Source organism: uncultured Sphingosinicella sp., assembly GCF_963974575.1.
Classification (GTDB): domain Bacteria; phylum Pseudomonadota; class Alphaproteobacteria; order Sphingomonadales; family Sphingomonadaceae; genus Sphingosinicella.
In genome coordinates this window covers 55,324-112,994 of the sequence record NZ_CAXBBQ010000008.1, presented here as the reverse complement: position 1 = coordinate 112,994, position 57,671 = coordinate 55,324, and the positions used below count along the sequence as shown (strand labels likewise).

Sequence of the window (57,671 nt, the reverse complement as noted above, 5' to 3'; positions counted from 1 at the left end):
TCGGACGCTCGAACGCCCGAGCCCCCTCAGCATTGAAGATTGTCAACGCAGCATGCGTATTTTCATATGCAGACGTTCGTGCTTTCAAGAGCGGTAGAGATCGACCAGACGCGCGAAGTTTGTTGCACAGGATCGCATGTCGCCATTTGGCACCGGCAGTCGTGCGCCAGCTCTCACCGCGTCTTCCACAACGAATAGAATATTCCTACTGCAATCAGCGCAAAGGTGACACCGAGGCTGAGCAGGGGCGGAAACTTGTCACCGCCGAGCAGGAAGTCCGCGACGAAGATTTTCGCCCCTATGAAGATGAGAACGGCCGCCAGCGCGTATTTCAGATAATGGAAGCGATGCACCATTGCGGCGAGCGCGAAGTAGAGGGCCCGCAGGCCGAGGATGGCCATGATGTTCGACGTATAAACGATGAAGGTGTCGGTCGTGATCGCGAAGATCGCCGGCACGCTGTCGACCGCGAACACCAGGTCGGCAAGATTGATGACGACGAGTGCCAGAAACAGAGGCGTTGCTGCCGTCACCACCTTCCCGGTACGGGCGTCGGGCACTTTCACGAAGAAATGCTGATCGTGCAGTTCCGGTGTCACGCGCATATGGCGTGAAATGAATTTCACCGCCGGATTGTTGGCGACATCCATGGGCTCGTCACCGGCGAAGAACATCTTGATGCCGGTGAAGATCAGGAAGGCCGCGAACAGGTAGAGCACCCAATAGGCCTCGTTCACCAGCGCCGCGCCGCCCGCGATCATCAGGCCGCGCAGCACGATCACGGCGATGATGCCCCACAGGAGCGCCCGGTACTGATATTTGGGCGGGATCGCGAAATAGGTGAAGATCAGGCTGATGACGAAGACGTTGTCGATCGACAGCGCCTTTTCGATGAAGAAGCCCGTGTAATATTGCATCCCGGGCTCGGGCCCGCGCGCGTACCAGACCCACGCTCCGAACAGCAGCGCGATGCCGATGTAGAACGCGGAAAGCTTCAGACTCTCGCCGATGCCCATCTCGCGGTCTTCTTTATGAAGCACGCCCAGATCGAACGCCGTCAGCGTGATGACGAGGAAGAGGAAGGACAGCCAGAACCAGGCGGGCGTCCCTAACCAATCCGTAAACAGAAACTCCATTGGATCTCTCGTCTCGACTATTTGGGAACAGAAAAACCGGCGTAGCGGCGACGATGGAACCGTTTTGTCTTAACGGCCGGACCGCATCAGTGAGAGATCAGGGTGGGCAATCGGGGCTCTGTCAGAATGGTCCGGGTCGCGCCGCCGAGCACGAAGTCGCGGAACCTGGAATGACCGAACCCGCCCATCACCAGAAGATCAGCCCGACTTTCGGCGGAAACAGCATTAATCGCTTCGCCAATGTCGCGATTACCCCGTTCCATCTGCCGAAAAGTCGCCTCTACGTCCCGGCGGCGAAGCGCGGCGATCACGTCTTCTGGCGACAGGCTCGAGGCGAAATCCTTGTCGTCGCCGAAGGAGACGAGGGTCACCTCGGAAGCGCGCCGAAGAAGCGGCAGCGCATCTGATAGCGCGCGGGCGGCGACCTTGCTGAAATCCCAGGCTATAACGATGCGCTCGGCGCGGAAGCCGGTCTCGTTTTTGACAGGAATGATGATCACCGGTCTGCCCGACTGGAAGATCAACGCCTCCGCCACCATGCGCTCGCTAAGCAGTCCCTCATCGCAGACCCCGGCGACCGCGATGTCGGCGAGGCGCGCGTGATCGGTCGCAATCTCCGGAGTGCTATGGACGTGCGATCGATCGGTAATGACGCATGCTTTGACGCCCTGTTTCTGCGCCGCCATTCGCAAGGCTTCGGCGGCCACGCCCACCTCCTCGTTGCGGCTCCGGATCCGGGAGCGCTCTTCGGCGGCGATATTGTGGCCGTAGGCACCCTTGGGCGTTATCACGTCGAGCTCGAGGACCAGGGCCTCGAGATGCGCTTCAAAGGCGCCGGCTAGACCGAGCGCGTAGGCACCGGCGCTGCGGTCCGGGTCCAGAGTTTCGGAAGCGGCGTGCAGTAGCACCGTCTTGATGGTCATCGTTGTCCTCTCGCTTTCGTTTGCCAGGCATAGGCGGCGCAGTGCCGCAGCGTTTTACTTCGCCTTATTCCGCGGGTTCGGAAATGAGCTTGCCCCGCATGCCATCGACAGCGCCCTCCACCGTTTGGTCGATGGCTTGGCTGTCGATGGCTTTACCAAGGCCATCGATGAGCGCCTCCTCATCGACAATCGCTGTGGCAGCTGCAATCTCGCTGGCGTGCAGCGCTTCGCGTAGCGCGTTCCTTGCGGCCCCTTCTGCCATGTTTTTGGCCGCTTCAAGGTCCACCGCGGAAACAACGGCTTCCGCGACGGCGGTTGTATTGACTGCGGTCGTAGCTTCAGCGCTTCGCTCTGCAGCCTGTTCGCTGGCATTGCTGCACGCGGCGAGCGCTAGCGCCGTAATGGCGGGGAGAATGGTCTTCTTCATCATATTGGTAAGTCCTCTGTCCGGCAAGGCCAGCTATGCGCACGAGATCGCGGCACGCATGGTGACACGGTGGATCACTTGCCTTGCCTTCAGTTTCAGGCTGTAAAGCCGGGCAACCTCGTGGCTGTCGACGCGTTGCTGTGCGAAGCGAAGTAGCTCGTCGATTCGCTGATGCATTTCGATCAGGCGGTACAGGCGCAGGTGCATTCGAATGTCTCCTCTTGTGGACCATTGGTCACCGGAGGATCCGTGCTTCGGGAGCGCGTTGTGCGGGGCCTCGAGCATCGGATCATCCGATGCGGTCCGACATCACGAGACTTGTCTCGCCAGAGGGGCCCGGCCCGCATATCAATAGTGGGGAGCACCGGTACCGCTGTCAATGGCAGAAAATGCTTCACGGATTTTGCAGGGCCTGCCCTTCCGATCAAAACTATGGCTCCGCGAACCGGGTACGCCTTGTCACCACGGAGCGGCAGTCGACGGCGTCGCAGCGCTTGCTCCATCCGTTCAAGCTGCTGCTAACGCGCGGCGGAATTGGAAAGCGGCTCGTGCTTACGAAGCTGCCGAAGGCATCGTCGGCTGCTGCGATGCGCCATCCAACGATCCTCGTGAGTCGGCACGGCTTGAACGGGATTTGCCGCGCCGCGGCCGCGGAATTCCATTTGCGAATGGGGAATCTAGCCGAGGCTCGGCGGACGATTGAACTTGATTGAAGACGCAGGGGACGGCGAGCGCGCTATAGCTGTGCTCACCGGTAACCTGCTGGGGTCCACATCGCTCTGGCGGCGAGGTGCGCGTCGCCGCGCGGTTACCTTGTTAAGTGGTACGATCGAGGGGGCGCCGGGTTCGGATCGCGTCGGCCCCATATTCGACTGGCTCCATCTTATCGAACCGTTGCTTGTTCCGCTTCAAGAGTTGGGCCAGCTGGGCAGCGCGACGCGCGACGCTGGGTCAACGCGGAGGCGAGCAACGCTGCCGACCGTGCCTCTGCGCGATCCTGCCGGCTGACGGGACGGGAGCGCGAAGTGTTGGGCCTCGTTCGGGTCGGCGAGCGCAACAAGCAGATCGCCAGAAAGCTCGACATATCGGCCAGTACACTCAATTTTCAAATAAAGCAGATTGCCGCCATATTAGGCGCGAGCGGAAGCGGACCCGCGGCTCTGGCCCGTTCATCCGCCGAAGCCGGCAACGATCGTGTTGACGTCAAGCCTGGTAGATGAACGGAGGAGCAGGAGGCTGGCGCACCTACCACTCCGACCTTGCGGGAGTTTGTCTTTGGGCTGGCCCGTGTAAACGTTACGATCCCGTTCGTCATCAGGACGATAGGATTTCGCCGTTGAGGGTCACCTCAAGCGCTTACGCTTAAGCCGGCGGACCAAGTTGCACACCACCTGCCTTTTCACTTCGCCCGTTCCAGCGCAGCAACGATATGCTGAGCAAGACGATGGGCGGTCTCGGACAGGCCTGGCGCTTCGATCAACGCTATTTCCGTATCATATAGCGACGGCATATCTGGATCGTCAGTGATTGATATTAGGTACGACGGGACCATCTCTCGGGGCAGCACGGTGATCCCAAGACCTGCGTTAACGGCGGACTGGCTGCCAGAAAGGCTTGTTGATGTGTAGGCTACCCGCCATTTCCGGCCAACTGCCTCCAGAGCGTCGATTGCCCGTTTTCGATAGACGCAGGGCTCAGGCGATACCACCAAAGGAACCGTCCCCAGACCAGCTGCTGCGAGCTGATCGCGCGCCGCCCAGACCAGTGGTTCGCGCCAGACACGCACGCCTTCCAGTCGCGCGGAGGGCTCACGTTTCACCAGGACGAGATCGAAAGCCCCTTCATAGAAACGGCCCAGCAGATTCAGTGTGAGATCGCATGTCACCTCCAGTTCTACCAGCGGGTGAGCCTCAGCGAAGGCGGAGAGCACCGCGGGCAAGTGAACAGTGGCGAAATCCTCCGGTACGCCGACCCGCACTCGTCCCGTCATGTCAGGTTCGAATAGTTCGGCAATTGCCGCATCATTGAGCCGAAGGAGTTGCCGCGCAGGCCCGAGCAGGCGCTCCCCTTCCGGCGTCAAGCTAAGTGATCGGGGTGTGCGCGCAAATACGGCACGACCGATCTGGCCTTCGAGACGTTTGACCTGCAAGCTGATCGTGGATTGCGTCCGGCCCAATCGATCGCCGGCGCGGGTGAAGCTTCCGGTTTCCGCGATCGTCACGAAACAGCGAAGCAGATCAAGATCAAATGTTTTGGTAGCAGGCATGTATGGAGGTTAGCTTTTATCATTTAAATTATCAATGATGGGCATTTCAGAAACTCGTTTCAGAAAACATATATGACGCGTCATAGCGTGGCCCGAAAGGGAGCCTCCATGCAGCTTTTGCGCGTGCAATTATCCAGCAGGCAAAGCTTGTCAGTCGTCAGCATACTCTGGTTCAGCCTCGTAGCAGCCGCTGCCTGGGTTATAGCGATGCCTTCTTTACGTTCGGAATTCGGCCTGTCGTTCACGATCGGACTGCTGACGATCTTTGTCGCGGCGATCATTGCCACGTTTTCCTTACGCTACATGCGGTCGGACAGCCGTTCGGCACGATTCTTCCTTACGCTGAGCGCGCTGGTTGCCTCTGTGCTGACTCTTCTGTTCACAAACAATATACTCGTCCTGGGGGCGGCCTGGTGTTTTAGCGGTTGGCTGCTCGCTGGAGTCATTGGGCACTCGAAGAGCTGGGCCGAAGCCCATGCCGCCGCCCGGCGCACGCGCGCTACCTTCTTTCTTGGTGACACTGCGCTGCTGGCAGCCTTGGCGCTGCTTGGCTGGCATGCGGGCTCGTTACAGCTCGACGGAGTCCTTGCCAGCGCGGTAACGCTGCCAGCCTCTGTGAAATCCGTAGTAGCGCTGCTGTTGGTCGTGACAGCTGCTACCCGTTGCGCTCAACCCCCGTTTGTCGGCTGGCTGCTTTCGTCAATGACAGCCCCGACACCGGTTTCCGCTCTCATGCACGCGGGACTGGTGAACGCCGGTGGCTTCCTGCTGATCCGCTTCGCCCCGTTGCTCGAGGCCGCGCCATTTGCCCGGACGGTTGCCGTCGTCGTGGGCCTTTGTGGCGCGATTTACGGCATTGGCATCATGATGGTGCGGCCTGATGTGAAGCGATCTCTAGCTGGCTCCACGGTGTCGCAGATGGGCTTCATGATCATGAGCTGCGGCTTGGGTGCATACGCCGCCGCCCTGTGGCACATCATCGCCCATGGTCTGTTCAAGGCCTGGCTATTCCTTGGCTCGGGCTCAATGATCGGCATGAAGACCGGCCGAGGAGAAACCCCGCTGTCCGGCCGGATGACCTTGGGCATTGCGACTGGGACTGTCGGCGTTGCAATTTGCATTCTCTCGTTCGGCGAGGGGGACGCCAGCCTCGTGCCGCTACTGCTCGCCATGGCGACTGCCTTCACGACGCTGATTGCGTCGCTTGAGGGCAAGGCTCAAGTGCGCGCAAAGCTGCTGCTGTTACTCGTCGCATTGATCGCATTCCACAGCGTCGGCGTGTTGCTCGCTGGTTTGGTGATCGACAAGGATGCATCGCCGCTGGTACCGGAATGGGTCCATCTGGTCTTGCTGGTTGTCTTCCTCGGTGCATGGACCTGGCAGCAACAGCGCTTTTCAACCGGCCGCGGCCTTCCCATGCGACTGTATGTTCACCTCATCAATGCTGGTGCGCTTCCCGCTACCGGCAACGGAGAAGAGAAATGAACAGGATGGCCCTTCTCAATGCGGTTGAACCTATCTTGAGCCGGACCGAAGTGGCAGGCTTGGTGGCCCTTGCCGCGCGCGCAGTTCCCCCGCTCTGGCCTCTCGAAAGCGCGATTGCGGTCAATCCGCTTGCCGGGTTCGAGGATCTTCCCTTCGACGAGGCGGTCAGCCAGGCAGCGCAACGGTTCGGCGCTCGCCGAAACCTGGCGCTCGCCCAATGGCGCAAACTTCTGGGCATCGGCAAGCTTGAGGAACGGGTGCTGCGCGATGCGGCCATCCAAAAGCTGGGCGGCCTGAACGCCGCCTTCGAGTTGATCGGCCCCGATATCTCGCGGCTGGACCTGCTGATGGCGCGGCTACAGGACCTGCCGGTTGCGCAGGAAGAAAGGGCACCCGCGGCTCTTACTCCCGATGCCGCCTTCATCGCCAAATGGTGCGCCGCTTTCTTTGACCAGGGCCAGGCGACCTTCCCGATGCCCCGCCGCGAGCTTGGTCTCTATCGCGCGACCCTGGCGGCCATCGTCTATGATGCCGAATATCGGGCACTGTCAGGCGAGCTCGGAGAAAAACTTCTGCTGAGTGTGCCGCGTGACCCCCTAGAAGCTATCGCTGAAGGCCTGGCTGCTCTGGGAATCCCACCCGGCAAGGAGGAGGGTAAGCTCGCAGAACTTGTAGCTCGCCTACCCGGCTGGTCAGGCCATATTCGTTGGCGCAACGAGAACGCGGATCCCGACATTTCCGAGACAGGCCCTGCCAGCATGGCTGATCTGCTGGCATTGTGGCTGTTACTCGATCGCAGTGGCGCAGTTACTAAGCTTAGAGGCTCCAAGGAGGGACCTGATACCACAGCGCAATTAGTCGCACATTTCGGTCTGACCGACGAGATTTTGGCCGGTCTCGATAAGGCCGGAAAAGCTCGGCTTTCTGAAATCGCCAGCATGAACGAAGATGCGCTTGGCGGCATATTCCAGATTGCGGCGGAATGGACATACCGCAATACCCTGGTACCCAAGCTCCAGTCGGCCGCGACCAAACTTGCCCCATGCGAGAGGCCCGAAGCCCAGTTAATCTTCTGCATCGATGTACGTTCGGAGCCCTTCAGGCGGGCGCTCGAATCTCAGGGTCGCTTCGAGACATTTGGTTATGCAGGCTTCTTCGGTCTGCCCATCGCATTGCATCGGTTTGGCGATACGCGGCGCAAACGGCTCTTACCAGTGCTGCTCTCGCCGCAGCATGATGTGACCGAAGCGCCTACGCCTGGGCTGGAAAAGGAAGCTGCGGCACTGTCTGCGGGTCAGGAACAGGTCAAGCGGGCGTCTACCCTGCTTGATGTTGGGAAACAGGGTACCGCAACTGCCTTTGCGACTGCTGAAGCAACCGGTCTCGTGGCGGGCCTCCTGATGGCGGCACGCACACTCGCTCCTGGACTCGTCAAGCGGGTCAGTACCGCCGTATCTCCATCCCGTAGCGAAGCCTTGGCTCCAAATCTCGGACAACATAAGGATTATGCCTCGCAGCCGACATTCACCCGCGAGGAGAAAGTCGGCTTTGCGTTGGCTATGTTCAAGTTGACGGGCCTATCAGAGAGGACGGCCCGCCTCGTTGCGCTGGTCGGCCACGGTGGCAGTGCGGTCAACAATCCATATGCGGCGTCGCTGGACTGCGGAGCATGCGGCGGTCACGCTGGTGGCTACAACGCGCGGATCCTCGCCCTCATCTTGAATGATCCGGAAGTTCGGGCCGGGTTGGCGGAAAAAGGCACAGCGATCCCTGAAACGACCTGGTTCGTTGCCGCCGAACACAATACAACGACTGACCAGGTCTTTATATTTGATAGGCGCTGTATACCGGAAAGTCATCAGGATGATGTAAACTCGTTAGTGGAAAGTCTCGCCAAGGCGGGGACAGACAATCGGGAGCGGCGCGCAGCACTGCTCGGACGGACCGCCAATGATCTGCTGATAGGCGCCATGCACTGGGGCGAAGTCCGGCCGGAATGGGGTCTGGCTGGCAATGCGGCTTTCATCGTCGGGCCGCGCGCGCTGACTCGAGAGATCGACCTTGAGGGACGGGCGTTCTTGCACAGCTACGACTGGCAGAGCGACACTGATGGCACCGCTCTGACCACGATCCTGACCGCGCCTATGGTCGTCGCTCAATGGATTAACTGTCAGTATCTGTTCTCTACCATCGACAACGATCGCTACGGCTCGGGCGACAAGGTCACCCAGAATGTCGTCGGCGGTATCGGCGTTTTACAGGGCAACGGCGGCGACCTGAGGGTGGGTCTCCCGCGGCAGTCGCTGTTCACCGACGATGGCGTGCCCTTCCACGTCCCCCAACGGTTGCTGACGATCGTCCTTGCACCTTTCGACCGGGTCCAACGTGTGGTGGAATCGAACGATATTGTAGGGCGTTTGTTCGGCAATAGCTGGGTCATGCTGGTTGTTATCGATCCACAAACCGGCAAGGCGCTGCGCTGGCGTGGGAACGATGAACTGAACGCGGACGCCCCTGTTTTCGCCGCAACTTACAATCTGGAGGCTTGAACATGATCAACGCTGCTTTTGACGATCTTAGTCTGCACCGACTAAAAAAGATCGAGATCGTGCTCTTAGCCGAGGACCAAGTCCTTGTAGAAGAGCTGCTCAAGGCCGCGAGGGTCGGCGGATGGACCATGATACGCGATGTCGCCGGAATGGGTCATAGCGGCTTTCATCAGGGGAAAACCATCTTCAACGACCAAAGTGGGCTCGTTATGTTTGTTGGCGTCGCGGAAGAAAAGATCATCGCCGACGTCGCACGCGGCCTGGCGCGGCTGTTCCAGAAGCGTCCGGGTGTGACCTTCCTGTCCGATGTCGAGGTCATGCGTTCCGACTATTTCTCCAAGGCGACAACCTAGCATTACAGTTGCGGTTTTGACTTTAGATGCGCGCGTCTTGCGGCGGCTTGATGCGCGCGTTGCCAGCATGATCATGCGATGATGCAGGCGGACGACGCGTTCCAGATAGGAACGACAATAGTTGAAGACATAGAGGCCCCCACCAAACCGATCCGACCCGCAATCACGGGTTCAAGCGTATCCGGCAGCCATATCTGCACGAAGGCTTCGGTGGCTGCCGGGATCGGGACGCGAGCAGCGCCATTCACCGCAACATGTGGAGACCGATCAGAATTCATCCTTCACATCCTTCCTCGGGCGCCGCGCCGACCGGGGGAAGAAGCGCCACTTTGTTATTGACCCGCAAAATCTCGGGAGCGAGCCGTGAAGGTTCATCGACGAAGAGCGGCAGTCCCACCAACGTTGCTGCCTCGAACAGCAGTCCGATTTCCACCTTTGGATGGCCCTGTTTTGATTAATTGCAGCGTAGCGCGGGTGATGCCGACCCGGGCTGACAGGTCAGCCTCGGACATCTTGCGCTGTTTGCGTGCGAGGCGAATGAGCCTACCCATCATGTTCAGTGCTTCGCGCGTTATGCGAGATCAGTGCGAGTACGCTCTTTCACGTGAAAAAATGCCGTTATAGCGGTCACAAAATAGCATTGTGACCGCTATAACGGTCAACAGCATAACCCTCAGGGAAAAATCTTCAAAGAGCAATATGACGGCCATTTTCGAGGAACTAAGGCACGGACAGCCGGCCAGTTGATCGGCGCGACGTAAGCATCATTGCCTTTACCAGTTGCTTGAAACACCAACGATATCTATCGCTTGAAATAGCAAGAATAGCCGGCTCCTGTCCCGGGGAGCCACACCTTTTCCTGACATCAGCACTGCCTGTCCCGCGCCTGAACGGCGTTGAGAGATTTCAAGCGGCCGCTTTGAGCGCCTCGATCCGCTTCAGGCAGAGGTCTTCAATGAGGCCGCGCAGCACGACGCGGCTGCCGACCCAGTTCGGTTCCTCGGCCGTGACGCGGTCATGCCGCGCGTAGCGCACCTTCACATAGGCCGCACGGAGCAACTCGTCGAACCACCGTTCGAACTTCGTGGCGCCCGGCCACACATCGCGAAGGCGGGGTTCCAGCGCGATCAGGTTGCGTCTACCTGAACCGTGAATCGCTATCTGAACGATTGATGAGAGGCACAGGGTCGAAATATGGAGCAGCAACAGCCTGTCACAGCCTGGAACGAATTCCCCGCGAGCCGTGTGGGATGGACTGCTGTGGCAGTGCTGTTCCTGTTTACCGTACTGTCCGTTCTCGATCGTAACCTGCTCACCTTGCTGGTGGGACCGATCAAGGCGGACCTGGGCTTATCCGATGTACAACTGAGCTTGCTCTACGGCCTTGCCTTCGCGATCTTCTACGCGGTGATGGGCTTGCCTTCGGGCTGGATGATCGACAGGTTCCAGCGGCGCGTCGTCATTTTCTGGGGCGTGGTCGTGTGGAGTTTCGCCACACTCATGACCGGTTTTGCGCAGAGCTATTCGACGCTCTTTGGGGCTCGTGCGGTCGTCGGCGCCGGCGAGGCGGTGCTGGTGCCAGGATCGCACTCCATCATTGGCGACCTGTTTCCGCGCGAGAAGATGGCAATGCCGATGTCCGTATCGGCACTCGGCATCAAGGTCGGCCAAGGTCTTGCACTGTTGATCGGCGGCGCGCTCACCACATTGTTCGTGCCCGACAAGCTTTACATGCTGCCGTTCCTCGGAGAGTTGCGCGGCTGGCACCTGATCTTCATCGTTGTCGGTGCACCAGGTATGCTCATGGCGTTCCTGATCTTTCTGATCCCCGAACCAAAACGGCGCATACAGCCGACCTTCCACGCGGCCTCCAAGGCCGCAGGTTACGATGTCTATCTGAAATTCGTGCGGCAGCATCTCCGCTTCTATATCAGCCATCACCTTGGAATTCTTCTCTACGGCATGACGGCCCTGTCCGTGATCACATGGGCGCCCGCCTATCTTGGCCGCGTACATGATTGGGAAGAGAGCCGCATCGGGCTTTGGCTCGGTACGGCGCTGCTCATGGGAACATGTGCGGGAATGCCGCTTCACGGTTTCCTTGCCGACCGTTTCTTCCAGCGCGGCGTCACGGACATCCATTTACGCTATACAGCGATCTCGGCGATCATCGGCTGGCCGATCGGCATTGCCGCGTTCATGGTCGGCAATCCTTATCTCGCGGTGATGCTGATCGGGTTGCTGTTCTTCGTGATCTCGACCTACGGTGGACTATCTATCGTCGCGGTTCAGGCGATCGTGCCGAGCGACCTGCGCGGCAAGGCGTCGTCGATCATGCTGCTCATCATCGGCATGGGCGGCACCATTCTCGGTCCGCTCGTCGTCGCGCTGATCACGGACTACGGATTCAAAGATGCGAAGCAGGTCGGCAGCGCCATCCTGATTTGTGTGGCGATCGGGCTGCCGCTTACCGCCGCCGTGCTTTCACGTGCGCTCGCGCCAATGCGCGGTATGATCGCGGACGCGAAAGCACGGGACGCCGCGACGACCGCCGCGGCATAGTCCTCAACTCGTGCGGATCCAGACGCCCTTGGTGTTGAGGTACGCCTCGATGTGCTCGGCACCGCCCTCGCGGCCATAACCGCTCAGCTTGTAGCCACCGAAAGGCACCGCCGGGTCCATCGCCATGTAATGATTCACCCAGATTGACCCAGCGCGAATACGCCGGATCGCCGCGTGCGCCTTGGTGATATCGCGCGTCCACACACCGCCCGCAAGGCCGAAGCGCGTGGCGTTGGCGCGTGTGATCACCTCGTCGAAATCGTCGAACGGGAACGCGCAGACGACCGGCCCGAAGATTTCTTCCTGCGCGATCCGCATGTCGTCCTTCACATCGGAGAACACGGTCGGCGTGACGAACCAACCTTTCGCGAGTTCGCCTTCGGTGACACGGGTGCCGCCCGAGACCACCCGCGCCCCCTCTTCCGGCCCGAGCGCCATATACGACGTCACCCGGTCGAATTGACGCGATGAGACGATCGGACCCAGCCGCGTTTCTGGATCCGTGCTGACTCCGATCTTCAGCGTCCTTCCGAAGTCAGCGACACGCGCGACGAATTCGTCGTGGATGGACCGCTCGACGAACAGACGCGTGCCCGCGGCGCATACCTGCCCGCAATTGGAGAACACCGCCATCGCGGCACCCTGCACCGCGAGGTCGAGATCGGCATCCGCGAACACGATGTTCGGCGACTTGCCGCCGAGTTCCATTGTCACGCGCTTGGCGGTAGCGGCGGAGGCCTCGATAATCTTTCGCCCCGTCTCACCCGACCCCGTAAAAGTGATCTTGTCCACATCGGGATGACGGGACAGCGCCGCACCGACCACGCCGAAGCCGGTCAGCACATTGACGACGCCGGGCGGAACCCCCGCTTCGAGGCAGAGCGCACCGAAGTGCAGCGGTGTCAGCGATCCATCCTCCGCGGCTTTCAGAACCACGGTGCAGCCGGTCGCAAGCGCAGGCGCTATCTTCCACGCCGCGCTGAACAGCGGTCCGTTCCACGGGATGATCGCGCCGACGACACCCACCGGCTCCTTCAGCGTGTAGGAGAGCACGTCGAGCGGATGGGAATTCGCCAGCGTTTCGCCGTGGATCGCTGTCGCCATGCCCGCGAAATGCCGGAGGCCGCGCGCGACGATACCCGCCACGCGCACGGAATCGGTGATCGGCCGCCCCATCTCGAGCGTATCGAGCATCGCGAGTTCATCACCGTCGCGTTCGACGAGATCGGCAAGGCGCAGCAGGATGCGCTGACGCTCGGCGGGCTTGAAACGGCTCCACGGGCCTTCGAAGGCTGCGCGCGCCGCCGCGACGGCGCGGTCGACATCCGCCTCGTCGGCCATTGCAATCTGCGCAAGCACCACGCCCGTCGACGGATTCAGCGTGGGGAACGTCTGGCCGGAAAGCGCATCGACCCATTCGCCGCCAATCAGCATTTTCTTGGGGCCGCCGGAAAGCGAGGCCGGTATCGTTGGCGTTCCAGTCATCATCGTTACCTTCCGTGAAATCGTGCCGCCCGCTTTTCCTTAAATGCCGCTGCGATCAGTCCCCGCCTTCCGAAACGTGGTTCAGGATCGTCTCGTCAGACATTCGCGGGCTCCATCACCTCGCGCATTCCGCGCCGCCCGAAGGCGAACAGCAGTGTCGCCGGGACCAGCACACAAAGCACGGTTGCGATCAACGAGATACCGACCTTCTGCTCGTCGCGGAGAACCATATCGGTAATGAGCCCGACCATCGCCGGGCCACCCGCCATCGCAACAAGCCCAGTGCTGAGCACATAGAGCGCCGACACGCGCCCGCGTAGCCGCTGCGGCGTTACGACCTGTACCACTGCTGGTCCCATGCTCGCCGTTGAAAGAATGAACGTCATGTATAGCCCATATAGAACGACCGTCGCCCACGCGTTCGTCATCAGGAACGCCGCGACGCCGCAGGGAATGGCGAAGAAGGCGGTCGCCATGCACCAGAAGAGGTGCGCGTCCTTGCGTCCACCTTTGAACAGCTTGTCGACGATCCATCCGTGGACGGGCAGCGTCGCGGCGGAGAGAATCTGCGCGATGCCGAGTACGATGCCGATGCGCGCCGGTTCCCAGCCGTGCGCGCGTACCAAATAGGTCGGTGTCCAGAGTTGCAGCCCGATCGTCACAGAGTAAGTGAGACCGAAGCCCAGGAAGATCGCAGTGAACAGCCGCTTGCGTTGCTTCAGGAACTGGATCGCCTCGCCGTATCCGGCGTTGGACTGCGCGGCGGGCGCAGCGCGACGCTTCGGCTCGCGGAACAGGAATACGAGGAAAGCCATCGCGATACCGGGCGCACCGGTGATGATGAAAACCTGCTGCCAAGGCTCCATCATGCCGAGGATAGGCCATTCGACAGGCCCTGCCTTCATCACGGCCTCAACGATCGGCCCACCGAGCAGGAACACGATGCCCGCCCCCATCACGCCGCCCATCACGAACACGGACATGGCGAGCGATACCTTGTGCGGCGGGAAGCTGTCTCCGATGATCGAATAGCTGCCCGTGCCGAAACCGGATTCACCGGCGCCCACCGCCGCGCGCGCCACGAACAGCGCGCCGAAGTTGCGGGCGAGGCCGCAACCGGCGGCGGCGAGACTCCAGACCGTGATCGAGACGAACAATACCCAGCGTCGGCTATAGCGATCGAGTGCAACGCCCACGGGGATGGCGCACAGGCAGAACAGCAGCGCGAAGGCCGGGCCTTGCAGCAGGCTGATCTGGAAATCCGAAAGCCCGAGGTCCGCCTTGATCGGCTCGACGAGGAGCGCGATGATGTAGCGGTCGGTCAGGGACAGGATGTAGAGCAGGAAGAGGATGGAAACCGTCAGCCAGCCGGTTGCGGGACTCGGATAGTCGGTATCCTGTGGCGCGACCTGTGACATGGCGAACTCCCCGAACCTTCGCTTTAGAGCCTGTCTCGCGAGCACCTGCGAAGGCCGTTCGACGCCAAACTCATTATTGCACCATAGGTCAATTTATGCCGGAGCGCCGCAACGCTTGCAACGCCTATCTTTGATCGCCCCAACAGACGGGGGTCATATCGCGCCGAGGCCCTTCGCCTTTTCCGGATCGTAAGCGGTACGATTCATCTGGAACTGATCCGAATTCCGGACATACCAGCCCGCACCGTGCGTTCTACCGATCAGCTTCATGGCAGGCGTATCGAGATAGAGCCTGTCCACATCCGTGATGAATTCGTCACCGATATGCGCCATCAGGATTTCACCGATCACGATGGTCTGCCGCACGCCGATATCGAGCGCGGCGACCTTGCGGCATTCGAAGCTGACAGGGCTGGTCGCGATACGCGGCGGCTTCACGAGCACCGACGGCACGGTTTCGACGTCCGCGTATATGGCTTCGTTCAGTTCCGGCGGCGCGGATACGCTGGTTTCGTTCATCTTGACCGCATCGTCTTCCGACACGAGGTTCACCACGAACTCACCCGTTGCGATGATGTTCGTCGCGGTGTCCTTGAGAGCGTGGTTCTCGTCCTTCAGCAGCCCCAGCGCCACCAGCGGCGGTTCGACGCCCACACAGTTGAAGAAGCTGTACGGCGCGACGTTGAGCACGCCTTTGGCGGACAGCGTCGTCGTCCAGGCGATGGGACGCGGCGTGATCGTGGAATTCACGATCTTGTAGTTCACCGGCATCGGCAGATTACGCATGTCGAACTGCATTGTCGCCCTTTCAGCCAGCCGGCTTGCTCGCCTTCGCGGCGGCTGCACGCGCGACGAAGGCCTCGCGAGCCCGCACCACCTCGTCGCCCGCCTGGCAGGTATGACAGTAAGAGAGTTCCAGCGCATGACTGACGGCGAGGTCGGACGTGTCCGAAATCTGGAGCAGACGTTTCGTGAGCTCAACCGCATGGCGGTTGCCGCTACCGATGTCGGATGCGAATGTAAGTGCCGCTTCGACCACCGCCCCTTCCGGCTCGAGCCGGCTGACAAGCCCCGCAGCAAGCGCTTCGTCGGCGTCAAGATAGCGCCCCGAGAAGATGATCTCGGCGGCGCGGTGCCGCCCGAGTTGCCGAGAGAGGAACCACGCCGCGCCACCATCCGGCACAAGTCCGAAGGTTAGGAACGGCGCTCCGAAACGAGCCGTTTTCGACGCGAAGATCATGTCGCACGCCATGGCGAGGCTCCAGGACACGCCGAATGCGCCGCCTTCCACTGCGGCTATCGTCGGCGCCGGCAGCGCGCGCAGGCGTGCGATGATGCGCTGCCCCATTTCAAGCCGCGCCGCGAGGCGCTGCGCTCCGTCGCCGCGAGACGGCGGCGTCTTCACGTCACCGCCGCTGCTGAAATAGCCGCCAGCTCCACACAGCACGACCGCGCGCGGCAAATCGGTCTCCAGCGTGTCGAGCGCCTGCGAGAACTGCTCCCACATCGCGAACGAGACGGTATTGCGCGCTTTCGGACGATTGAGCGTCAGCAGGGCAACATCATCATCCCTGCGCTCGAAAATCAGTTCCTGCTCAGCCGCAGCGTCCGATTCGGCCATGATCGATCCTTCCCCAAGCCTTTCCTGCACCAAACGCGGGTATCATGGAAAGTGCAAGAAATTTTGCATCGCGGGATATAATTAGGCTGCCGACACCTTGCGCGGCGCAGCGAAGACCGGGATCGAGGACAGTCCCTCCTCGTCAATGCGCGTAAGGAGTTCCTCGATCTCCTTGCGCGCGGCGCCCCGCGTTGCGCCGCTCATGAAGGTCAGATAGCTGCGTGCCAGGCGCGGCACGATCTCGTCGTCGCCGATGCGCCCGCGCGCCCAGTCGTTGATCGTGGCATATTCGTAGCGGACGATATCGTCGGCCAGCTTCTCTACATCCACCCACGGCTGCAGATGCTTGCGGATCTGCAGGTTGCGGATCCAGCCGAGGTTTGGCCGCGTTCCCATGGAATGCATCGCGGTCCAGATGTCCGGGTCGGTGTCCGGGCTGAAATAGAGTCCCATGATGGCGCGGATGTAGTTGCGGATCTTGCGGTTGCGCTGCACCACCGCGACGATCCGCTCCAGATTGTGCATGAGGGTGCCGGGGTCGCTGTTGTACGGGATACGAGCGAGATACTCGTCGAAATACTCCTGAATAGCGGCAGCGATCATCCGCTCGCGCGTCTGGAAGGCATTGTAGAGCGTGCGCTTCGCCACACCGGCGCGTTTACCGATCTCGTTCATGCTGAGCGCCGAAACGCCCTGCTCCGAGATCATCTTGCGGGTTTCTTCAAGGATACGGCTCCGCCGCGCGCGAATGGCCGGGCTCGAATAGGTCTGCGGCCTCTCGGTGACTTCGTTCAGCAAACGCACGGTCCCTTAAAGATCCCCATGAAGCGCATAAACTGCGTGTCAGACGAAAATTCATGACCGCTCTTGCCGCTGGCGTCAACCGCGCGGCGGCTCAGGCGGCGGCGATCACGGTTCTGTCACCAACCAGCTTTTCGATCACATCCGAAGTATAGCCGAGTTCCGCCAGCAACGAACGGCTGTGCTCACCGAGCCGGGGTGCGGTCGAGCGCTTCAGCCCCGGCGTGCCCTTGAGGTGCGTTACAAGGCCGATCTCACGGATCGGCCCGTGGATCGAATCCGCCTGATCGAACAGGCGTCCGCCTTTTTCCGCCCAGCCTTCATGGAAGAAACCCGGAATCCAGGGATCCTCGACCGCGATCTCGCAGGGCGCGCCCGCGGCATCCAGCTTTGCGAAGGCCTCGGCGCTCGTCAGCGCGGCGAAGACCGGCTCCAACTCTGCTTCCAGCGCCCGGCGGTTCCCGGTGCGGGCATGCGGGCTTGCGAAGCGCGCATCCTCAACAAGGCTCGGCTTGCCAATGGCCCCGGCCAGCGCCGCGAAGCGCTGATTGTCCTCGCAAGCGATCGCCAGCCAACCGTCCTTCGTCCGGAACAGCCGATCAAGCGCGCTGAAACCCATCTGCTGCTGGTCGAGACGCAGCCCCCAGACGATATCGCGGTTGCTGTCGAGGAAATGTTCGGAGGTCGTGAACAGGCTGGAATGGACCTGCGGACATTCGAGGTAATCGCCCTGCCCGGTCCGGTAGCGGTGCTCTAGTGCCATCAGAACGCCGACCGCGCCGAGGAAGCCGTTGTTGTAGTCCTCGTTGCCGAACACGCTCGGCACCGGATCGTTGCCTTCGCCGCCACCTTCGTAAAGCAGGCCGCAGAAGCCCGAAATGAGAGGCGCGAAGCTCTTCAGCTTCGATTTCGGGCCGGAGGAGCCATAGCCCGGAAGGTAGGCGTAGATGAGGTCCGACTTGATCTTGACGAGATCGTCGTAGCCGATGCCCGCCTTCTCGGCCTTGCCCGGTCGCCAGTTGTGCATAACAACGTCGGCGGTGGCGACGAGCTTGCGGACGACCTCCAGTCCTTCGGCCGATTTGATGTTGAGCGCGATGCCGCGCTTGCCGCGCTGGCACGCCTCGAACGGATCAGGAAGCGGGCGCATCTGGTCTCCCGTGGGGGTTTCCACCTTGATGACGTCCGCGCCCATGTCGGCCATCAGCTTGCCTGCGTAACCACAAGCGAAGAACGAGCTGAAGTCCACAATCCGGATACCTTCAAGCGCGTGTGAAAGCCGCTTGCCAGTGGGTGTAAACGCACGCCTTGGCGCAGCGAGGAGCGCCGGAAGCTTGCCGTTGTCGGCGCCGACCTTCGGCGCGGCCACGATGCTCGCGGCACCCGCGCTGCGATAACGGATCGCCGGGCCGGCCTGATGCACGGTGCCAAGATCGGGATCGGCGATCTCGATGCGCTGGCCCATATGTTCCACCTGCGGATCGAGCAACGCTTCGGCCGGGCGCAGCACCGGGAGTGTCGCGATGTCGTTCGCGTAGAACAGTTCCAGCCATTCGGCGCGCGGCTTCTTCTTGAACGCATCATAGATATCGACGCGTACCGCCCTGTATTCCTCTTCCTCGAGCGGAATTGCCATTTCGGGGCCGTTCACGGCCTTCACGCGGTCGCCGAAGCCGAGCAGGTCGGTCAGCACCTTGAACGCGCCGGGGCCGCCGCTGTGCACCTGCAGGAATTCGCCGTCGCCGCACTGGAAGAGGCCGGTGATGAGGCGCGTGTAGCCAAACGGCGTGCCCTTCGTGGAGGCCTTGCCGCCGCGCGCGATATAGGACTTCCCCTCCGGGTGATACCACCAGTTCATCGGGGACTGGGCGAGGAAGCTGTCGAGCAGCGACGCCTCGACGCCCTGTCCCTGGCCGGTTTCGTGGCGCGCGCGCAGGGCCGAGAGAATGTCGATCGCCGCGAGGAACGCCTGCCCGTAGTGCAGACCCGGATGCCCCAGATAGAACGGCGTGTCAGGCCGATGCGGATTGCCCTTCTCCACCATCGCGCCCAGCCGCGCGGCGGCGAGCGACTCGCCGTAGGGGCGGTCAGCGAATGGCGTGTCCGCGCCGTAAGCTGTAAGCGCGCAGACGATGAGCGCGGGGAACTGCGCATTCAATGTTTCGGCATCGAGCCCGAGCGCCTTCGCCTCGCCGTCCGCGAGCGAGTGGATAAAGACGTCCGCCGTGGCCAGCAGGCCGAGCAGCGTATCCTTTTCATCCGCGATATCGAGTTCCACGCTCGTCTTGCCGCGTTCCCAGCCCTTGCGCAGCGGCAGATGCGAGAAGGCGAGACCGCCTTTTGGCTCGATGCGGATCACCTCTGCACCATGGTCGGCCAGCAGGACGCCGGCGATCGAACCCGCCATCACGCTGGAGGCGTCGACGATCCTCAATCCATCAAGTGGTCCGGACATTCTTTTCTCTCCCGATATCGCTTCAGGCCGGCACGAAACCCGGCAGCACATGTTCACCCGCCGCTATGGGAGACAGCTTCACACGCATCCCGCAGACAGGCTCGGCATCGCCGACCAGGAGCGAAATGATCCGCGTCTGCGGGGCTTCCGCCGGCTCGACGAGCAGGATGGTGTGCGGCACGCTCGCCGGATCGGCGCCGGGCAGCAGGCTGCGTTCGACCGTAGTGAACGAATAGATCGTCCCCTCGCCCGAAAGCGGCTTCCAGACAGCGTGACTTTCCGGATGGCAGGGCAGCACCTCAGGCGGATACCAGTAGAACGTTCCACATTCCGGACAGGCGGTAATCCTGAGCTCGCCCGCCGCAAGCCCCTCGTAGAAGGGTTTGCAAAGGTCGGTGTCGAGACGCGGCGGAAAGTTCGGAACACCCATGATCATTGGTCCCGCGTAAGGATGGTCGTGGCGTGCGTGTTGCCGCCGAGCCCGGCGACTGCGCAGACGGATGCGTCCGCGACCTGCGCTTCGCCGCGCACGCGGCGAAGCTGCCGCACGCCTTCGATGAGGAGGTTGATGCCCGGCACATAGCCGCCCGACATATGCCCGCCGCTGGTGTTGACCGGCATCTTCCCGCCCGGCGCGGCGTGGCCAGCATGATAGAAGCGTGCGCCCTCGCCCTTTTCGCAGAAACCGAGCATTTCGGTTTGCAGGATCGCGGAGATGCTGAAGCAGTCATAAACCTGCGCGACATTCACGTCCGCTGCCGTGATGCCCGCCGCAGCATACGCCGCTTCGGCCGAGCGGCGCCCCGGCAGGTCGAGGAGATCATGCCGCTGCGTCAGCACGGTTGACATCGGTTCGGGGTTCGACGCGATGCCGATGCCTGCGACCACTGCGGGTGGCTTCGCGAGGTCACGTGCACGTTCCAGCGTTGTCACCAGATAGGCGCCGGCGCCGTCGGTCATCAGGCAGCAATCGGCAACGCGCATCGGTCGCGCTACCATCGGGCTCTTGCGGTAGCCTTCCATGTCCATCGGTTCGCGCTTCTGCGCGTCCGGGTTCAGTACGGCCCATTTGCGATAGGTTAGCGCCACCGAGGCCAGCTCTTCCTCGGAAAGCCCGAATTCATGCGCGTAGCGGTTGGCAAGGACGGCGAAATAGGCGGGCTGGCCGAAGTAGCCCACCGGCATTTCGAGGTCGACCTTCAGCGGCTCGGCAAGGTGCGTGGTGCGCGGGCCGCCGGGTTTCGAGCATTTGATGGCGTAATAGACAAGCACATGCTTCGCGAGGCCGGACTGTACGGCAAGCTGTGCGAGCTGGAGTCCGCTGCCCACCGTCGCGGTGCCCGCGACGACGGACGTGGCGGCGCTGAAACCCCGATCGGCGACGCCGAGCGCGAAAGCCAGTTCATCAACGTGATCGACGCTTCCGCACGACACGAAGCCGTCGATGTCAGCGATGCCGAGGCCGGCATCGGCGACCGCCTTGCGCGCGGCTTCTACGGTCATGTCCAGCGTCGTGCGCGGCGTCGCCCGCACGAACGCCGTTTCACCTATGCCCGCGATTGCCGCTTTGGCGCCTGCCATATCGAACCCTTACCCAAATTTGCACCAAGGTATATATTTTTCCGGTAAGCCGATCCAGTGCAAAAGAGACGTATCACACGTCCTTGAACGTCTTGCCCTCCGCCGCAAGCCTCTCGATGAGCGGTGACGGCGCAAAATCATCGCCATGCGCGGCGCGCAGCGCATTCAGCTTTTCCAGAACCGTGGCAGGACCTTCGAGGTCGGCCCAGAACATCGGCCCGCCGCGGTAGCGCGGCCAGCCGTAGCCGGTGATCCAGACGACATCGACATCTGAAGACCGCGCGGCAATGCCTTCATCAAGGATACGCGCGCCTTCGTTCACCATCGCGTAGAGGATGCGGTCGTGAATCTCGTCGTCGCCGATCGTGCGGCGCTGAATGCCCTGACGCGCCGCGAAATCCTCGATCACCTTTGCCGCCACCGGCGACGGCGTCTGTTTGCGGTTCTCGTCATAGTCGTAATAGCCGGCCTTCGTCTTCTGACCGTGCCGCCCCATCTCGTTCAGGATTTCGCGTACCGTCGAGGAGCTTGTCCTGGCCCGGTCCCAGCCCACGTCGAGCCCCACGAGGTCGCGCATCTGAAAGTGCCCCATCGGGAAACCGAAATCGTAGAGAACGCGATCGACGTCCTGCGGCGTCGCACCTTCGAGGATCAGCTTGTCCGATTGCGTATTGCGCGCCGCGAGAATGCGGTTGCCGACGAAGCCGAAGCCGTTGCCCACCGTCACGCCGATCTTGCCGATTGTCTTCGAGAGCTTGACCGCCGTCGCCACCACCTCAGGCCTCGTATCCTTCGTGCGGACGATCTCCAGCAATTTCATGACGTTGGCTGGTGAGAAGAAGTGCAGGCCGAGCACACTTTCCGGACGCTTCGTGGCCGCCGCGATCTGATCCACATCGAGATAGCTGGTATTCGTTGCGAGGATGGCACCCGGCTTCGCGATGGCGTCGAGCCGCGCGAACACGTCCCGCTTTACGTCGATCTGCTCGAACACCGCCTCGATGGCGAGGTCGCAGTCGGAAAGATCACCGAGGTCGATCGAACCGGTGAGCAGCCCCATGCGCTTTTCGACGTCTTCGGCCTTCAGACGCCCCTTTTTCACGGTCGCGTCGTAGTTGCCCCGAATGATGCCGAGGCCGCGATCGAGGCCCGCCTGCGCCGTCTCCACGATGGTGACAGGAATGCCAACGTTCAGGAAGTTCATGGCGATGCCGCCGCCCATCGTGCCCGCGCCGATGACGCCGACCCTGGCGATCGGCAGCGTCGGCATATCGGCAGGAATGTCGTCCACTTTCGCCGCCTGGCGTTCCGCGAAGAACACGTGCCGCTGCGCGGCGGATTGGCTGTCCTTCATCAGTTCGTCGAAGAGCGCGCGTTCGCGGACCAAGGCATCCTCGAACGGCAGGTCGCTCACCGCCGTCTCGATGCAGCGGATATTGTACTCGGGCGCAAGGAAACCGCGGAACTGGCGGGCGTTCGCCTTGCGGAAATCGTCAAAGATGCCAGGGTTGGCGCGCGCTTCCTCCAGCTTTTCGGCGCGGTCGCGCACTTTCAGCAGCGGCAGGCCTTCATCGAGAACCCTGTTCGCGAAGTCGATGGCGGCTGCGCGCAGCCCGCCCTCCTCCGCCAGCGCATCGAGAAGACCCATCGCGTGCGCCTCCTTCGCGGAGATCGGGTTGCCGCTCGTCACCATCTCGAGCGCCTTCCGCACGCCCACCACGCGCGGCAGGCGCTGCGTGCCGCCCGCACCCGGCAACAGACCGAGCTTCACTTCGGGAAGGCCGCACTTCGCCGACGGAACGGCGATGCGGTAGTGCGCGACGAGCGCAAGCTCCAGCCCGCCGCCGAGCGCCGTGCCGTGGATCGCGGCAACAATCGGCTTGGTCGCGTTCTCGACGATCTTCTGGAGCCCCCGCAGCGACGGCTCCACCTGCGGCTTGCCGAACTCCGTGATGTCCGCGCCTGCAAAGAAGGTGCGCCCCTCGCAGATCAGGACGACTGCCCCTACCGCATCGTCTGTGATCGCCTTCTCAACCGCATCGGCAATCCCCTGCCGCACGGCGTTCGACAGTGCGTTTACGGGCGGAGAATCAACGGTAACGACCGCGATCCGGCCATCCGCTTCGTAGGTAGTGACGTCATTGACCTTCATTGTGACCTCTGCTGACCGATGCGCGCGGATCGGCGGCTTGCATCTCGCGCGCTCGTTTACGGATAAAGTGCTGGAGGCCGACGATCTCCTCGTCGGACAGCTCCTCGAAGCGCGGCATCCCGCGCTCGATCAGAATGCCCTCGCGCAATACCGTCTTCATGGCCTCGAAATTCAAAGGCATGGCCGAGCGTAGCAGATCAGGCGACGCACCGCCGGAAAGCGCCGTCGGGCCATGGCAGATCGAGCAGCGCTGCGCATACACCGTCTCGCCGAGCGAAGCGCGCGACGGCAGCACCTTGAACGCCGGATCCTCGGCGATCGGGATATCGACTCGCTCGGCAGGTGGCAGCTTCGCGGTGCCGCCCAGCGCAAACGTCAGCACACGCCACTGCTGCGTATAATAGTTCCATTCGCGCTCAAGCCCTGCCGCGCCCTGGAAACGCGACCCCGCGATCACCGTGATGTACTGCTTCCCGCCCGCGAGATACGTGATCGGCTGCGCCATCACCGCCGTCTGTGCATCGAACGACCAAAGCACCTTCCCCGTATCCGCCGCCATGACAGTAAATTCGCCCGCCGCGCGGCCTTGCAGCAGCAGGTTACCCGCTGTCGTCGCCGTACCGCCGCCGCCGCGCATTCCCGGATAAGGCCGGCGCCAGACCTCTCGCTGCCGCGCCGGATCCCACGCCAGCAGCGCGCTCGATGCCGGCCGGGGCTTCAGATCGGCGGGCGGCGTGCCCGTACCGACGCTGAGACGCTGGCCGTCGAGATGTTTCCATTCCGCCAGAGGCCCGCTCGGGTCGGTATACGCCCGCCCCTGATCGAGAACCGGAATGTAGACGAGGCCCGTTCCCGGATTGAACGACATCGCCTCCACATTGTGCGCACCGTAGGGCGATGGATAGACAATCGTGGCCTTGCCCGCTGGATAGCGCGCCTCCGGGCGTTCGACAGGGCGCCCGGTCTCAACGTCGATGCGGTCCGCCCAGTTTACGGGCACGATCTTCTCGGCAGAGATCAATTTCCCGGTCTCGCGGTCGAGCACGTAGAAGAAGCCGTTCTTCGGCGCGTGCAGCAGCACCTCGCGTTTCTTGTCGTCGATATCAAGTTCGGCAAGTTCGATATCCATCGCCGAGTTGAAATCCCACGTTTCGCCCGGGTTCGTCTGGTAGTGCCAGACGTATTCGCCGGTATCGGCATCGAGCGCGATGATCGAACAGAGGAACAAATTGTCGCCGCCTTCAGGGCTGCGGATCTTCTGGTTCCACGGCGCGCCGTTGCCGACGCCGATATAGATGCGGTTGTATTTGGGATCGTAGGCCATGGCGTTCCACGCTGTGCCGCCGCCGCCGTATTTCCACCATTCGCCCGTCCACGTCTTCGCGGCCATTTCCATGGCCTTGTTCTCGAAACCGTCTGCGGGGTTGCCGGGAACGGTGTGGAAGCGCCACACCTGCTTGCCGGTCTTCTGGTCATAAGCCGTCACATAACCGCGCACGGGCCCGAAATCCGCTCCGCCATGCCCAATCGCCACCTTGTCACCGAACACCCAGGGCGCACCCGTGATGTAGCGGCTGTCGTCGGGTTCGATCGTCATCGCGCTCCAGCGCGGCTTGCCGGTCTTCGCATCGATGGCGATCAACCGCCCATCGATGGTGCCGGTGAAGATGAGGCCATTCGCATAGGCGATGCCGCGGCTTCCCCATGCGGCGCGCAGCTTGTGGCCCGCCGCTTTCGGCGCTTCGGGATCATATCGCCACAATTCCTTGCCGGTCGCGGCGTCCATGGCGTGAACAACGCTGTAGCCCGCCGCGAAATAGAGCACGCCATCGACCGCCACCGGCGCGGACAGGCTGCTCGGCCCCACGTCGATGTCGTGATACCAGGCAAGGCCCAGTTTCGCGGCATTTCCCGTATCGATTTCTTTCAGCGGACTGTAGTGCGCTTCATCGACAGGCCCGCCGTAGCCGGGCCAATCCGCACCGTCGACAACGGACGGGCTGTCGCCAAGACATCCGCTGAGAAGGGCACAGGCAAGAATAGCAAGGACCTGCCCCGACCACTTGCGCATCAGCAGGACATGCCGCTCATTTCGGTGATGCCTGCGGAGCAGACTCCATCGATGCCAGCGCTTCGCGCGCGCGTTGGCGGATGTAATGCTGAAGCCCCTCGATCTCGCCATCGGTCAACTGCTCGAAACGCGGCATGCCATTCTGCATCAGTTCGCCATCCCGCACCACGGCGGCCAGCGATTCGAATGCCATCGGGGCCCCTGCCTTGCGCAGGTCCGGCGCCGCGCCGCCCGCGATCATGCCAACGCCGTGGCAGACGATGCAGGCCGTGTTGTAGAGGGCACTGCCGATCTTCGCCTTTTCGGCATCCACCACGAAACTTTCATCATCCGCGATGGGCATTTCGACCGGCTCATCGTCCGGCAGTACAGCCTTGCCATTCAGCGCGAACGTCAGCACGCGCCGCTTCTGCCCGTAATAGTCCCAGGTCGGTGCCGTGCCATAGCTCGATCGCCAACCGGTGATGACGGTCAGATACTGGCGTCCGTCCACCGTGTAGGTGATCGGGTTCGAAAGGATGCCGTTCTGCGCATTGAACGACCACAGCGGCTTGCCGCTGTTCGCCGCATAGGCGACGAGCTTGCCTTCCGCATTGCCCTGCACGACGAGGTTTCCCGCCGTCGTCAGTACGCCGCCGCTGAACGCGCCCTTCATGGGCACGCGCCAGGCTTCCTTCTGCCGCACGGGATCCCATGCCTGCAGGAAACTGATTGGCGGCGGCACGGTCATCCCCGGCGGCGCGGCGCCAAGGCCGGTGTTGATGTACATACCCGGCCGATGCCGCCATTTCGACAAATCGGCCGGCGCGTCCACATAGACGCGGCCGCCCTCATTCGCCGGAATGTAGGCAAGGCCCGTCTGCGGGCTGAACGCCATCGCCTGAACACCGTGCGCGCCGTTCGGGAACGGATAGATGATCACCGGCTTGCCGTCCGGATAGCGGGCATCCGGCGTTTCCACGGGCCGCCCCGTCTTCAGGTCGATCCGCTCGGCCCACGTGACCTTGGAGAATTTCTCGGCCGACACCAGCTTCCCGGTCTTGCGGTCGATCACATAGAAGAAGCCGTTCTTCGGCGCGTGAATGATGACTGGACGAACCTTGCCGCCGATCTTCAGATCGGCGAGCTGGATGTCCATCGTGTTGTTGTAGTCCCACGTCTCGCCGGGATTCGCCTGATAGTGCCAGACGTATTCGCCCGTATCGGCATCGAGCGCGACGATGGACGCGAGGAACAGGTTGTCGCCGCCCTGCGGACTGCGAATCTTCTGGTTCCACGGCGCGCCGTTGCCGACGCCGAGATAGATGCGGTTGAACTTCGGATCGAACGCCATGGCGTGCCAGACGGAACCACCACCGCCGTGCTTCCACCACTCGCCTGTCCAGGTCTTCGCAGCCATTTCCATGGCTTTGTTCTCAAAGCCGTCCGCGGGGTTGCCGGGAACGGTGTGGAAGCGCCACGCCTGTTTGCCCGTTTTCTGGTCGTACGCGGTCACATAGCCGCGCACGGGCCCATAATCCGAACCGCCGCTGCCGATCACCACCTTGCCGTTGAAGACCCAGGGAGGCCCGGTGATGTAGCTTTCGTCTTTTGGATCGAGAGTAAGTTCGCTCCAGAGCAGCGCGCCGGTCTTGGCATCAAGTGCAATCAGGCGCCCATCGAGCGTTCCCGTGAAGACCTTGCCGTCGTCGAAGGCGATGCCGCGTATACCCCAGCCTGCCCGCATCTTGTGACCGGCGTGCTTGTAGACCTCGGGATCGTATTTCCAAAGCAGTTCGCCGGTGCGCGCATCCATCGCATGAATGACGCTGTAACCTGTGGCGAAATACAGAACGCCGTCTACGGCGAGCGGCGCCGAGAAACTGTTGAACGTCGGCTCCAGATCGTGCGCCCAAACAAGCCCGAGCCGCTCGATATTGCCATCGTTGACTTCCTTCAGCGGGCTGAAGTGCGTCTCGCTATAGGTACGGCCAAACGCCTGCCAATTGGTACCGTCGGCCTCGTTGTAGGCGGGCGAGCGCACTGCACTGGTCGCGTCGGCCGCATTATCGGAAAAACTGAGCATCGTCAGCATAGCGACCGAGACCAGCAGAACAGGCAACCTGTCCGTTTTCGCGATGCCGCGCATCCACCTCTCCATCACAACGGAACCGATGCGGGACACACGGCAAGCCGTATGTCCCGCACCCCAACTCTTCCCGACTAGAACTTCATACCAAGCGTAACACCATATGTGCGCGGGTTGGTAACATGATAAATCCCGAAGAGGTTGCCGACGGGCAGGTGGTTCAGGATTTCGACCTGATTGGTGAGGTTCTTGCCCCAGAGTGTAACTTCGTAACGCTCATCATCCGGCGTCCACTTGATGCTGCCATCCACGAGCGTCATTGCCGGGCGGTAAGAGTATGGCACGTTCAGCAGCTGCACGAACACCGAGCTGCGATAGTTAACGCTACCGTTCACCGAGATCGTGCCCGAACCGGCCGTGAAGTCCTTGGTGAAACCGGCCGTCAGATCCCAGCGCGGCGCACGCATCGGTTTCAGGTTGGAGTAGTCGGTCGGCACCAGATAACGGTCCACGCCGCCCGATGTCACCGTCGTGATCGCGCCACAAACTGCACGGCCATTCGCCGGTGTCGTCGTCAGCTCGGCTCCATCAAGGTCCGCGCAGTACGAGGTGTAGGAAGCCTTGTTCCAGCCAATGTTGGTATAAATCGTCAACTGATCGACAGGACGCGCCGAGATCTCGGCTTCGATACCGTAACTCTTCATGTCGGCGAGATTCTGGTTGACCGTGGTCACGCCGTTTGGCGACGATGGGGTCGGCGTCACGAGGCTGCGCTGCAGACCATCGAACTTGCTGTAGAAAGCGTTGACGTTTAGCCGCAGCCGACGGTCGAACCAGTCGCTCTTGATACCGACTTCATAGTTGTCGACTTGCTCCTGTCCATACGGCGTCAGGAACGCCGTCCGGTCAGACGAGTTGGCGTTGAAGCCGCCCGACTTGAATGCGCGCTGCCAGAAACCGAACAGCATCACATCGTCGCTCGCCTTATAGTTCACGCCGACACGCGGCGAGAAGCTTTCCCAACTCTTCTGGGTCGGACCGAAGATGATTGCGGTGTTTGTCGGCCAGATATGATCACTGAAATCGATGTCGCGCGCGAGGCCGGTGGTGTTGATGGTCGCGTTTGTGCCGCGGAAGCCGTACTTCTTTTCATAGCTGTAGCGGCCGCCGAGGACGAGCGCGAGCTCCGGCGTGAAATTATACTCGACCTGAGCGTATGCCGCCCACGTCTTTCGCTTTCCGGTATTGTTCACATAGCCCGGATTTTGCGTGGTATCGGCGACAGAGAATTCTGAGACGAACGGCAGCGAGAAGTCCGTGAAGCTGAGCTGCGTCGTGTTGTAGTGATCCCAGAGATAGAACAGGCCCGCGACGACATTCACCGAATCCGAGAAATCGGAAGAAAACTGGAGTTCGCCCGAGAACGCCCGATAGGTTTCCCAGCGAGCAGTCGTATAGGCATTGATGTTGGTGCCGTCTGTATCGGCCCAAATCTCGGACGTCGCGTGATTATAGTTCACGAGTGCGCGAATAGTACCGAAGTCAGTGGTGTAAGCGGCATCCGTGGTGATATTCCACTGGTCGTTGTCGGTCGGCTTACCGCTGACGTTCGTACCGGCACGAAGCGGATTGGAACCGTCGGAGGCTATGCCGAGACGCTTGTCTCCGAACGGATTGAAGCCAGGGAAACCAAGACCAGCGAGCGTGCTGCCAGGCAGGACGATCTGACCGGCCGAATAGCCTTCGCTGCGTTCGCGCATGATTTCGCCGATGACGTTGATGTCCCAGTCTTCATTCGGCGTGAAGCGCAGGCTCGGACGCACATAAAGGCTGCGCTCGCGCCCGATGGATTTGCCTTCAAGCGTGGAATCGACAACGCCCGGCGCAACAATACCGTGGTTCTTCCAGAAGCCGTCGAAGTTGTGCGACCGCACGGCGAGACGCGCCGCGACCTTGCCTTCAACGATCGGCACGTTGCCGACAACATCGACGTCGACCTTGCCGTAATTCGCAATCGTCGCCATCGCAGAGCCGCTGGTTTCGTTCATGTCCGGCCGGTTGGTGCGCAGCGAGATAGCACCCGAAAAGGCGTTGCGACCATAAAGCGTGCCCTGCGGACCGCGCAGCACCTCAATGGATGACACATCGACCGTGCTGCTCAACGCATTGACGTTGCGTGCCTGGTAGATGCCGTTGATGTAAACCGCGACCTGCGGATCGGCGAAGCTCTCGATACCGCTGACGCCAACGCCACGGATCGACAGGGACGCGACGCCCGGAAATAGACCGACGTGCTCAATGACCGCGTTGGGAATCAGCGTGTTCAGCGCCTCGATCGTGGGAACGCCCGTGCGCGACAGCGTATCGGCGCTGACCGCGACGATCGACAGGGGAACATCCTGAAGATTCTGCGCGCGGCGCTGCGCCGTCACGACGATTTCTTCAAGGCCGCCGGCCGTGGCGCTTTCCTGATCAGGAGCCTGTGCTCCTTCCTGTGCCATGGTAGGCGCAGCCAAAAGCAGAGCGCTCGCACCGCAAAGTGCCGTCGACAGACCCAGATGCTTCAATCGAATCGTGTTCATATTTCCTCCCCCGAAAATGCGTTTGTTGCCGAACTCTTGTGGCTGACTAAGAATTCCATTGCGTACAGCGCTCACGACGCCGGGCGGCGGCTTGAGCCCAAAAGGCGTGACGGAGTGCTGCTGACACCCATGACGATCTTCCCTCTTGCCGCTCTTGCCGACGGCCCGTTGCGTACCCTTCAGGCACTCCACATTGCACGGAATACACGACTCCCTGCAATTTCTGCACTTAAATGCAGTTTTATTTTCATGTCAATTATTAATCCACTGTGCAAGTTTCAAATCATGCTTCGCGCGACATGCACGACACACTTTCCGGGCGCATCGCCTCAACCGCCGATCATGCGATCGGAAGGCCAGTATTGCTGCCGCAGCGCGCGCTTGTTGACCTTGCCCATCGCATTGCGACCGATGTCGTCCACGAAATCGTAGGAACGCGGGCACTTGTACCCGGCGAGCGTCTCGCGGCAGAAGCTGTTGAGATCCTGGGATGATGGCGGATTGGCGGGATCGGTCGGGATCACGAGCGCTTTCACCTCTTCACCCATTTCCGTGCTCGGCACGCCGATGACGGCCACGTCCGCGACGCCCGGATGACGCAGCAGCGCATGCTCCGCCTCGGCGGGATAGATGTTGACACCGCCGCTCACGATCATGTCCGACATGCGGTCGGTGATAAACAGGTAGCCCTCGGCATCAACGTAGCCCATTTCGCCGAGTGTGAAGACGCCGGGCGCGATGTGCGCCTCTGCCGTTTTCACCGGATCGCCGTGATAGACGATCCCGCGCCCGGTCGTGTCGCGGAAATAGACCCGCCCGACTTCGCCGCGCGGAAGCTCCTTACCATCTTCGCCGATGATGACGAGCTCAAAGGGCGGCAGCGCGCGCCCTACCGAACCCGGACGCTCCAGCCACTCGGGAGAGGTTATGAATGTCGTCGATCCTGCTTCAGTACCGCCATAGGCTTCCACGAGAACCGGACCGAACCAATCTATCATCGCCTTCTTCACCTCGCGGGGGCAAGCCGCGCCAGTATGCGCGAGGCGTTTCATGCTGGACACTTCGTAGCGCGCGCGCACCTCTTCGGGCAGCGACAGAAGCCGCTGAAAATGCGTTGGGACCATCACCGACCCCGCGACGCGGTAGCGAGCAATGAGCGCCAACACCTTTTCCGGGTCGAACGATTGCACCGTTATCAGCGACATGCCGGCGAACAGGTTGCGGACCATGCCAAGCGGGCCCGTGTGATAGAGCGGCCCCACGGCGATGCCCGGTGATGGCGTGACCTTCGGCCGCAGGATTTCAGCTAACGCCCGCACGGTGCCCGCCGCCGGGAAGTAGCTTGGCGGTGTTTCGGTGGCCTTCGGCTTGCCGGTGGTGCCAGAGGTGTAGTGCAGGTGCGGTAGCGGTTTTACGTCTGTGGGCGGCGTCTCGGCAGTGGCCGCGGCGAGCCAGTCCTCCCAGAGCACGAGCCCGTCTTGGGCTTCGCAGCGCCAACCGATAACCTGCGCCACGTCGGCCTCGCGCGCGGCCGCGAGCCCGACCTCGACCGTTTCCGGCCCGACGAAGAGCACGGACGCGCTCGAATCCTGAAGAATGTAAACAAGCTCCTGAACGGTGAGGTGAAAGTTCACCGGTACACTCGACACCCCCGCCTCCAAGCACGCAACATAAGCGAGCGCGGTCTCCGCACTGTTGGGCGCGAACACTGCTGCGCGGCGATACGTGTCAACAGCCACGTGAAGTGCATTTGCTGCACGGTTCAGGATTGGATCGAGATCGTTCCAGCTGTATTCAACCCGCTCGTCGGCCAGCGCCAACGCATCACGGTTTGCCGGATCGATTGCCTCTACTGTCACAGACATTATGCATCCCTTTCAAAGGCGGGCAAAAGCTCAACCACGGACGCTGTCCGCAGCGAGCGCTTCGCGCCGAATGATCGCCGGGCCGAGGTATCGAAGTGAAAGTCTCAGCGCTGCAAACGCAATGCCGGCCCCGGCGATAACGACGATCGCCAGCGAGTCGCCGAGCCGGTCCTCGCTCGCAAAAACGAAATCAGTCAGCCCGCCGACCACCGCGGGCCCGGCACCCATACCGAGCATCGTGAACACGAACATGAAGAAGGCGATTATCTGGCCGCGAACGGCGTTTGGCGCAAGCAGCGCGACCACCGACGACAAATAGACCATGAACGGCACGGTGATGAACTGCACAATGCCGTACAGCACCAGGAAAACCCAGGGGTTGGGCGCGAAGAACATGTAGAGGATTGCCGGCGTCAGCGCCAGGATCAGCCAACTGTAGAAGCGCAGATGCACATCCTTCATGCCGCGCGAGAACAATGTGTCGACGATCTTGCCGTTGACCACCAGCGACGCGGCCGCAAGCAGGTTCATCAGGCTGAGCGCCGGGCCATAGACAACGGGTTCCCATCCGTATTCACGCCCGATGAACGTGGGCACCCAAGCGGTCATCGAATAACCGCAGATTGCGAGGGCGGAGAACGCCGTGAGCATCAGGCCTACGAGCTGCCAGTTGGCACGCACGAAGTCCGTCGTCGCCGCAACAGAACGCGCCTGCGGATCCGCCCTCCCCAAATCGCGGCGCAGCGGTTCCCGGAAACTGAACAGCATAAACGCGAACAGGAACCCGGGCAGCCCGACGAGCATCATCACGATCTGCCAGGGCTCGGCTGGACCGTGGATCGGCAGATCAACACCCTTCAAACCCACCGCGAAGGCAATGGCGATACCGCCGAGACCGAACGCGGTCGCCGATCCGACCTTCCCCGCCATCTGAAACGTCGAGGTCGCGAGCGTCAATTTCTCGCGCGGGAAGCCGTCGGAGATCAGCGAGTAGGCCGATGGCAGCAATGCCGCTTCGCCGATCCCGACAACGATGCGGGCGAGCAGCAATGTTTCGAACGTACGTGCGAAGCCGCAGGCCACGGTTGCGAACGCCCATGTCAGGACACCGAAGAAGATCACCGTGCGGCGCGAAAACCGGTCCGCCGCCCAGCCGAGCGGAAGGCCGAAGATGGCATAAGATATCGCGAAGGCCGGACCGAGAATGATGCTCATCTGAAAATCGCTGAGCGCCATATCGGCCTTGATCGGCTCGACCAGCATCGAGATTACCAGCCGGTCGAGCCAAGCGAGGACATAGATCAGGAACAGCACGGCGACCATCCACCATGCGGCAGCGTCTCCCGGCTTTCGTGCGGATTTTTCCGTCACCACCGTCATGATCCGATCCTCCCCGCGGCCTCTCGTCAGCGCAAGGGAGCCGCGTTGTATTCCGCAATCTTGAGCTTGCCGAGCTGCGAGAGATGCACCTCATCCGGCCCATCTGCCATCCGCAGGTAGCGGCCCGAGACGAATATCTGCGCGATCGGCGTATCGCCCGAAAGGCCCATCGCGCCGTGCGCCTGGATTGCACGATCGGCAACGGTCTGCGCCATCTGCGGCGCAACGATCTTGATCGCGGCGATTAGATCCTTCGCCACCTTGTTGCCGTACCGATCCATCGCGTCCGCGGCCTTCAGGGTCAGCAAGCGGGCCTGCTCGATCTCGCAGAACGAGCGCGCGATATCCTGCCGGATACTCGACTGCTCCGAGAGCTTCCGCCCGAACGCGACGCGGTTTTCGACGCGGCGCGCCATGTATTCCACCGCGCGCTGCGCCTGCCCGATAAGGCGCATGCAGTGATGGATGCGTCCCGGTCCGAGGCGGCCTTGCGCGATCTCGAAGCCGCGGCCTTCGCCGAGGATCAGATTTTCTTTCGGTACGCGCACATTCTTGAACAGCATCTCGCAGTGGCCGCCCGGGGAATGCAGAGATTCAAGCACGGAAAGCGGACGCACGATTTCGATACCGGGCGTATCCGCCGGAATGATGATCTGCGAATGCTGGCGATGGCGCGGCCCATCGTTCGGCGTGCGGCCGAGCAGGATGTAAACCTTGCAGCGCGGATCCATCACACCCGAAATCCACCATTTGCGGCCATTGATGACATAGTCGTCACCGTCCGCGATGATCGTGGTGGCGATGTTGGTCGCGTCGGACGACGCCACTTCCGGCTCGGTCATCACGTAAGCCGAACGAATCTCGCCCGCGAGCAGCGGCTTCAGCCACTTTTCCTGTTGTTCCGGGGTGCCGTACTTGGCGAGCACCTCCATGTTGCCGGTATCGGGCGCGGCACAATTGAAGAATTCCGAGGCGCCGACCACGCCGCCCATCAGCTCGGCAAGGGGTGCGTATTCGAGGTTGGTGAGGCCGGGGCTCCATGCGCCATATTCGTGCGGCAGAAACAGATTCCAGAGCCCCTCGGCCTTTGCCTTCGCCTTGATGCCCTCGATCCCAGGCCAGGGCTTCCACAAGTTGGCGTGGTCGTGCTGGAAATCGATGCGTTCCTGTTCGATCGGATACACGTGGGCATCCATGAACGCCGTCACCCGCTCGCGCAGCGCCTTAACCTTGTCCGAATATTCGAAATCCATGATCCTGTCCCCTTGTCTCGCTTTGGTATTCAGAGCGTCATGCCACCGTCGACGACCAGTGTCTGGCCGCAGACGTAGGCGGCGAGCGGCGAGGCGAGGAACACGGCCACGCCCGCCATGTCTTCCACGCTGCCGAAGCGCCCCAGCGGAATTTTCGCGAGCGCCCGCTCGCGGCGATGTTCGTGATCCATCGTCACCTTGGTCATCTTGGTGTCGACGAGGCTGGGCGCGATGCCGTTCACGCGAATTCCCTCCGGCGCCCAGGCCTGTGCCAGTGCGCGGACCAGATTCACGGCCGCAGCCTTCGAGGCGGCATAAGCGGGATTGCCCATTGTGGCGCGGAATGAACCGATCGAACTGATGACGATCACATTGCCTCTCGCTGCAGCGAGTGCCCCTTGAAAGCGCTGCGAGATGTGCATCACGCTGCCCACGTTGACCGCCATCACCCTGTCCCACCCTTCCGGCTGGAACTCCTGCCGCTTGTAGAGCACCGTGCCTTGCGAATGGACGAGTACGTCAATGGTCTCGAATGGCACGGGCGCGGACAGAATCGATTCGACGCTACCGCAATCGACTTGCGTGTAGCCAAGCCCCTCGAGATTTGAGCCTTCTTCGCCCGCGTAATCGGTGGCGCTGGGGCGCGTGCCCCAGACGTGAACATTTGCTCCGCGCGCACGGAAAGCCTGCGCGATGCCATTACCGATCCCGCTGGAGCCGCCCACCACCAGCACGTTGTGGCCGGTAAAATCCGTGTCGTTCACGCTCATGTCGCTCCCTATCGTCATCTCTGAAATGCTGCCGCTCACTGCGTCCATCCGGCGGCACGCCCGAACAGCCAGACACTGCGTGCGTGAAGCCGGTCGCCGACATCGCGCGGCGCCTTCCCCGCACAGGCACGAGCGTGCGTGCCCTCCAGGAGGATACCGAGCTTGTAGCAGGCGAGAACGCGATACCAGTCGATCGCGGTAAGATCGCGGGATGAACGCGCGGCATAGTGCGCGACGAGTTCCTCAGCGGTCGGAAAGCCGATCCACGGCTTCACGCTCACCGCGCCCTCCTTGCCCGGCTCCGGCCATGTTGCCAGCACCCAGCCGAGGTCAATGAGCGGATCACCGATCGTGGCGAGTTCCCAATCGACGATGGCGGCGAGCTCCGGCCCATCGTTGCGGAACATCACGTTCGCCATGTGATAGTCGCCGTGGATGATACCGGGCTGAAACGTAGCGGGTCGATTCGCATCGAGCCAGCGCCCGATCCGTTCGACATCGCCGAGCGCGGCCGGGCCTTCCCATCCTGCGAACTCGCCGTAGCTTTCAAGTTGAGCGCGCCAGCGCGAGACCTGCCGTTCGAGGTAATTGTCCGGCTTGCCGAAGCCCGAAAGCCCAAGCGCGTGGTAATCCAACGCGCCGAGCTTCGCGATGCCCTCGACGAGCGAAAGTCCCATGCGGTGCTGGATCTCCGCCGAACCGGCGTGAAGTGCAGGCATACCGGCGACCGGATTGAAGCCCTCGATCGGCTCCATCAGGTAAAAGGCAGCACCGAGCACCGATTCGTCGCCGCAAGCGGCGATCAGGCGGGGGTGCGGCACGTCGGTTTCCGCAATCGCCGCCAGAAGCTGCGCCTCGCGGCGCATCGTTTCATTGGAATTGGCGCGCGGATGCTCAGGCGGGTGCCGCAAGACATAGTCGCGCCCACCCCTGCGGAATCGCAAAAGAATGTTCTGCGTACCCCCAGCGAGCGGGGTCACCCCCTCGATGGAATAAGAGCCAAGCCCTTGGGTTTCCATCCATTTCGAGAGCACCGCGATATCCGGCAATCGTCCCACGGAGACTCCGATGAAAAATTGATCCCGTTGTTTAATTCATTTGGATAATGCACTTGACGGAGAGGTGTTGCAATGAGAATTTGCGAGTCATGGTCAGACTTCAGATCTCCGGCGGCGAGGATCAGCCGCGCAACGTTTCCGCGTCGCACATCAAGGCCGTGGCACAGCGCCTGTTCGCGGAGCGGGGCGTGGACGGCGTCACGGTGCGCGAGATCGCCACCGCGGCCGGCCAGAAGAACCACGGCGCAGTCGGTTACTATTTCGGATCTAAGGAAGCATTGGTCCGGGAAATCATCGTGGACGGCGCAGCCGCGATCGATGCCCGCCGAAACACCATGCTCGACCGGCTGGAGCAAGGCGGCGGTCCGCACACGGTGCGTGAAGTTGTGAACGTACTGATCTTCCCGGCAGTTGCTGCGAACCCAGGCGAAGGCGATTACATCCGCTTTATCACCATGCTGGCGATGACGCATCGTGATCTCATGATGGATGTGCTCGGTGACCAACTCAACGTCGGCTATCGCCGCTGCCTCGACCATCTGCGACGTCTGATGCCGGATATGGCACCATCGATGAAGAACCAACGCTTCATCTTCGTGGGCAACTATCTGAACGCGGTGCTTTCGGCCCGCCAGCGCGCGCTTGCCGATGAAAGCCGCCGACACCCCACATGGGTTGCGGATGAGACGCTCGACCACTTCGCACGCAGTGTCGTAGCGATCATTGAAATGCCGCCAACAAGCACCGAGCCGGCCACCGCCGAAACCGCCACCGACCGGGTCTGCTGAGATGGCGGAAATCAGACCTGAATCGCTTCTGGCGATGCCGCTTTCCGAAATGCTTGCGCACGCCTCGGCGCTGCGCGACGAAGGCCACGGCCGCATCCAGAGTTGGTCGCCGAAGGTCTTCATTCCGCTGACGCAGCTGTGCCGTAACCTCTGTCACTACTGCACCTTCTCCCAGCCTCCGCGCCAAGGTGAGGTGTGCTACCTCACCCGCGAACAGGTGCTGGACATCGCGCGCGCCGGGAAGGCCGCCGGCTGCACCGAGGCGCTGTTCACGCTCGGCGACAAGCCCGAACTTCGCTTCAAGGCGGCGCGCGAGGAACTCGCCGCGCTCGGGCACGAGACCACCCTCTCCTATCTTGCCGAAGTCGCTGCCGCCGTGCGCGACGAAACGGGCTTGCTGCCGCACATCAACGCGGGCGTGATGACACGCGAAGAGATGGCGATGCTGCGGCCTGTTTCGGTGTCGCAGGGGCTGATGCTCGAATCGGTTTCCGATCGCCTTTGCGAAAAGGGCGGCGCACACTATCGCTCGCCCGACAAACAACCGAAGGTTCGCCTCGAAACCATCCGGATCGCGGGTGAACTCGGCATCCCCTTCACCACCGGCATCCTCATCGGCATAGGCGAGACGCGCGCCGAGCGGCTGGAAGCGCTGGTCGCGATCCGTGACATCCACGTCCGCTACGGGCACATTCAGGAGGTCATTGTCCAGAACTTCCGGGCCAAGCCGCGCACCGTGATGGCGGATGCACCCGAACCGGACATGGACGACCTGCTGTGGACCACCGCCGCCGCGCGCATCCTGCTCGGCCCGCAGATGAACATCCAGGTGCCGCCGAATCTGTCGGTGGGCGATTTCCCGCGCCTGATCGACGCGGGCATCAACGACTGGGGCGGCGTCTCGCCGATCACCCCCGATCACGTGAACCCCGAAGCGCCGTGGCCCGCCGTGCAACACCTGCGCACCGCGACGGCGGCCGCGAACCGCATCCTCGTCGCGCGCCTTCCCGTCTATCCCGCCTATGTCGCCGAGAACATGCGCTGGCAGGATGCAGCAATGCAGCGCCACGTGCTCGCCGCCGCCGACACCTCCGGCTTCGCGCGCGCCGACGGCTGGTCTCCCGGCCTCACCCTCCCCGACCGTCCGCCCGAAGCGCCTTATCTTGCCACGCTCAATCCGGGCATCGCGGCGACGGTGAGCCGCGCCCTCGCGGGAGAGCGGCCGCACGAAGCCGCCCTCGCCACACTTTTCGAGGCGCGCGACGTCGATCTCGAACATATCTGCGAAAGCGCGGACGAACTCCGGCGCGCGGTAAATGGTGACACGATCACCTACGTCGTCAACCGCAACATCAACTACACCAACATCTGCGCCTACAAGTGCGGCTTCTGCGCCTTCTCCAAGGGCAAGACGTCGGATACGCTGCGCGGCCAACCCTACGACCTCGACCTCGCAGAAGTCGCGCGGCGCACGGAAGAGGCGTGGGCGCGCGGCGGCACCGAGGTCTGTCTGCAGGGCGGCATCCATCCGCGCTACACGGGCGAGACCTATCTCACACTCGCGCGCACCGTCCGCGCCGCCGTGCCGGATATTCACCTGCACGCCTTCTCGCCGCTCGAAATCGCCCACGGCGTGGAAACGCTCGGCCTCTCCGTTGAGGACTTCCTCTACCGCCTGAAGGACGCCGGGCTCAGCACCCTCCCCGGTACCGCCGCCGAAATCCTCGATGACGAAGTGCGCAGCATCATCTGCCCCGACAAGCTGAACACGGCGGAATGGCTGCACGTCGTCGGCACCGCCCACAAAATCGGCTTCCGGACCACCGCAACGATCATGTTCGGCCATGTCGAAACCTACACGCACTGGGCGCGACACCTGCTTCACATCCGCGACCTGCAAGCCGAAACCGGCGGTTTCACCGAATTCGTGCCGCTACCGTTCGTGCACATGGAAGCGCCGATGGGCGTGCGCGGAGAGGCGCGGCGGGGGCCGACTTTCCGCGAGGTGCGGCTGATGCATGCCGTCGCCCGCCTCGCGCTCAATCCGCTGATTCCGAACATCCAGACGAGCTGGGTCAAGCTCGGCCCGGCGGGTGCCGCCGCCTGTCTCGCATCGGGTGCGAACGACCTCGGCGGCACACTGATGAACGAGAGCATTTCGCGCGCGGCAGGCACGCAGCACGGGCAGGAGATGCCGTCCGCCGCGATGGACGCGCTGATCCGTTCGATCGGGCGGACACCGCGCCAGCGCACGACGGTTTACGGCGCGGTGAGCGACACTGTACGCCGCAGGGGGCACGAAGCCGCCGACCTCACGCCGATCATTCTCACACCGCCGCAAAAGCGCGGAGACAAGACCTTGGGTAAGGAGTTCGAGTATGCACGGTGAAGAAAAGCCGACCATCGCGGTCCTCGGCGGCACGGGCAAGGAAGGCGGCGGGCTCGCGCTGCGCTGGGCGCATCGCGGCTATCCCGTCATCGTCGGTAGCCGCACGTCGGAGCGCGCCGCCGAAGCCGCCGCTGCGATGAACGAAACGCTCGGCGGCGCAGGGATTATCGGCGCGGCCAATGCGGACGCCGCCGCCAAGGCCGACATCGTCGTCCTTGCCGTGCCCTATGCCGCCCAGCAATCGACCGTACTGGAGGTGCGCGCGCATCTGGAGGGCAAGATCCTGATCGACGTCACCGTGCCCCTCGTGCCGCCGAAGGTGAGCCGCGTGCAGCTTCCCGAGGGAGGCTCAGCGGTGGAAGCCGTGCAGAAGCTTCTCGGCGAGGGCGTGAAGGTCGTCTCGGCGTTCCAGAACATCTCCGCGCATCACCTGACCAAGCTCGACGAGGAGATCGAATGCGACGTCCTCGTCTGCGCTGATGAGGCGGAAACCGCGGATACGGTCGTCGCACTCGCCGAAGCGATCGGCCTCAAGGCGTGGAACGCCGGGCCGCTCGCGAATTCCGTAGTGGCGGAGGGGCTAACTTCGGTGTTGATCGCACTCAACCGCAAGTACAAGGTGCCGGGATCGGGTATCCGCATCACAGGCATCTGACGGTAACGCAGCCATGACACGCTCCGGCGCAACGATAACCGTGTTCGCACCGGATGGCGTGCCGTGGATCGCCGCCGGCGACGACCTCGCAGCGATTGTCCTTGCCGCACACACACCGGAAGACGGCGACATCGTCGTGCTCGCGCAGAAGATCGTCTCGAAATCGGAAGGTCGTCTTGTCCCTCTCGATACGGTAACACCTTCCGCACGTGCCGCCGAACTCGCAGCTGAATGCGACAAGGATCCGCGCCTCGTCGAACTCGTGCTTTCGGAAACCGACGAGGTGATGCGCGTGCGAAAGGGTGTGCTCATCGTCCGCCATCGGCTCGGCCTCGTGCTGGCGAATGCCGGGATCGACCAGTCGAACATCGACCATGGCCGTCCCGCCGCTCTCCTGCTGCCCCGCAATCCCGATGCGAGTGCTGCGACGCTGCGCAGCGCCATCTGTGAACGATCGGGCGCAGACGTGGCCGTGCTCATCGTCGACAGCCTCGGCCGCGCCTGGAGAAACGGCACCACCGGCACCGCCATCGGCGCGGCGGGCCTTCCTGCGCTCCTCGACCTGCGCGGTACGCCCGACATCTATGGCCGCCGTCTCGAAACCAGCGAACTCGGCCTCGCCGACGAAATCGCCGCCGCCGCATCCCTCATCATGGGGCAAGCCGGTGAAGGCCGTCCGCTCGCCATCGTGCGCGGCGTCACCTATGCACGCCGCGATGGCAATGCCGCCGAACTCGTGCGCCCGCGCGCGCTGGACTTGTTCCCATGATCGTCGCGCTTGCGGGCGGCGTCGGCGGCGCGAAGCTCGCCGCCGGTCTTGCCACCGTGCTTCCGCCCGAAGAGCTTCTGATCGCCGTCAATGTCGGCGATGATTTCGAGCATCTTGGACTCACCGTTTGCCCGGACCTCGATACCGTCACCTACACGCTCGCGGGCATCGCGAACCGCACGCAGGGCTGGGGCCTTGAGGGCGAGACGTGGAACTTCATGGCGATGCTCCGCGATCTCGGCGGTGAGGACTGGTTCAATCTCGGCGACCGTGACATGGCGCTGCACGTGCTGCGCACGCAGCGCCTGAAAACGCAGACTCTGTCCACCGTTACTGCTGACATCGCAGCAAGCCTCGGCATCCGTCATCGCATTGCACCGGTTAGCGACGATCCCGTCCGCTCGATGGTGGAAACGGACGAGGGCGAACTGGCGTTTCAGGACTATTTCGTCCGCCGCCGCTGCGAGCCCCGGTTCCTTTCGATCCGATACGACCGAGCCGATGCTGCAACCCCGTCGCCGGCGCTTGCCGAAGCGTTTTCCAATCCTGCACTTGAGGCGATAATTATCTGCCCGTCGAACCCGTTCCTCAGCATCGGGCCGATCCTTGCCATTCCCGGTATCCGCCGCGCGCTGGAAAGCCGGCGCGTGCCTGTGGTCGCCGTTTCGCCCTTCATCGGCGGCAAGGCTGTGAAGGGGCCGGCGGCGAAGATCATGAACGAGCGCGGCTTCGAGGCCACGCCATCCGCCGTTGTCGACTACTACGCCGGCCTCCTGGACGGGCTCGTCATAGATCATGCCGATGCGGCACTGCCCTGCACCGGCCCTGCGATCCTTGCCGACGACACGTTGATGCGCGACGCCGCTGACCGCGAACGCCTCGCACGCATCACGCTGGATTTCGCCCGTTCTCTACGCGCACGATAGCGCCATGACCGTGTGGATCATCATTCCTGTGCGACCGTTCGACGAGGGCAAGAGTCGCCTCGCCGATGTGCTGCCTCCAGTGGAGCGCGAGGCCTTCAACAAGCGAATGTTCACGCATGTGCTTCGGGTTGCCACCAAGGTCGTGGCACCTGAATACATCATTGTTGTCAGTCGTTCTCCTGAGGCCCGCGATATGGCCAGGTCGGCGGGTGTAGGGTTCGTGGAAGAGCAGGAAGACTCGCTCAACGCCGCACTCACACAGGCCTCGGATTACGCCCAAAAACGCGGCGCATCTTCGGTGCTGTCGCTCAGCACCGACCTGCCGTCGTTGGAGGCAGATGATATCCGCGCCCTGCTTGATGCCGCAAAAGATGGTTCAATCTGCGTGATCGCGCCCGATCATGCGGGCCTCGGAACGAACGCGCTGCTTCTCTCGCCACCCTCGGCCATCCCTTATCTTTACGGCGATGACAGTGCCTCCGCGCATCGCCGCGCCGCGGAGATGGCAGGTCTTCGCGTCGCATTCGTGCGCCGCCCGGGCCTCGCACACGACATCGACACGGAGCAGGATTATCGCGCTTTTGCTTGACCCTCCTAAAAACATGCACCACAATGCAAAAATGGCGACGCAAGATCGCTGTGTAGATAGTCGTGGGAGGTCGCGCCGTTGGTTTCGTCCGAAGTCCCGTTCAGCGGATACGACCGCCTGTATGTCGGCGGTGAATGGATCGCGCCCTCCACAGGTGCATTTGACGAGATTCCGGATCCCGCAACGGAGTCCGTCTTCGGGCGCGCACCGGTGGGCGGCGTGCGCGAGGTGGATGCCGCGCTCGCCGCGGCGCGTCACGCCTTTGATCACGGACCATGGCCTCGCCTTTCAACCGCCGAACGCGCGGCGCGCCTGGAGCCGTTTGTTGCGTGGCTCGCTGAACGCGGCGATGCGATCGTCCGGCTGATCGTTACCGAAACCGGCGTGGCGCAGGGCCTTGCCCGCGCGGTCGGCTACGACACATCCGTCGCTGTCGGGCGCGCGATCCTGGCACTTGCCCGCACCGATCTCGATCGCAACCTGCCGCTCGAAGCCGTGCCGCTGCCTGACGGCACCGCGAATGTCGGCGCCGGTGTCGTCGTGCGCGAGCCGATCGGCGTCGTTTCCGTGATCACGCCCTATAATTTTCCGTTGCTGATGGGCATCGTCAAATCGATGCAGGCGCTGGTGATGGGTAACAGCGTGGTGCTGAAACCCTCCCCGTTCACGCCATTCGAATCGCTGCTCCTTGCCGAAGCAGCAGAGGCCGCTCGCCTTCCCGAAGGTGTCTTCAATGTCGTCACCGGCAGTGTCGACGTCGGCTCGCTGCTCACCTCGGACCCGCGTGTCGACATGGTGAGTTTCACCGGTTCGGACACCGTGGGTTCGCTGATCCAGGCGCAGGCGGCGCCGACACTGAAGCGCCTTGTTCTCGAACTCGGCGGCAAGTCCGCGATGATCGTTTGCCCGGATGCCGATCTTGACCTCGCGGTCTCGGCGGGCCTCCGCAGCATGACCATGCACGCCGGGCAGGCCTGCGGTCTCACCACGCGCCATATCGTCCATAACAGCGTCAAGTCGGCGTATCTCGATCGTCTTGCGGAGATGGCGCGCAGCGTGAAGATCGGGCACGGGCTCGTGCCCGGCGTCACCATGGGGCCGCTGATCCGCGCAAGCCAGCGCGACAAGGTGGAGTCCTATGTTCAACTGGCGCGAGATGGCGGCGGCCGCCTCGTTTTCGGTGGTCAGCGCCCGACCGAGCAGAACCAGGGCTTCTTCTATGAACCGACGCTGTTCGATGGTCTCGATAACAACAGCCCCGTCGCACGTGAGGAAATCTTCGGGCCGGTTGCCGTCATCCTCGGCGTCGATAGCGACGAAGAGGCTGTCTCCGTCGCGAACGATTCGGATTTCGGCCTCGCCGGGACGGTGTGGTCACGGAACATGGGCCACGCGTTCGAGATCGCGCGCGCCATGCGAACTGGCGGCGTCAGCATCAACGGCGGCCCCGGCAATTTCAGCGTCCACGCCCCCTTCGGCGGCATCAAGCGGTCTGGTTTCGGTCGCGAGTACGGCATCGAGGGACTGCACGAATACAGCTACGCCAAAACCATTCGTTTCCGCACCGCCTGAGCGGCCGAAGCGCAATCCAAACGAGAGACGATCATGAAAACACGTTCACCCCTGATCATCGCCTCGCTGCTTGGCCTGTCGGCGATCGCGATCGCCGCCGCTGCGCCACCGGAAGGAAAACCGGAAGAGAAAGGCGGCGGCAAGGCACTCAACGAGGCGTTCCTCGCCGCAGAGCGCGCGCGCGAGGCGATGCCCGGCGCGGCAGTCTTCCGCGAAACCTGCCTCGTCTGCCACGACGGCTCGGTGCCGAAAGCCCCGCTGACACGCATGATGGGCGCGATGATGCCGGAAGCGATCGTGCAGACACTGACGAGCGGCGTAATGCGCGACATCGGCGAAACCCTTACCGAAGACCAGCGCATTCAGGTCGCCGAATATCTCACATCGCCGCGCAAGTATGGCGACGCCAAGTCCGCTTCGCTCAAGATGTGCGAAGCGCCGCGCAAAGCCTTCGATTTCAACGACGGCAGCGATGGCTGGATTTGGGGACAGGAGGCCGACAACAGCCGCTTTGTCCCCGCCAAGCGCGGCGGCATCACGAAGGCCGACATCGGAAATCTGAAGCTCAAATGGGCATTCGGCTTCCCGAACGCGAACCGCGTGCGCTCGCAGCCCGCACTTGTCGGCGGCGCTGCGATCATGGGTAGCCATAGCGGACGTGTTTACGCGCTCGACCGCGAAACGGGCTGCGTACGCTGGACTTTCGACGCAGCGGGCGAAGTGCAGACTGGTATCGTCGTCCAGCCGTGGAAGAAGGGCGACCACAATGCGAAGCCGATCGCCATCTTCGGCGACGGTATCGGCAAGGTCTACGCGGTCGATATCCGTGACGGCAGCCTCGTGTGGAGCGACCGCCCCGAGGAGCACAGTTCCGCGAAGATCACCGCGGCGGCGGCCTATCACGACGGCGTATTCTACGTGCCCGTCTCCAGCGGTGAAATCGCCGCTGCGGGCAACCCAGCGTACGGCTGTTGCACCTTCCGCGGTCAGGTCGTCGCCTACGAAGCGCGCACGGGCCGAAAGCTCTGGCAGAGCTACTCGGTTGATACACCGGTTTCGCAAGGCACGAACCGCGCGGGCACGGAAATCTTTGGCCCCTCCGGCGCGCCCGTGTGGAATACGCCCACGGTCGATGCGAAGCGCGGCCTGCTCTACTTCGGCACCGGGGAAAATTATTCAGATCCGGCCACGACGACGAGCGATGCGATCATCGCCATCGACCTGAAGACCGGCCGGCAGAAGTGGCATTTCCAGGGTCTTGAGGGCGATGCCTGGAACATGTCGTGCGGCACTGCCAACGACGCCAACTGCCCGAAGAAGCCCGGCCCCGATTTCGATTTCGCCGCGCCGCCGATCCTCGCAACGACGAAGGGCGGCAAGCAGATCCTGATTGCGGGACAGAAATCGGGATGGGTGTTCGGCATCAATCCCGATGACGGCAAGCTCGTCTGGAAAAAGAGGGTCGGGCGCGGCGGGCTTCTTGGCGGCATCCATTTCAGCATGGCCGCCGAAGGAGGACGCATTTACGTGCCGGTCGCGGACACCAATGTCGGCGTGAAATACGAAGGCGATCCGCGCCCCGGCATCTATGCGCTCGACGCCGCGACCGGCAATTTCATCTGGGAGCATCCCGTCCCAGACAATTGTGGCGGAAAGCCGCTCTGCCATCCAGGCACGTCCGGCTCGATCACGGCGGGACCGGGCTATGTTCTGAACGGCGCGATGGACGGTTTGCTGCGTATCCATGACGGCGAGACTGGCACGGTGCTCTGGCAATACGATACGACACAGCCCGTCGTCACCGTGAACGGTGAGACCGCAAAGGGCGGTTCATTCGGCGGCGGTTCAGGCCCTGTGATGAAGGACGGCCTGCTCTTCGTCTCCTCGGGCTACGGCTATGCGGTGCAGGCGCCCGGCAACGTGCTCCTCGTGTTCGAAGCCCGGAAAGGCGCCGCCAAGTGAAGATCGGAATCCGCATTCCCTGCTACCGAAAATGGTGCCGGGGACCAGAGGTGCGCCGCATCGCCGAACGCGTGGAAGACCTCGGTTTTGACTCGCTGTGGGTTCAGGATCATCTCGTTGCGCCGCTCGGCCCGGCGGAAGAAATTTCCGTCGGCGGTACGAGCAATTTCCTGAAAGCCGGCGAGACGACGACCGCGCCTGCGCAGCCTGTATCGCTGTTCCAGTATTATGCGGGCGACGACTGGTGGCTCGATCCCTATGCGGTGTGGTCGTTCCTCGCCGGTGTCACCAGCCGGGTCACGCTCGCCAGCGACATCATCACCCTGCCCTATCGCAACCCGATCGTGCAGGCCAAAATGATCGGCACCATCGACCAGCTCTCGAACGGCCGCCTGATGATCGGCACCGGCACCGGGCACGTTGAGGCGGAATCGAAGGCGCTCGGCGTCGACTTCTCGAAGCGTGGGCGGATGCACGACGAGTACCTGCGCGTGATCCGCGCGATCCTCTCGTCCGAGGAGGCCTCGTTCGAGGGTGAATTCGTTTCGTTCGGGCCGCTGAGAACGCTGATCCGTTCCGTCCAGTCTCCCGCCCCACCCTTTTACACGGGTGGCAACGGGCCGCGCGCCATTCGCCGCGCGATCGAGCTCGGTGACGGGTGGTTGCCCAACGCCGCGGATGCCGAGGGACTTGCGAAAGGCATCGAGCTTCTCGAAATCACGGCGAAGGAAATGGGCCGCACGGAGTTGCCGCGCATCGCCGTTTCGTTGCCCAATCGCATCCGCCTTCAGACGCCGAGCGCACGGGCGGGGAGCAAACCGCTGATGAGTGCGGCGGAAGCGATCGCGGAGCTCAAAGCTTACGAAGTTATCGGGGTGGACCATGTCGCGCTCGGGCTGCTGATGCCGAATGTTGACGTCTACATCGAGCAGATCGAGGCCTTCGCGCGCGATATTTTGCCAGCATTCCGCTAAAAACCCGAGGGGAGAAACAGATGAGCATGATCGATGAACCCGACCGCGTGTGGCTTGCCGATGCGCAGCCCGAGCGGCGGGGGTTCCTTGCGCTCACGGCCGGCCTGTTCGGCCTTGCTGCGCTTTCCGGCACGGCCAAGGCGCAGGCCGCACCGTCTGCGGCGCGCGGCATTGATGCGAAGCAGATGCAGCACGAAATGGCCGCGCGTCTCGCTATCCTCGACGGTCTTGCACGCTATTGCCGCGCGATGGATCGCAGCGACCGCGCGCTGCAGGATACGATCTGGCACACCGATGCCACCGCCCAATATATGAACAATCCACTCGGCCCCTATTCGGCACCGCTCGACAGCGGCCAGAAGTTCGTGGATTCGAAGGCGCACACGCACCATCGCATCTTGAACGTCTACATCGAGGTGAACGGCGACCGGGCGGTTTCGGAAGGCTATGGCGATTCGGTGATCCGCGACCATCCGCTGGAAGACGGCACGGTGGTGGAGAGCATTTATCGTGGCCGCTACATCGACCGCTGGACGCTGAAGAACGGACGCTGGGCGATCCAGCACCGCCGCTATGTCGGCGAAATCTACGGACAGATCCGTTACGATTCAACGGACTGGCCGGCGTTCGCGAAAGTCGCGGGCAAGCACGACCGTAGCGACGATTCCTACCAGTATTTCAAGTGAGTTCGGAAGGGCGTTAGTCCGCAGCGGAATCCAAGGTTTCCTTCAGCCGCTTCAGCGCATCGATATGCTCGGCCGCGGTCGTACCCGGCAGACTAAAATTGATGACATCGACACCGAAATCGCGGCGCTTCAGGATTTCGTCGCGAATCTGGTCCTTGTCCAGGCCGGTGACGTTCAGCGTCATCTCCATCACGATCGCGCCCGGATCGCGCCCGGCCTCAAGGGCGGCGGCGCGCATTGTGTCGAACGCCTTCTGGCCGTCGGCGTCCGGCTTGAAAATCGGGAACCAGCCGTCCGCGAGGCGGCCTATGCGCTTCAGCACGGCATCGGGCGGAATCGGCGCGATGACGCGTCCGAGTCCGAAATAGAGCGGGATCGGCCGCTGGATCGGCAGCGGCGACAGGCTGACATCGACGAAATTGTGATAGACGCCTTCGTAGCTGACGTCCGGGCTTGTCCAGAGCTTGCGCATCACATCGATCTGTTCCTCGAAGCGCTTCGCGCGATCCGAGAATTCGAAGCCCATCGCCCGGAATTCGAGCGCGTTGTAGCCGATCGCGACGCCGAGGACGAGGCGGCCGCCCGAGAGAATATCCACCTCCGCCGCCTGCTTCGCGGCAAGCACCGTCTGTCGCTGCGGAAGGCCAATCACGGCGGGAACGAAGGTGATCTTGCTGGTGATGGCGGAGAGATACGCCATCAGCGTGAACACCTCGCGGATCACGCTCTTGTCGGTATAGGGCGTCTCAGCGATGCCGCCGTGGCGCTCCGCGATGATGCCGACGACATGATCAGGCAGGCGGATCCGCTCGAAACCGAAGTCTTCAGAAAGCTTCACGAACTCGATAAGCGGCTGGAGTTCCGGCCCGAAGCCGGGGAACCGGTAAAGGTTGGTGCCAAAGCGCATGTCGGCGATCATGCCGTCCTCCCGTGCTGAGCTTATCTAATTCATTTGGATAATGCACTTGACGAGAAGTGCGTGCAATGGAATTTTGCTCACAAGTAAAATTTTGGAAAGAGACCGGGTCATGGCCGAAGCCTATATCGTCGCAGTGGCGCGCAGTGCAGGGGGAAAACGCGGAGGCCGCCTTGCCGGGCTACACCCGGCGGACCTCGCGGGCCGCATTCTCGCGGATCTCGTGGCGCGCGCCGACGCCGATCCCGCGCTCGTCGAGGATGTCATCATGGGCTGCGCCTGCCCCGCAGGGGAGCAGGGCGCCAACATCGGCCGCAACGCCGTGCTGGCGGCGGGCCTGCCTGAATCGATCCCCGGCACGCATGTCGACCGGCAATGTGGTTCTTCCCAGCAGGCGCTGCACTTCGCCGCCGCCACGGTGATGTCGGGCACGATGGACGTGGTGATCGCCGCGGGCGTCGAGAGCATGACGCGCGTGCCGATGGGCCTGCCGTGGACGCTGCCCGCGCAGCATGGCTATGGCACGCACCGCAGCCCCGGCGTAGAGGCGCGCTACCCGAACACACCGTTCAGCCAGTTCAAGGGCGCCGAGCTTCTCGCCCGCAAATACGGCCTCGACCGCGCCGCGCTCGACGCCTACGCGCTCGAAAGCCATCGCCGCGCGGCGGCGGCGACGGCGGCGGGCAAGTTCAGGGGCGAAATCGTGCCCATCGAAGTGACGACGCCCGAAGGCGAAACGCTGGTCCACGACACGGACGAAGGCATCCGCGCCGACGCCAGCCTCGAGAAGATCGCAAGCGCGAAACTGCTGCAGGAGGGTGGCGTGACCTCCGCGGCAAACGCCAGCCAGATCTGCGACGGCGCGGCGGCCGTGCTCGTGGTGAACGAAGCCGGCCTGAAGGCGCTGGGCGCCACACCGCTTGCGCGCATCCATCAAATGACCGTGATCGGCCACGATCCCGTCATCATGCTGGAAGCACCGATCCCGGCGACCGAAAAGGCGCTCGCCCGCAGCGGGCTCAAGATTTCGGATATCGACCTCTATGAAGTGAACGAGGCCTTCGCCCCCGTGCCCCTCGCCTGGGCGCAGGCGCTGGGCGCGGACATGGGCAAGCTCAACGTCAACGGCGGCGCGATCGCGCTCGGCCACCCGCTCGGCGGCTCCGGCACCAAGCTGATGACGACACTGGTGAGCGCACTCCACGATCGCGGCGGCCGCTACGGCCTGCAGACGATGTGCGAGGCGGGCGGCATGGCGAACGTGACGATCGTCGAGCGACTATAGCTTTAAGGGCCGGGCGTTACTTCCCGGCCCGGAACGCCGCGAGCATCGTGTAGTAGGGATCTTCGGGCTTGCGGCGGCCGAGTTGCTCCGGGTCTGCCTTGGCGAGCGAAACATCGGCGCGCGGCTCGACGCGCTCGAATTCGTTGAGACCGCGCCGCATCGCGATTTTCCAGACGCCACCGCGCCGCTCCAGACGATCAAGGTAGCGGCCCGAGAGGAAATAATCCTCCTCGTCTGTCCCCGCAGCATTCATGCGGCGATGCGTCGCCGCGAAATAGCATTCAGCAAAGGCGCGATCGCCTTCGATCTCGATGAAGATGTTGGAGATGCTGTGGCGGGTGCCCTTCACCTTCGCGACCATCGGGAAGGCTTTGGTGATGAAATCCTGCGACAGCCCCTTGAATCCGCCATGCTGGTGCTGTGCTTCCGGCCAGAAACAGCCGCGCAGCGCCTCTTCGTCGAGCCGGTCCCAGCCGCGCGCATACTGGTTCAGGATGTCGGTGATTTCCTGATGTGAAGCGAGCCGATCGAGCCGATCGGCTGCGCCCGCCTTGCGCGGCGCAGCGGCAGCGCTGCCGGAAAGCGCGGCGACACCAACGGGCAAGGCCAAGAGCATTGCCAGCGCGCTGCGGCGTTCGTTTGTTTCCATCGGATGACCCTCCCTCGTGTTTTTCAAAGCACGCCCGCGGCTTGCAGCGCGGAAATACGATCGGCATCAATGCCCCAGTCGCGCGGCGCGCTGCTGTTGTGTTCGCCGATCTGCGGCGGCGGGCCCTGTATCGCGCCCGGCGTTTCCGAGAAACGCGGCGCGGGACCGGGTTGCACGACGCCCGCAACCTCCACGAAGGTGCCGCGCGCCGTGTTGTGGGGATGCTGCGGCGCATCATCGAGGCCGAGCACGGGCGCGAAGCAAACGTCCGTCCCTTCAAGGCGCGCGCACCATTCGGCCTGGGTTTTCCCCGCGATTACGTCTGCCAGCTTCGCGGTCAGTTCCGGCCACGCATCGCGCTGCATCTGCGCGTCGAACACCGAATCGTCGAGGCCCGCCTTCTCGCGCAGCAGCGCATAGAATTGCGGCTCGATCGGCCCCAGCGAAATCCACTTCCCGTCGGCGCAGCGGTAGGTGTTGTAGAAATGCGCGCCGCCGTCGAGCACGTTCACGGCACGCTCGTCCTTCCAGCGGCCTGTGGTGCGGAGACCGTAGAACATCGTCATCAGCGAGGCTGCACCCTCGACGATCGCGGCGTCCACGACCTGCCCGCGCCCGGTGCCGCGCGCACTGATGATGCCCGCGAGAAGGCCCATCGCGAGATAGAGCGAACCGCCGCCAAAATCGCCGACGATGTTGAGCGGGGGAACCGGCTTTTCGGCGGGGCCGATGGCGTGCGCCGCGCCGCTCAGCGACAAATAATTCAGGTCGTGCCCCGCCGCCTGCGCGAGCGGACCCGTCTGGCCCCAGCCGGTCATGCGGCCGTAGACGAGGCGCGGATTGCGCGCGAGCGCGGCATCGGGGCCGAGACCGAGGCGTTCCATGACGCCGGGGCGGAAACCTTCGAACAGCGCATCGGCCTTCTCGACGAGCGAGAGGCAGAGTTCGACCGCTTGCGCGTTCTTGAGATCGAGCGCGATCGAGCGCCGCCCGCGAAACGTGGTGTTGGTCGGCTCGCCGCCCGTCCTCGCACCCTTGCGATCGATGCGGATGATGTCCGCGCCGAGATCGGCGAGAAGCATCCCGCAGAACGGGCCCGGACCGATCCCTGCGAATTCCACGATCCTGATGCCGGAAAGCGGCCCTTCCGCCAACGCTGATCTCCCTAGTTGGTTTCGTCGAGCAGGCGGCGTGCGATCACCTGCGCCTGAATTTCGCCCGCGCCTTCGAAGATGTTGAGGATACGTGCGTCGGCGAGCAGACGGCTCGCCACATATTCGGTGGCGAAGCCGTTGCCGCCGTGAATCTGGAGCGCGTTATCCGCCGCCGCCCACGCCACGCGCGCGCCGATCAGCTTCGCCATCCCGGCTTCGAGATCGCAGCGCTTGCCTTCATCCTTGCGGCGCGCAGCGAAATAGGTGAGCTGGCGCGCACCCATGATTTCCGCCGCCATCATCGCGAGCTTGTTGGCGACGCGCGGGAATTCGATGATGGCGCGGCCGAATTGTTTGCGTTCGAGCGCGTAGGCAAGGCCCGTATCGAGCGCCGCCTGCGCGACGCCGACGGCGCGGGCCGCCGTTTGAATGCGCGCGCTTTCGAAAGTCGCCATGAGCTGCTTGAAGCCCTGCCCCTCGACGCCGCCGAGCAGGTTCGCGGCGGGAACGCGGAAACCATCGAAACCGATCTCGTATTCCTTCATGCCGCGATAGCCGATCACGTGGATCTCGCCGCCGCTCATGCCTTCGGCCGGGAATGGATTTTCCACCGTGCCGCGCGGCTTCGGCGCGAGCAGCATGGAAAGGCCGCTATAATTGTTCGTCGCGGGATCGGTGCGGACGAGAAGCGTCATCACGTCGGCGCGCGCGGCGTGTGTGATCCACGTCTTGTTGCCGTGAACCGCGTATTCATCCCCCGAACGCACCGCCCGTGTGCGAAGCGAACCAAGATCGGAGCCGGTGTCGGGCTCGGTGAAAACCGCTGTCGGCAGCGTTTCGGCGCTGGCGATCTTCGGCAGCCATTCGGCCTTCTGTGCTTCCGAGCCGCCGCAGAGAATGAGTTCCGCCGCGATCTCCGAGCGCGTGGCGAGCGAACCCACGCCGATCCAGCCGCGCGAAAGCTCTTCGGAGACGACGCACATCGCCGTCTTGCCCATGCCGAGGCCGCCGTAATTTTCCGGGATCGTCATGCCGAACACACCGAGTTCGCCGAGTTCCTCGACGAGCGGCAGCGGGATGAGTTCGTCGGCGAGGTGCCATTCGTGCGCGAAGGGCTGCACCTTTTCCTGCGCGAAGGCGAAGAACTGGTCGCGCACCATGTCTGTGATCGAATCGAGGCCCGCGTCCTCGAGGATCGCGCGGCCGCGCGTTTCCATGAGATGCGCGACGATCGCGGTCTTCACGCCCTGCCGCGTGCCCGCGCGGATCAGCACATCGAACGCCGGAACATCCAGTATGCCGAGCGCCGAAACATCATCCGCAAAATCGAACGGACGGATCACCTCGCCCTGATTCATCGGGATGCCGCCGCGCATCTGCGCGCCGTATTCGGCAAACAGCAGCAGCGCGAGCAGCGCCTCCACCTCGCCGAAGCGATCTTCGCTTTCAAGCCGCACCGCCCAGGCCGCGACTTCGCTCATCATCTCGGCGTAGGACGCATACCAGCCGAAACCGTGGACGATGTGCTGTTCCGCATCGGCACGGCGACGATCGATGCGCCCGTCCGCACCCGACAGCCGCACGCGCACATCACCGCGCACCGCCGTTACAAACGCCTGCGCCGCGTCCGCCGCCTGCCGGAGCAGAGCGGGCAGCGCATCTGGAATCAGGTGCGTCTGGTCCTGCTCGAATGCCGTGGCCATATCAGCCTTCGCCCGCCTGTTCCTTGTTGGCCTTCGCCATCGCCTTGGCATCGAGGCCGCCGACGAGATTGCCCGTCATCAGCTGGTTATGCGCGTGCGCGAGATGGTGCATGTGGAACACGCCGTCCATCGCCTGCCGCTTGCCGCGCAGGTCTTCCACGAAGTTGATCGCCTGCTTGGTGAGCGCGAGGCCGAAGCGGTCGCGCTGTGCGATTTCGGCGGCGATCTTCGCGACTTCCGCGCGCAGGCTCTCGCGCGGGTAGATGCGGTTCACCATGCCGAACTGGTGGGCGCGTTCGGCGGGCATCCGTTCGCCGAGCAGCAGCAGCTCACGCGCGACGCGCGGCGGCAGTTCGAAGGCGTGCGCGAAATATTCGACGCCGGGCTGCCCCATCCGCACCACCGGATCCTGGAAAAAGGCGTCTTCGCTGGCGATGATGAGGTCGCACACCCACGCCAGCATCAGCCCGCCCGCGATGCAGGCGCCCTGCACCATCGCGATCGTCGGCTTCGGGATTTCCTGCCAGCGGCGGCAAAGACCGAGGTAGGCATCCTGTTCGAGCACATATTGCCGCTCGGCACCGCCCTTGTTGGTATGATCCCACCACAGGTGCACGCGCTCGCGCTGAAAGTTCGAGTCTTTCTCGGGCGTGCCGATGTCGTGGCCCGCGGAGAAGTGCTTGCCCTCGCCGCCGAGCACGATGACCTTGACGCCGTCGTCCTCCACCGCGCGCTTGAACGCCGCATCGAGCTGGTTCAGCAGCCGGTAGTTCTGCGCATTGCCGTATTGCGGGCGGTTCAGCATCACCCAAGCGACGCCTTCATCCACCGTGTAGGTGACGAATTCCGGCACAGTTTCGTCCACTGCCGTCATGCCCGAGCCTTCCCCGATATCAAATTCATTTCTGCACTATGGTACAAAATTGATCCGATCACAAGGGCTCAGCGCGGTGCCATGCGGATCGCGCCGTCGAGACGGACGTCCTCGCCATTGAAATAGTCATTCTCGATCATCGCGAGCGCGAGCGCGGCATACTCCGCCGCGCGACCGAACCGCTTTGGGAACGGCACGCTGGCGGCGAGCGATTGCTTCACGGCATCCGCCGCACGCGCCATCAGCGGCGTATCGAAGATGCCGGGCAGGATCGTATTCACGCGGATGCCGTCGTTCATCAGGTCTCGCGCCATCGGCAGTGTGAGACTGACCACGCCGCCCTTCGAGGCCGCATAGGCGGCCTGCCCGATCTGCCCGTCCTCAGCGGCGACGGAAGCGGTGTTGATGATGACGCCGCGCGCGCCATCTTCGAGCGTGGTGAGGTCGAGCATCCCCTTCGCGGCTTTGGCGGCGCAGCGGAACGTACCGATGAGGTTGATCTGGATGATGCGTTCGAACGCATCGAGCGGAAAGTGCTTCGTCTCGCCGGTCGCCTTGTCGCGGCTCGCGGTCTTCACGACGTTGCCGGTCCCTGCGCAGTTGACGAGGATACGCTCCTGGCAGTGCGTGGCGCGCGCCGCCGCAAAGCCTTCATCGACGGAAGCCTCCGAGGTGACATCCACCTTCACGAACAGCCCGCCGATTTCGGCCGCGACCGCGCCGCCCTTCGCATCGTCGAGATCGAACAGCGCCACGCGAACGCCCTTCGCCGCGAGTGCGCGCGCCGTCGCCTCGCCGAGCCCGGAGGCGCCGCCCGTGACCACCGCCGCGACAGTGTTGTTGAGATCCATATCCGTCCTTTCAAATCAGCCTTCGCCGCGCTGCGCGATCACGGCAGCGTCGGCGAGCGTATCGAGCTCCGCGTCGGGAAGTCCGAGCCAGTCGGCGAGCGCTTCGCGGCTGTGCTCCCCGACAAATGGGGGGCGCCGCCGGAAGGTTGCGGGCGTGCCGCTGAGCTTGCCGGGATAGGCAACGCTCGGCACCTTCATGCCGTCCTCGCGCTCGAATTCGTGCACGGTGCCGCGCGCCGCCACGAACGGGTCCGAGAAGACCTTCTCCAGCGTATTGACCGGCCCGGCGGGCACGCCCGCGCCCACCAGCCGCTCGACGAGCGGCGTCACGTCTTCGTCCGCGACGCATTCCTGAATGCGCGCCTCCAGACCCTCGCGGTTGATGACGCGGTCGGCGTTCGTCACATAGCGCGGGTCTGTGGCGAGTTCGGGCACGCCGAGCACCTTGCACATCTGGCGGTACTGGCCGTCGTTTCCGACCGCGATGATGATGCTGCCGTCCTTCGCCTGAAACGTCTTGTAGGGCACGACGGTCGGATGCCGGTTGCCGAGGCGTCCCGGCTCCTGCCGTCCGACGAGCCAGCTGAGCGCCTGGTTCGCCAGCATCGACATCTGCGTGTCGAGCAGCGAGATATCGATGTGCTGCCCCTCGCCCGTGCGCTCGGCATGGCGCAGCGCCATCAGGACGCTGACGGTCGCGTACATGCCGGTCGACACGTCGGTGATGGCGACACCGACCTTCAGCGGTTCACCGCCGTTTTCGCCGGTAATGGTCATCAGCCCGCCCATGCCCTGCGCGACGAAATCGTAGCCGCCGCGCGCGGCATAGGGGCCGGTCTGGCCGAAGCCGGTGATCGAGCAATAGACGAGGCGCGGGTTCACCGCCTTCAGGCTCTCGTAATCGAGGCCGTACTTCTTCAGCCCGCCGACCTTGAAATTCTCGACCAGAATGTCGGCATCCGCCGCGAGGCGGCGCACGAGTGCGGCGCCTTCGGGCGACGCGATATCGATGGCGACCGAGCGCTTGTTGCGGTTGCACGAGAGGTAATAGGCGCTCTCGCCGCGCCCCTCCTCATTCGGCCCCTTGAGATACGGCGGCCCCCATTGCCGCGTGTCATCACCCCGGCCGGGCGCTTCCACCTTCAACACATCCGCGCCGAAATCGGCGAGGATCTGCGTACACCACGGCCCCGCGAGCACGCGCGACAGATCGAGAACCTTGATCCCGGCGAGCGCCGCCGGGGTTGAGGCGTCAGTCGCCGACATGGTGTCCTCCATGGGCTTCAGGCCCGTTCGAAGATCGCGGCGAGCCCCTGGCCGCCGCCAATGCACATGGTTTCAAGGCCGTAGCGCCCGTCGCGCCGCGCGAGTTCGCGCAGCAGGTTCGCCAGAATGCGGCCGCCGGTGGCGCCGATCGGATGACCGAGCGAAATGCCCGAGCCGTTGACGTTAAGCCTGTCGCGGTCGTCCCAGCCCCAGCCCTTGAGGCAGGCGAGCACCTGCGGGGCGAACGCTTCGTTGAGCTCGACGAGGTCGATCTCGTTCCAGCCGAGACCGTTACGCGCGAACAGGCGCTCGACGGCGGGAACCGGGCCGATACCCATGCGCGACGGGTCGCAGCCCGCCGCCGCCCAGCTGTGCAGATAGCCCATCGGCTCGAGGCCGAGTTCGGAAAGCTTGTCTTCCGCAACGACGAGGCAGGCGGCAGCAGCGTCGTTCTGCTGGCTGGCATTGCCCGCCGTCACCACGCCATCCTTCTCGATAACCGGCAGCTTCGCGAGCGATTCCGGCGTCGCATCGGAACGGATGCCTTCGTCCATCGCGAAGATCACCGGGTCGCCCTTGCGCTGCGGCACGGGCACCGGGACCAACTCGTCGTCGAACTTGCCCGCGGCCCACGCGGCGGTCGCGCGCTGGTGGCTCATGGCGGCATATTCGTCGCACGCTTCGCGCGAGATGTTATAGTCCTTAGCGAGATTGTTCGCCGTCTCGATCATGCCCGAGATAATGCCGTAGCGCGCGATCGGCTGTGACATCACACGGCCGCGCGTCAGCCGGTCGTGGAAGGTGGTGGAACCGGAGCGCGCGCCCCAGCGGTGATCCATCGAATAATATTCGACGTTGGACATGCTTTCGACGCCGCCCGCGATCACCACGTCCGCCGCGCCGGTCTGGATGCGCATCGCCGCGTCGATCACGGCCTGCAGGCCGGAGCCGCAGCGCCGGTCGAGCTGCACGCCGGGGATCGATTCCGGCAGACCCGCCGCCAGCGCCGACCAGCGGCCGATGCAGGGCGCCTCGCCGTTGCCATAGCCTTGCGAAAATACAACGTCGTCAATGCGTTCTGGATCGATCTTCGTGCGATCGACGAGCGCCTTGATGATGATAGCGCCAAGATCTCCGGCGCTCATGGACTTCAGCGAACCGCCATATTTGCCGACGGCGGTGCGGATGGGGGCAACGATGGCGGCTCTGCGCATGGGCGTGTCCTTCGAAAACTTGAGGTCAGGCGGCGGCTTCGGCCTGCCGGATCATCTGCTTGGCGATAATCGTCTGCTGGATCTGCGTCGTGCCCTCGTAGATGCGGAGCAGGCGAACATCGCGGTAGAAGCGCTCGACCTTGTATTCGGCCATGTAGCCCGCGCCTCCGTAGATCTGCACGGCACGG

Annotated in this window: 48 protein-coding genes (1 of these 48 running past the window's edge); 15 read left to right on the top strand and 33 right to left on the bottom strand. The window is 63.0% G+C overall.

Features of this window, described 5'->3' with window-relative positions; genetic code table 11:
* Positions 1–173 precede the first annotated feature (173 nt).
* The 5 genes from AAC014_RS15140 to AAC014_RS15120 form a co-directional block, all read right to left on the bottom strand.
* The gene (locus tag AAC014_RS15140) at positions 174–1,136 is read right to left on the bottom strand and encodes a TerC family protein (RefSeq protein ID WP_339710015.1); all 963 of its coding nucleotides are present in this window, start codon (positions 1,134–1,136) and stop codon (positions 174–176) included.
* A gap of 86 nt (positions 1,137–1,222) precedes the next feature.
* Positions 1,223–2,059, bottom strand: a complete 837-nt coding sequence (locus AAC014_RS15135; protein ID WP_339710014.1) for a universal stress protein — start codon at positions 2,057–2,059, stop codon at positions 1,223–1,225.
* Between the two features lie 64 nt (positions 2,060–2,123).
* Positions 2,124–2,489 (bottom strand): hypothetical protein, encoded by a 366-nt coding sequence (locus AAC014_RS15130; protein WP_339710013.1) that lies wholly within the window; start codon positions 2,487–2,489, stop codon positions 2,124–2,126.
* A 30-nt stretch (positions 2,490–2,519) separates the two neighbouring features.
* On the bottom strand, positions 2,520–2,693 hold the full coding sequence (locus AAC014_RS15125) for a hypothetical protein (RefSeq protein ID WP_339710012.1): 174 nt from the start codon (positions 2,691–2,693) through the stop codon (positions 2,520–2,522).
* 1,192 nt (positions 2,694–3,885) lie between these two features.
* Entirely contained in the window at positions 3,886–4,752 is an 867-nt protein-coding gene (locus tag AAC014_RS15120; protein ID WP_339710011.1) for a LysR substrate-binding domain-containing protein, read from the bottom strand.
* Between the two features lie 108 nt (positions 4,753–4,860).
* Here AAC014_RS15120 and AAC014_RS15115 point away from each other — a divergent pair, with 108 nt between their 5' ends.
* Genes AAC014_RS15115 through AAC014_RS15105 form a run of 3 tightly spaced genes read left to right on the top strand, consistent with a single transcriptional unit; the run spans position 4,861 to position 9,139 of the window.
* Positions 4,861–6,237 (top strand): proton-conducting transporter membrane subunit, encoded by a 1,377-nt coding sequence (locus AAC014_RS15115; RefSeq protein ID WP_339710010.1) that lies wholly within the window; start codon positions 4,861–4,863, stop codon positions 6,235–6,237.
* Positions 6,234–8,786 (top strand): DUF2309 domain-containing protein, encoded by a 2,553-nt coding sequence (locus AAC014_RS15110; RefSeq protein WP_339710009.1) that lies wholly within the window; start codon positions 6,234–6,236, stop codon positions 8,784–8,786. The genes AAC014_RS15115 and AAC014_RS15110 overlap by 4 nt, the downstream gene beginning before the upstream one ends.
* Before the next feature lie 2 nt (positions 8,787–8,788).
* Positions 8,789–9,139, top strand: coding sequence for a hypothetical protein (locus AAC014_RS15105; protein ID WP_339710008.1), 351 nt, complete (start codon positions 8,789–8,791; stop codon positions 9,137–9,139).
* A 274-nt stretch (positions 9,140–9,413) separates the two neighbouring features.
* Here the strand turns inward: AAC014_RS15105 and AAC014_RS15100 are convergent, their stop codons facing one another.
* Both AAC014_RS15100 and AAC014_RS15095 read right to left on the bottom strand, forming a co-directional pair.
* Positions 9,414–9,572, bottom strand: coding sequence for a hypothetical protein (locus tag AAC014_RS15100; protein WP_339710007.1), 159 nt, complete (start codon positions 9,570–9,572; stop codon positions 9,414–9,416).
* 473 nt (positions 9,573–10,045) lie between these two features.
* Entirely contained in the window at positions 10,046–10,345 is a 300-nt protein-coding gene (locus tag AAC014_RS15095) for a hypothetical protein (RefSeq protein WP_339710006.1), read from the bottom strand.
* A 54-nt stretch (positions 10,346–10,399) separates the two neighbouring features.
* On the opposite strand from AAC014_RS15095, the gene AAC014_RS15090 reads away from it, so the two are divergent.
* Entirely contained in the window at positions 10,400–11,701 is a 1,302-nt protein-coding gene (locus tag AAC014_RS15090; protein WP_339710005.1) for an MFS transporter, read from the top strand.
* 3 nt (positions 11,702–11,704) lie between these two features.
* Here the strand turns inward: AAC014_RS15090 and AAC014_RS15085 are convergent, their stop codons facing one another.
* The 17 genes from AAC014_RS15085 to AAC014_RS15005 all read right to left on the bottom strand — a co-directional run bounded on the left by AAC014_RS15085 (position 11,705) and on the right by AAC014_RS15005 (position 36,261).
* Complete coding sequence (locus AAC014_RS15085) at positions 11,705–13,189, bottom strand: aldehyde dehydrogenase family protein (RefSeq protein ID WP_339710004.1); 1,485 nt, start codon at positions 13,187–13,189, stop codon at positions 11,705–11,707.
* A 92-nt stretch (positions 13,190–13,281) separates the two neighbouring features.
* Positions 13,282–14,604: an MFS transporter gene (locus AAC014_RS15080; protein WP_339710003.1), complete on the bottom strand. Its 1,323-nt coding sequence runs from the start codon at positions 14,602–14,604 to the stop codon at positions 13,282–13,284.
* A gap of 153 nt (positions 14,605–14,757) precedes the next feature.
* On the bottom strand, positions 14,758–15,402 hold the full coding sequence (locus AAC014_RS15075) for a flavin reductase family protein (RefSeq protein ID WP_339710002.1): 645 nt from the start codon (positions 15,400–15,402) through the stop codon (positions 14,758–14,760).
* A gap of 10 nt (positions 15,403–15,412) precedes the next feature.
* Positions 15,413–16,225 carry an enoyl-CoA hydratase/isomerase family protein gene (locus tag AAC014_RS15070; RefSeq protein ID WP_339710001.1) on the bottom strand — a complete coding sequence of 271 codons (813 nt, stop codon included), beginning with the start codon at positions 16,223–16,225 and terminating at the stop codon, positions 15,413–15,415.
* A gap of 81 nt (positions 16,226–16,306) precedes the next feature.
* Positions 16,307–17,029: a TetR/AcrR family transcriptional regulator gene (locus AAC014_RS15065; RefSeq protein WP_339710000.1), complete on the bottom strand. Its 723-nt coding sequence runs from the start codon at positions 17,027–17,029 to the stop codon at positions 16,307–16,309.
* Between the two features lie 91 nt (positions 17,030–17,120).
* On the bottom strand, positions 17,121–19,481 hold the full coding sequence (locus tag AAC014_RS15060) for a CoA transferase (protein WP_339709999.1): 2,361 nt from the start codon (positions 19,479–19,481) through the stop codon (positions 17,121–17,123).
* A gap of 22 nt (positions 19,482–19,503) precedes the next feature.
* Positions 19,504–19,911, bottom strand: coding sequence for an OB-fold domain-containing protein (locus tag AAC014_RS15055; RefSeq protein ID WP_339709998.1), 408 nt, complete (start codon positions 19,909–19,911; stop codon positions 19,504–19,506).
* Between the two features lie 2 nt (positions 19,912–19,913).
* Positions 19,914–21,062: a thiolase family protein gene (locus AAC014_RS15050; protein WP_339709997.1), complete on the bottom strand. Its 1,149-nt coding sequence runs from the start codon at positions 21,060–21,062 to the stop codon at positions 19,914–19,916.
* A 73-nt stretch (positions 21,063–21,135) separates the two neighbouring features.
* Positions 21,136–23,214, bottom strand: coding sequence for a 3-hydroxyacyl-CoA dehydrogenase NAD-binding domain-containing protein (locus AAC014_RS15045; protein WP_339709996.1), 2,079 nt, complete (start codon positions 23,212–23,214; stop codon positions 21,136–21,138).
* On the bottom strand, positions 23,201–25,285 hold the full coding sequence (locus AAC014_RS15040) for a PQQ-dependent dehydrogenase, methanol/ethanol family (protein WP_339709995.1): 2,085 nt from the start codon (positions 25,283–25,285) through the stop codon (positions 23,201–23,203). Before AAC014_RS15040 ends, AAC014_RS15045 begins: the two co-directional genes overlap by 14 nt.
* Before the next feature lie 16 nt (positions 25,286–25,301).
* Positions 25,302–27,413, bottom strand: a complete 2,112-nt coding sequence (locus tag AAC014_RS15035; RefSeq protein ID WP_339709994.1) for a PQQ-dependent dehydrogenase, methanol/ethanol family — start codon at positions 27,411–27,413, stop codon at positions 25,302–25,304.
* 74 nt (positions 27,414–27,487) lie between these two features.
* Entirely contained in the window at positions 27,488–29,935 is a 2,448-nt protein-coding gene (locus tag AAC014_RS15030; RefSeq protein WP_339709993.1) for a TonB-dependent receptor, read from the bottom strand.
* 329 nt (positions 29,936–30,264) lie between these two features.
* Positions 30,265–31,800: an AMP-binding protein gene (locus AAC014_RS15025; protein WP_339709992.1), complete on the bottom strand. Its 1,536-nt coding sequence runs from the start codon at positions 31,798–31,800 to the stop codon at positions 30,265–30,267.
* A gap of 30 nt (positions 31,801–31,830) precedes the next feature.
* On the bottom strand, positions 31,831–33,180 hold the full coding sequence (locus AAC014_RS15020; RefSeq protein WP_339709991.1) for an MFS transporter: 1,350 nt from the start codon (positions 33,178–33,180) through the stop codon (positions 31,831–31,833).
* Positions 33,181–33,206: 26 nt separating this feature from the next.
* Entirely contained in the window at positions 33,207–34,433 is a 1,227-nt protein-coding gene (locus tag AAC014_RS15015; RefSeq protein ID WP_339709990.1) for an acyl-CoA dehydrogenase family protein, read from the bottom strand.
* Positions 34,434–34,462: 29 nt separating this feature from the next.
* On the bottom strand, positions 34,463–35,203 hold the full coding sequence (locus AAC014_RS15010; protein ID WP_339709989.1) for an SDR family oxidoreductase: 741 nt from the start codon (positions 35,201–35,203) through the stop codon (positions 34,463–34,465).
* 35 nt (positions 35,204–35,238) lie between these two features.
* Positions 35,239–36,261 (bottom strand): phosphotransferase family protein, encoded by a 1,023-nt coding sequence (locus AAC014_RS15005; RefSeq protein ID WP_339709987.1) that lies wholly within the window; start codon positions 36,259–36,261, stop codon positions 35,239–35,241.
* 89 nt (positions 36,262–36,350) lie between these two features.
* On the opposite strand from AAC014_RS15005, the gene AAC014_RS15000 reads away from it, so the two are divergent.
* From AAC014_RS15000 to AAC014_RS14955, 10 genes are all read left to right on the top strand, one after another.
* Positions 36,351–37,049 (top strand): helix-turn-helix domain-containing protein, encoded by a 699-nt coding sequence (locus AAC014_RS15000; RefSeq protein WP_339709984.1) that lies wholly within the window; start codon positions 36,351–36,353, stop codon positions 37,047–37,049.
* Position 37,050: 1 nt separating this feature from the next.
* Positions 37,051–39,438 carry a 5-amino-6-(D-ribitylamino)uracil--L-tyrosine 4-hydroxyphenyl transferase CofH gene (gene cofH, locus AAC014_RS14995; RefSeq protein ID WP_339709982.1) on the top strand — a complete coding sequence of 796 codons (2,388 nt, stop codon included), beginning with the start codon at positions 37,051–37,053 and terminating at the stop codon, positions 39,436–39,438.
* Entirely contained in the window at positions 39,428–40,093 is a 666-nt protein-coding gene (gene npdG, locus AAC014_RS14990) for an NADPH-dependent F420 reductase (RefSeq protein WP_339709979.1), read from the top strand. The genes cofH and npdG overlap by 11 nt, the downstream gene beginning before the upstream one ends.
* Before the next feature lie 13 nt (positions 40,094–40,106).
* Positions 40,107–40,862 carry a coenzyme F420-0:L-glutamate ligase gene (gene cofE / locus AAC014_RS14985; RefSeq protein ID WP_339709976.1) on the top strand — a complete coding sequence of 252 codons (756 nt, stop codon included), beginning with the start codon at positions 40,107–40,109 and terminating at the stop codon, positions 40,860–40,862.
* A complete protein-coding gene (cofD, locus tag AAC014_RS14980) occupies positions 40,859–41,788 on the top strand; it encodes a 2-phospho-L-lactate transferase (protein WP_339709974.1) in 930 nt (309 codons plus the stop codon). Before cofE ends, cofD begins: the two co-directional genes overlap by 4 nt.
* Before the next feature lie 4 nt (positions 41,789–41,792).
* Positions 41,793–42,377 carry a 2-phospho-L-lactate guanylyltransferase gene (gene cofC / locus AAC014_RS14975; protein WP_339709971.1) on the top strand — a complete coding sequence of 195 codons (585 nt, stop codon included), beginning with the start codon at positions 41,793–41,795 and terminating at the stop codon, positions 42,375–42,377.
* 78 nt (positions 42,378–42,455) lie between these two features.
* A complete protein-coding gene (locus AAC014_RS14970; protein ID WP_339709968.1) occupies positions 42,456–43,949 on the top strand; it encodes an aldehyde dehydrogenase family protein in 1,494 nt (497 codons plus the stop codon).
* Positions 43,950–43,982: 33 nt separating this feature from the next.
* Positions 43,983–45,911, top strand: coding sequence for a PQQ-binding-like beta-propeller repeat protein (locus AAC014_RS14965; RefSeq protein WP_339709965.1), 1,929 nt, complete (start codon positions 43,983–43,985; stop codon positions 45,909–45,911).
* On the top strand, positions 45,908–46,885 hold the full coding sequence (locus tag AAC014_RS14960) for a TIGR03619 family F420-dependent LLM class oxidoreductase (protein ID WP_339709963.1): 978 nt from the start codon (positions 45,908–45,910) through the stop codon (positions 46,883–46,885). Before AAC014_RS14965 ends, AAC014_RS14960 begins: the two co-directional genes overlap by 4 nt.
* Positions 46,886–46,905: 20 nt before the next feature.
* Positions 46,906–47,571 carry a nuclear transport factor 2 family protein gene (locus AAC014_RS14955; RefSeq protein WP_339709961.1) on the top strand — a complete coding sequence of 222 codons (666 nt, stop codon included), beginning with the start codon at positions 46,906–46,908 and terminating at the stop codon, positions 47,569–47,571.
* A gap of 13 nt (positions 47,572–47,584) precedes the next feature.
* Here the strand turns inward: AAC014_RS14955 and AAC014_RS14950 are convergent, their stop codons facing one another.
* Positions 47,585–48,490, bottom strand: a complete 906-nt coding sequence (locus tag AAC014_RS14950; RefSeq protein ID WP_339709959.1) for a TIGR03619 family F420-dependent LLM class oxidoreductase — start codon at positions 48,488–48,490, stop codon at positions 47,585–47,587.
* A 109-nt stretch (positions 48,491–48,599) separates the two neighbouring features.
* Between AAC014_RS14950 and AAC014_RS14945 the strand changes: the two genes are divergently transcribed.
* Positions 48,600–49,772 (top strand): acetyl-CoA C-acetyltransferase, encoded by a 1,173-nt coding sequence (locus AAC014_RS14945; RefSeq protein ID WP_339709957.1) that lies wholly within the window; start codon positions 48,600–48,602, stop codon positions 49,770–49,772.
* A 16-nt stretch (positions 49,773–49,788) separates the two neighbouring features.
* Here AAC014_RS14945 and AAC014_RS14940 read toward each other — a convergent pair whose 3' ends face one another.
* The 8 genes from AAC014_RS14940 to AAC014_RS14905 form a co-directional block, all read right to left on the bottom strand.
* Positions 49,789–50,421, bottom strand: coding sequence for a nuclear transport factor 2 family protein (locus AAC014_RS14940; RefSeq protein WP_339709955.1), 633 nt, complete (start codon positions 50,419–50,421; stop codon positions 49,789–49,791).
* A 23-nt stretch (positions 50,422–50,444) separates the two neighbouring features.
* A complete protein-coding gene (locus AAC014_RS14935; RefSeq protein WP_339709953.1) occupies positions 50,445–51,575 on the bottom strand; it encodes a CaiB/BaiF CoA-transferase family protein in 1,131 nt (376 codons plus the stop codon).
* A gap of 11 nt (positions 51,576–51,586) precedes the next feature.
* Positions 51,587–53,278: an acyl-CoA dehydrogenase family protein gene (locus AAC014_RS14930; protein WP_339709950.1), complete on the bottom strand. Its 1,692-nt coding sequence runs from the start codon at positions 53,276–53,278 to the stop codon at positions 51,587–51,589.
* A gap of 1 nt (position 53,279) precedes the next feature.
* Positions 53,280–54,152 (bottom strand): enoyl-CoA hydratase, encoded by an 873-nt coding sequence (locus AAC014_RS14925; protein WP_339709948.1) that lies wholly within the window; start codon positions 54,150–54,152, stop codon positions 53,280–53,282.
* A 68-nt stretch (positions 54,153–54,220) separates the two neighbouring features.
* Complete coding sequence (locus tag AAC014_RS14920; protein WP_339709946.1) at positions 54,221–55,003, bottom strand: SDR family NAD(P)-dependent oxidoreductase; 783 nt, start codon at positions 55,001–55,003, stop codon at positions 54,221–54,223.
* Positions 55,004–55,018: 15 nt separating this feature from the next.
* Complete coding sequence (locus AAC014_RS14915) at positions 55,019–56,269, bottom strand: CaiB/BaiF CoA-transferase family protein (RefSeq protein WP_339709944.1); 1,251 nt, start codon at positions 56,267–56,269, stop codon at positions 55,019–55,021.
* 17 nt (positions 56,270–56,286) lie between these two features.
* On the bottom strand, positions 56,287–57,483 hold the full coding sequence (locus tag AAC014_RS14910; protein ID WP_339709941.1) for an acetyl-CoA C-acetyltransferase: 1,197 nt from the start codon (positions 57,481–57,483) through the stop codon (positions 56,287–56,289).
* Positions 57,484–57,508: 25 nt separating this feature from the next.
* A protein-coding gene (locus AAC014_RS14905; RefSeq protein WP_339709939.1) for an acyl-CoA dehydrogenase family protein crosses the window boundary here: on the bottom strand, positions 57,509–57,671 show its 3' portion. 992 nt of this gene lie beyond the right edge of the window; the window shows 163 of its 1,155 coding nt (coding positions 993–1,155); its start codon lies off the right edge, out of view; its stop codon occupies positions 57,509–57,511.

Excerpts from the sequence above, each read along its gene's own strand:
- AAC014_RS15140 (WP_339710015.1), bottom strand. The coding sequence starts at position 1,136 with ATGGAGTTTCTGTTTACGGATTGGTTAGGGACGCCCGCCTGGTTCTGG.
- AAC014_RS15135 (WP_339710014.1), bottom strand. The coding sequence starts at position 2,059 with ATGACCATCAAGACGGTGCTACTGCACGCCGCTTCCGAAACTCTGGAC.
- AAC014_RS15130 (WP_339710013.1), bottom strand. The coding sequence starts at position 2,489 with ATGATGAAGAAGACCATTCTCCCCGCCATTACGGCGCTAGCGCTCGCC.
- AAC014_RS15125 (WP_339710012.1), bottom strand. The coding sequence starts at position 2,693 with ATGCACCTGCGCCTGTACCGCCTGATCGAAATGCATCAGCGAATCGAC.
- AAC014_RS15120 (WP_339710011.1), bottom strand. The coding sequence starts at position 4,752 with ATGCCTGCTACCAAAACATTTGATCTTGATCTGCTTCGCTGTTTCGTG.
- AAC014_RS15115 (WP_339710010.1), top strand. The coding sequence starts at position 4,861 with ATGCAGCTTTTGCGCGTGCAATTATCCAGCAGGCAAAGCTTGTCAGTC.
- AAC014_RS15110 (WP_339710009.1), top strand. The coding sequence starts at position 6,234 with ATGAACAGGATGGCCCTTCTCAATGCGGTTGAACCTATCTTGAGCCGG.
- AAC014_RS15105 (WP_339710008.1), top strand. The coding sequence starts at position 8,789 with ATGATCAACGCTGCTTTTGACGATCTTAGTCTGCACCGACTAAAAAAG.
- AAC014_RS15085 (WP_339710004.1), bottom strand. The coding sequence starts at position 13,189 with ATGATGACTGGAACGCCAACGATACCGGCCTCGCTTTCCGGCGGCCCC.
- AAC014_RS15080 (WP_339710003.1), bottom strand. The coding sequence starts at position 14,604 with ATGTCACAGGTCGCGCCACAGGATACCGACTATCCGAGTCCCGCAACC.
- AAC014_RS15075 (WP_339710002.1), bottom strand. The coding sequence starts at position 15,402 with ATGCAGTTCGACATGCGTAATCTGCCGATGCCGGTGAACTACAAGATC.
- AAC014_RS15070 (WP_339710001.1), bottom strand. The coding sequence starts at position 16,225 with ATGGCCGAATCGGACGCTGCGGCTGAGCAGGAACTGATTTTCGAGCGC.
- AAC014_RS15060 (WP_339709999.1), bottom strand. The coding sequence starts at position 19,481 with ATGTCCGGACCACTTGATGGATTGAGGATCGTCGACGCCTCCAGCGTG.
- AAC014_RS15055 (WP_339709998.1), bottom strand. The coding sequence starts at position 19,911 with ATGGGTGTTCCGAACTTTCCGCCGCGTCTCGACACCGACCTTTGCAAA.
- AAC014_RS15050 (WP_339709997.1), bottom strand. The coding sequence starts at position 21,062 with ATGGCAGGCGCCAAAGCGGCAATCGCGGGCATAGGTGAAACGGCGTTC.
- AAC014_RS15045 (WP_339709996.1), bottom strand. The coding sequence starts at position 23,214 with ATGAAGGTCAATGACGTCACTACCTACGAAGCGGATGGCCGGATCGCG.
- AAC014_RS15040 (WP_339709995.1), bottom strand. The coding sequence starts at position 25,285 with ATGCGCAAGTGGTCGGGGCAGGTCCTTGCTATTCTTGCCTGTGCCCTT.
- AAC014_RS15035 (WP_339709994.1), bottom strand. The coding sequence starts at position 27,413 with ATGCGCGGCATCGCGAAAACGGACAGGTTGCCTGTTCTGCTGGTCTCG.
- AAC014_RS15030 (WP_339709993.1), bottom strand. The coding sequence starts at position 29,935 with ATGAACACGATTCGATTGAAGCATCTGGGTCTGTCGACGGCACTTTGC.
- AAC014_RS15025 (WP_339709992.1), bottom strand. The coding sequence starts at position 31,800 with ATGTCTGTGACAGTAGAGGCAATCGATCCGGCAAACCGTGATGCGTTG.
- AAC014_RS15020 (WP_339709991.1), bottom strand. The coding sequence starts at position 33,180 with ATGACGGTGGTGACGGAAAAATCCGCACGAAAGCCGGGAGACGCTGCC.
- AAC014_RS15015 (WP_339709990.1), bottom strand. The coding sequence starts at position 34,433 with ATGGATTTCGAATATTCGGACAAGGTTAAGGCGCTGCGCGAGCGGGTG.
- AAC014_RS15010 (WP_339709989.1), bottom strand. The coding sequence starts at position 35,203 with ATGAGCGTGAACGACACGGATTTTACCGGCCACAACGTGCTGGTGGTG.
- AAC014_RS15000 (WP_339709984.1), top strand. The coding sequence starts at position 36,351 with ATGGTCAGACTTCAGATCTCCGGCGGCGAGGATCAGCCGCGCAACGTT.
- cofH (WP_339709982.1), top strand. The coding sequence starts at position 37,051 with ATGGCGGAAATCAGACCTGAATCGCTTCTGGCGATGCCGCTTTCCGAA.
- npdG (WP_339709979.1), top strand. The coding sequence starts at position 39,428 with ATGCACGGTGAAGAAAAGCCGACCATCGCGGTCCTCGGCGGCACGGGC.
- cofE (WP_339709976.1), top strand. The coding sequence starts at position 40,107 with ATGACACGCTCCGGCGCAACGATAACCGTGTTCGCACCGGATGGCGTG.
- cofD (WP_339709974.1), top strand. The coding sequence starts at position 40,859 with ATGATCGTCGCGCTTGCGGGCGGCGTCGGCGGCGCGAAGCTCGCCGCC.
- cofC (WP_339709971.1), top strand. The coding sequence starts at position 41,793 with ATGACCGTGTGGATCATCATTCCTGTGCGACCGTTCGACGAGGGCAAG.
- AAC014_RS14965 (WP_339709965.1), top strand. The coding sequence starts at position 43,983 with ATGAAAACACGTTCACCCCTGATCATCGCCTCGCTGCTTGGCCTGTCG.
- AAC014_RS14955 (WP_339709961.1), top strand. The coding sequence starts at position 46,906 with ATGAGCATGATCGATGAACCCGACCGCGTGTGGCTTGCCGATGCGCAG.
- AAC014_RS14950 (WP_339709959.1), bottom strand. The coding sequence starts at position 48,490 with ATGATCGCCGACATGCGCTTTGGCACCAACCTTTACCGGTTCCCCGGC.
- AAC014_RS14945 (WP_339709957.1), top strand. The coding sequence starts at position 48,600 with ATGGCCGAAGCCTATATCGTCGCAGTGGCGCGCAGTGCAGGGGGAAAA.
- AAC014_RS14940 (WP_339709955.1), bottom strand. The coding sequence starts at position 50,421 with ATGGAAACAAACGAACGCCGCAGCGCGCTGGCAATGCTCTTGGCCTTG.
- AAC014_RS14930 (WP_339709950.1), bottom strand. The coding sequence starts at position 53,278 with ATGGCCACGGCATTCGAGCAGGACCAGACGCACCTGATTCCAGATGCG.
- AAC014_RS14925 (WP_339709948.1), bottom strand. The coding sequence starts at position 54,152 with ATGACGGCAGTGGACGAAACTGTGCCGGAATTCGTCACCTACACGGTG.
- AAC014_RS14920 (WP_339709946.1), bottom strand. The coding sequence starts at position 55,003 with ATGGATCTCAACAACACTGTCGCGGCGGTGGTCACGGGCGGCGCCTCC.
- AAC014_RS14915 (WP_339709944.1), bottom strand. The coding sequence starts at position 56,269 with ATGTCGGCGACTGACGCCTCAACCCCGGCGGCGCTCGCCGGGATCAAG.
- AAC014_RS14910 (WP_339709941.1), bottom strand. The coding sequence starts at position 57,483 with ATGCGCAGAGCCGCCATCGTTGCCCCCATCCGCACCGCCGTCGGCAAA.